The following is a 57,671-nucleotide window of genomic DNA, read 5'->3' on the forward strand; positions in this document are numbered from 1 at the left end:
GTGGTCCAGGTCGAGGACCGGACGCCGGTCATCTTCATCGACGTGCCCGGCAGCGACCCGACCGGGGCCCGCGCCGGCGACACCGTGCTGCTGTACGGCCACCTCGACAAGCAGCCCGAGATGACCGGCTGGGAGGAGGGCCTGGGCCCGTGGACGCCGGTCTTGCGCGGCGACCGGCTCTACGGCCGCGGCGGCGCCGACGACGGCTACGCGATCTTCGCCAGCCTGACGGCGCTCAACGTGCTCCAGCAGCAGGGCCGGCCGTTCGCGCGCTGCTGCGTGCTGATCGAGGCGTGCGAGGAGTCGGGCAGCTTCGATCTGCCGGCGTACATCGAGCACCTGGCGCCGCGGATCGGCACGCCCAGCCTGGTGGTGTGCCTCGACTCGGGCTGCGGCAACTACGAGCAGCTCTGGTGCACGACCTCGCTGCGCGGCCTGGTGCTGGGCACGCTCGAGATCAGCCTCCTGCGCGAGGGCGTCCACTCGGGCGACGGCTCGGGCGTGGTGGCGTCGAGCTTCCGGATCGCGCGCCAGCTGCTCGAGCGGCTCGAGGACAACCTCACCGGCGCGATCCGACCGACCGAGCTGTACGCGACGATCCCGCGCGACCGGATCGAGCAGGCGGCCCGCGCCGCCGACGTGCTCGGCGACGAGGTCTGGTCGAAGTTCCCGCTGCAGCCCGGGGTCGCGCCGATCTCGAAGGACGCGGCCGAGCTGATCATCAACCGCACCTGGCGCCCGGCGCTGGCGGTGACCGGCGCCGAGGGCCTGCCGGCGATCGGCAACGCCGGCAACGTGATGCGGCCGTCGACCTCGCTCAAGCTGTCGCTGCGGGTGCCGCCGACGGTCGATCCCGACGCCGCGCTGGCCCGGGTCAAGGAGCTGCTCGAGGCCAACCCGCCCTACGGCGCCAAGGTCACCTTCCACGCCGGCGGCGCCAACGGCGGCTGGAACGCGCCGGCGCTGGCGCCGTGGCTCGAGGGCGCGCTCGAGGCCGCCAGCGCCACCCACTTCGGCAAGCCGCCGGTGTCGATGGGCGAAGGCGGGTCGATCCCGTTCATGGGCATGCTCGGCCAGCGCTTCCCCGAGGCGCAGTTCTTCATCACCGGCGTGCTCGGCCCGGGCTCGAACGCCCACGGCCCCAACGAGTTCCTGGACATCCCGATGGCCAAGAGGCTGACCGCCTGCGTCGCCGACGTGATCGCGCGCCACGCGACGCGCTGATCGGGCGGCGCCGATCGCGGCGCGCGGCGCCGGTCGGTCACCTCGTCGGTCGAGCACCGGTCCACGCGGCGAGCGCCTCGCGTCGTCGGTGGAGCTCAGCGGGGCGTGCGCACCAGCGGGTGTTGCTGGTCGCGGCCCAGCGTGCCGCCGGCGCTGGCGACCAGCAGGCGCCCCTGCGCGGCGTCGCCGACGCGCCAGGCCTCCAGGAGGTCCACGTCGGATCCCACCCGGCGATCGGATCACCAGGCTCGACGACACGGTGCCCGCGCGGCTTGCGTCGGCGGCGCTCCGGCGGCCATGATCCCCGTCGAAGATGCGCCCGGCCGAGCGCTACCGACTGATCGAGCGGCTCGGCGAGGGGTCGATCGGGGTCGTGCACCGCGCGCTCGACCTCGCGACCGGCCGCGAGGTGGCGCTGAAGATCATGCCGCGCGCGCGCGGCGCCACCAACCTGCGCGGCGAGTTCGTCGCGCTGGCCCGGCTGCGCCACCCCAACATCGTCTCGGTGCTCGACTACGGCCTGACCGACGCTGGCGACGAGTACTTCACGATGGAGCTGATCGCCGGGCCCAGCCTGACCGCGGCGGTGGGGCCGGTCACCGCCCACCGGATCTGGGCGCTGCTCGGCGGCGTGCTCGACGCGCTGGCCACCGTCCACGGCGCCGGCATGGTCCACGCCGACCTCAAGCCGTCGAACATCCTGGTCGACGGCGCGTCGCTCCTGCACGCGCCCGGGCGCTCGGCGCGTCTGGCCGACTTCGGCCTCGTGACGCAGCTGGTCGATCCCGGCGGCGCCACCGCCCGCGGCACGATCGGCTACGCCGCGCCCGAGGCGTGGTCGGGGCGCCTCGATCCTCGCTCGGATCTGTACTCGTTCGGCGTCGTGCTGTGGCAGCTGGTGCTGGGCAGCCGCCCGTTCGTGGGCGCGACGCCGCGCGCGGTGGTGGCGGCGCAGCGGGCCGGGCAGCACGCCGACCCGCGCACGCTCCGCCCCGATCTGCCGCCGGCGCTGGCCGAGCTGATGCTGGCGCTCGTCGATCCGGCGCCCGGCGCCCGCCCCGAGAGCGCCGAGGAGGTGCTCGACCGGTGGCGGGCGATCGCCGACGGCCTCGGCTACCGCGACATCGCCGAGCGGGCGCGGCCCGATCGCGCGGGCGCCGCGGCGCGCGCTGGCGCTGCCGACGCTGATCGGGCGCGACCGCGAGCTGGCCGAGCTCGAGCGGGCCTGGGCCGACGCCAAGGCCGGCCAGGGCGCGCCGATCGTGCTGGCCGGCGAGGCCGGCATCGGCAAGTCGCGGCTCCTGGCCGAGGTCGCGCTGCACGTGCAGCTCGACGGCGGCGAGGTGATCCGGCTGTCGGCGCGGGCCGGCGACGCGCCGTGGTCGGCGCTGCGGGCGCTGGCGCGCACGCTCCTGACCGTGGCCGGGCCGGCCTGGGCGCGCGCGGGCTCGACCGCGGGGCCGCAGGTGGCGGCGCTGTTCGACGACGGCGCGCCGCTGGCGCCGGGCCGCTGGGTGCTGGCCGAGGCGGTCGTCGAGCTGGTCGCGGCGGCCGCGGCGGTGCGGCCGCTGGCGATCCTCGTCGACGAGGCCGAGCTGGCGGCGGCGGCGGTCCAGGACGTGCTCGCGTACGTGGCGCGCGCGGTGCCGGACATGCCGGCGCTGATGGTGGTGGCCGGGCGCTCGCCCGAGCCGTCGGCGCGCCCGCCGCGCTCGCCGATCTCCGCGGCGGTGACCGCGGTCGCCCGCGGCCGTCGGCTCGAGCTGGTGCCGCTGGGCCAGTCGAGCTTCTACCAGCTGGTGGCGGCGGCGGTCGGCGCCGAGATCGCCGGGCGCCTGGCCGACGAGCTGCGCCGGGTCTCGGGCGGCAACCCCGGCCACGCGATCGCCACGCTCGACGCGATGATCGAGGCCGGCACGCTCGCGCGCCTGGGCGGGACCTGGACCGCCGCGCCCGAGCTGATCGTGCCGCTCCTGCCCGCGGCCCGGCAGAGCGCGCTCGGGCGCCTGTCGACGCTCACCGCCAGCGCGCGCGGGTTCCTGCGCGCGGCCGCGGTGCTGGGCGATCCGTTCGACCGCGAGCTCCTGGCGGCGATCCTCGGCATCGCCGCGCCGTCGGCGCCGTTCGCCGACGGCGTGCCCGAGCCGCTGACCGAGGGCCTGATCTCGGTGTCGACCCGCATCCCGGTGGCCGAGGTGATCGTCCTCGACGACGACGCCTCGCGCCGGGTCGCGATCGATCCCACGATCGACGAGGTCGACCTGGCGCTGGCCGACGCGGTCGCGGCCCGCGCGCTCACCGCCGATCCCGCGGCCGGCCAGTTCCGGTTCGCGCACAAGGAGCTGGCCGACATGCTCGGCCGCGAGCTGACGCCGGCCGCGCGCCTCGAGTACCACCGCCGCGCCGCGCTCGCCCTCGACGATCGCCTGGCCGCCGAGCAGCCGGTGGCCCCGGCGGCGATGGCGCGGCACCACCGCGCGCTCGGCGACGGCCTGCTGGCCGCGCGCTGGTGCCTGGCCGCCGCCGACGCCGCCGTGCGCGACGGCGATCTCCCGACCGCGGTGGCCCACGCCACCGACGCGCTGACGCTGGCCGATCCCGGCGACCAGCGGCCGCTCTTGCTGCGCGTCGCCGAGCTGGCCGGCCAGGCCGGCGAGCTCGAGCTGGCGCTGCACCACTACCGGCTGGCCGCCGACGGCGCCAGCCCCGCGGTCGGCGTCGTGATCGCGCTCGACATCGCCGACCTCGAGCGCCGCCGCGGCCACGCGGAGGCGGCGCTGCTCGCGGCCGCCGGCGCGCTGGTCACCGCGCGCCGCACCGGCGACCCGGCGCTCGAGGCGCGCTGCCACCTGCGGATCGCGTGGCTGTACGCGCACCGCGCCGACTACGCGCTGGCGTCGGACCACGCGTCGATCGGCCTGCCGCTGGCGCGCAAGGTCGGCGAGCGCACGCTCGAGATCGAGCTGGGCCGGGTCGCGGCGGCGATCGCCACCAGCGTCGGCGACCCGCGCCGCGCGCTGGCGCTGCTCGACGCCATGCCCGCGCCCGCCGCCGATCAGCCCCGGCTGATCGCGGGCATCGCCCACGAGCTCGGCCGCGCCGCGATCCAGGCCGGCGACTACCCGCGCGCGATCGAGGCGCTCGAGCGCGCGATCGCGGCGGCCGAGGCCGCGGGCGATCTGGAGCAGCGCGCGCGCTCGACCAACAACCTCGGCGCGGCCTGCTACTACCAGGGCGACTGGGGCCGGGCCCGTCGGCTGTGGCAGCAGTTCCGCCAGCAGAGCGAGCGCCAGGGCGATCGCATGGAGACCTTGCACGCGCTCAACAACCTGGGCTCGCTCTACCGCGACCTCGGCATGCTGGCCGACGCCCGCGCCGCGCTCGAGCGCGCCGGCGAGCTGGCCGAGCAGCTCGACGCGGCCCACATGGCGGCGATGATCCTCGCCAACCGCGGCGAGGTCGACGCGCGCGCCGGCGACCTCGGCGCCGCGCGCGAGCGCTACGAACGGGCCTTGTCGGAGTGCGTGCGCCTGGGCGCGCGCGAGGACGCGATCGAGACCCGCCGACGCCTGTCGGAGCTCGACCTCGCGGTCGGCCGCGTCGACGAGGCCCTGGCGCGCGCGCTCGAGGCCGCGCGCGACGCCAAGGACCTGGGCGCGCGGTTCGAGGAGGGCGTCCTGCACCGGGTCGCGGCCGCGGCGCTGCGCGCCCAGGGCGATCTCGACAGCGCCGCGTGGTTCGTCGATCGCGCGCGCGAGCTCTTGGCCGGGCTCGGCGCGCGCTACGAGCTGGCCCGGGTCGCGGTCGAGGCCGCCGAGCTCGCCCACGCCGGCGGCGATGACGCCAGGGCGCTCGTGCACCTCGGCGCCGCCGAGACCGAGTTCGCGACGCTCGGCGCGCGCTGGGATCTCGACCGGGTGCGGGGCCTGCGCCGGACCCTGGGCCCGCGCCCGGCCTCGGCCGCGCCGATCTCGGCCGCGGTGGCGGTGGCCCAGGCCGCGCTCGCCAGCGACCCCGACGGCGCGGTCGCGCTGGCGCTCGGGGGCGTGCTGGCGGCGTCGGGTTGCGACCGCGGCTTCGTGCTGACGCTCGACGGCAGCGGCCGGCCCCAGATCCGCGCCCGCCACCACGGCGCCCACGCGCGCGGCTTCGATCGCGGCGACGCCGACGTGTCGGGCACGATCGTCCGCAAGGTCGCGGCCACCGGCCAGGCGGTGGCGGTGGCCGACGCCGTGCTCGACGCCGACCTGCGCGAGCAGTCCAGCGTCGTGGCGCTGGGGCTGCGGCGCATGTGGGCGGCGCCGCTGCGCGCCCGCGGCCGGCTGATCGGCATCGTCTACGTCGACTCGACCGCGGCCGATCTCGACGACCGCCCGCTCGATCCCGAGGTGCTCGACGCCGCGGTCGCGCCGCTGGCGCTCGCCCTCGACCACGCCCGCCTGCAGGCCGAGGCCCGCCGCTCGGCCGAGCTGATGTCGATCCTGGCGCACGAGATCCGCAACCCGCTCGCCGGCATCCTCGGCTACTCCGAGATGGGTCGCGAGCCCGACCTCGCGCCGGCGCACCTCGACGCCGGCGCGCTGTTCGATCGCATCCACGCCGACGCCGAGCGCCTGCGCCGGCTGGTCGACAACGTCTTCGAGCTGTCGCGCCACGAGGCCGGCCGCCTCGACGCCTCGTTCGGCCCGGTCGACGTCGAGCGGATCGTGCGCGCGGTCGTCGGCGACTTCGCCCGCGCGATCAGCGAGCGCCGCCTGATCATGGCGATCACGATCGACGAGCCGGTCGGCCCCGCGCTCGGCAGCCCCGACCGCCTGGCCCAGGTGCTGTCGAACCTGCTCGGCAACGCCGTGAAGTTCTCGCCGCCGGGCGGCACGATCGAGATCGACGTGCGGCGCGAGCAGGTCCGGGTCGGCGACCCGACCGCGCCGCCGCTGTCCCCCGTCGACGCCCGGGCCTGGATCCCGCTGGCGGCCGGCGACGACCTCGGCGACGTCATCCGCCTCGACGTGCGCGACCACGGCCCGGGCATGAGCGACGATCTGCGCGCGCAGCTGTTCGAGAAGTTCACGCAGGGCGCCGGCGCCGCCAAGCACGGCGGCCTCGGGCTGGGCCTGTACCTGTGCCGCGAGATCGTCCGCCAGCACGGCGGCGCGATCTGGGTCGAGAGCGAGCTCGGCCGCGGCGCGTGCTTCTCGGTCCGGCTGCCGGTCGCGCTGTGACGCCTGGCTACGGCTGCTCGTGGGCGCCGGCCAGGATCGCGTCGAAGGTCGCCTGGTCGAGGTACTGGGGCACGTAGCTGCCGCCGGCGGCGACCAGCTTGCCGTGGAACGCGCGCAGGTGGTTGCGCGAGCCCAGCGCCAGGTTGGCGTAGGTCGCGTCGACGTCGGCGTGGGTCACGTCGAGCCGGGCCAGCGCGAGGTCGCGCAGGTCGAGCTCCTCGATCAGACACCCGACCGCGTACGCGTCGACGGCGCCAGGCTGCCCAGCGGCGGTCAGGTCGCCGTACAGGCCCTGGAGGGTCGGGTCGACGAACTCGCCCGGCCCGGTGGTCGCGGCGGGATCGGGCAGCTGGTAGCGAACGAGCAGGGTCGCGATCGCGTCCATGTGCTGCTGCTCGCTGGCGCCGATGTTGACGAACGGCTGGCCGTTGTCGGCGAGCGCGGCGTAGACGTCGCGGGCGAGCTTCTCCTCCTCGCGCGTGAACGTCAGCGCGGTGCGCTCGGCCGCCGAGAGCGGATCGGTGGTGGGGTCGATCGGCCCGGCGCCGTCGTCGGTACAGCCGACCAACGTGGCGGTGGCGAGGATCGCGGCGATCGAGATGAGCTTGCGCATGATGAACTCCTCGGTGGGCCCCCTCTGGGGCGATGACGTCAGGTGAGCTGGGCCAGCACCCGCTCGAGCTTGGCGCGGACGGCGCCGGCGATGTCCTCGAGGCCGGGCGCGTCGGCGGCCGCCATCGAGCGCAGCGGATCGACCGCCAGCACCACGGCGCGGCCGTCGTCGTTCTCGTAGACCACGACGTTGCACGGCAGCATCAGCCCGATGTCGAGGTCGGCCGACAGCGCCTGGTGCGCGAACGGCGGGTTGCAGGCGCCCAGGATCTTGTAGCGTCGGAAGTCGACGTTGAGCTTGGCCTTGAGCGTGGCGGCGACGTCGATCTCGGTGAGGACGCCGAAGCCCTCGGCCTTGAGGGCCTCGGGCACCCGGATCAGGGCCTCGTCGTAGGTGGCGTCGAGCGTCTTGCGCAGCGTGGTGGCGGTCATGAGCATCCCTCTGGTGGCTTCGGTTCGTCGTCCGTGGACCGCGCCGACCGGCGCGGCGTGGGGACCGCTCACGTGGGCACCCCGAGCTTGGGCAGGAGCCACACCTGGACCACGGTCCAGACGGCAAAGAACGCGAGCGGGAGGATCCAGCTGTCCATGCAGGGTATGAGCCAGTCCGCGGCAGAAGGGTTCGCAGAATCGCTCGCCCGACCTGCCCCGGGTTCGGTCAGCGGGCGATGGTCGCGGCGGACGCGGCGGCGGCGGCGGCCTCGCGCGCGGCGATGGTCTCGCGCAGCGCGTCCATGTCGAGCGCGGCCACCTGCCGGATCAGGTCGTCGATGGCACGGGCCGACATCACGCCGGGCTGGGCGCCCAGCATGATGCCGTCGCGCAGCACCATCAACGTCGGGATCGCGGAGATCTCGAACTCCCGCGCGAGCCCCGGCTCAGCCTCGGTGTCGACCTTGCCGAACACCACGTCGGGGTGGCGCGCGGCGGCGGCCTCGAACACCGGCGCGAACGCCCGGCACGGGCCGCACCACGCGGCCCAGAAGTCGATGAGCACGATGCCGTGCTCGACGATCTGGTCGAAGGTTGCGTCGGTCACGGTCACGGTCCCAGGTGCGTTCGCCATGGCGGTCTCCTTTCGCGGTAGGAGCCGGCCGGCGCCGAAAGGGTTCGCGCGCGCCGCCGGAAGCGCGAGCTCGACGACCCGCGTGCTTGAACTCAGCGCCTGCGCCGGTGCGCGCGCCGGGAAGCGCGGGTAACGGCTGGGGGCTCGATCGCGGCTTGCCCGAGCTGCCCCCGAGGTGCGGGCGAGACACGCGGAGTCCCCTGCACCAGCCTGGGTTCGGCGAGCAACCCGCCTCAAGCTCAGCGCGGCGGGCGCAGGGCGTCGAGCGCGACCCGCACGCGCGCCTGGACCGCGGCCGGGACCGGCGCCGGCGTGGTCTGACACAGCGCCAGGGTCTCGCGCAGCGCCGCGCAGGTCCCGGCGCAGCGCGGGCAGCCTTGCAGGTGGGCCTCCATCGCCGCGCAGGCCTCGGCGCTGATGTCGCCCTCGAGCTGACGCGACCACAGCGCGACCACGTCCGGGCAGCTGGTCGCGGGCGCGGGCGCAGACACCGGCGCCAGCGGGGCCAGCGCAGCGCGGACCGCCGCGCGGGCCCGGTGCAGACGGCTCTTGACCGCATCGACCGAGATCGCCAGCACCTCGGCCACCTCGGCGGCGGCCAGGCCCTCGACGTCGCGCAGCACCAGCACCTCGCGGTGGCTGGGCTCGAGCGCGGCGATCGCGTCCTCGAGCGCCGCCGCCAGCCGTCGGTCCGACAGCGCCTGGGCCGGCCCCGGCGCCGGATCGACCACCGTCGCGGACGCTTCGCCGTCGAGCGAGCCGACCTGCGCCGGCGCGAACTTGCTCCGGCGCCGGGCCTTGATGCAGTGGCTGCGCGCCACCGTGTACAGCCAGGTCGACAGCGACGCCTCGCTGCGGAAGTCCTTCACGCCGCGCGCCAGCGCCAGGAGCGTCTCCTGCAGCACGTCGCGCGCGTCCTCGGGATCGCGACACATCCGCAGCCCGAACCGGTAGATGCGATCCTGGTGCTGCTTGATCAGCGCGGCCAGCGCCGCGTCATCGCCGGCGCGGGCGGCCGCGACCAGCTCGGGCTCCGATGCGGCGTCCATGGTCGCCCCACAGTGCCGCGCCCGCGCCCGGCTGTCGAGCGATCCGGGCCGACCACCGCGACGACCGATCAGCCGCGGCGCGCGGCCTCGGCCGCGGGCCGGACGACGCAGCCGTCGAGGTGATCGTCGACCAGCCCCATCGCCTGCATGAACGCGTACATCGTGGTCGGCCCGACGAAGCGCCAGCCGCGGCGCTTGAGATCCTTCGACAGCGCGGTCGCGGCCGGGGTCGTGGCCATCGCCTTGAGCGCGGCCCAGGTGAGCTTGCGCGGCCGCGCCGACGCCGGCGGCTCGAACTGCCAGACGTAGCGATCGAGCGAGCCGAACTCCTCGACCAGCGCCAGGTAGCGCGCGGCGTTGCCGATCGTCGCCTCGATCTTGCCGCGGTGGCGCACGATCGCCGCGTCGGCCAGGAGGCGCCGCACGTCGCCGGCCCCGAACCGCGCCACCGCCGCCGGCTCGAAGCTGGCGAAGGCAGCGCGGAAGCCGTCGCGCTTGCGCAGGATCGTCAGCCACGACAGCCCCGCCTGGAAGCCCTCGAGGCACAGCTTCTCGAACAGCCGGCGATCGTCGTGGACCGGGAAGCCCCACTCGTGGTCGTGGTACGCGACGTAGTCGTCGCTGCCGACGCACCAGCCGCAGCGCGGACGGTCGTCGGGGCCGAGCTTCACTCCGGGTGGCAGGCGAGCCATGGCCGACGATAGCAGTCGATCGGGCACGGCCGCGCGCCGCCGGCCGCGCGGATCGCGGGCCGTGCGGGGATCGCGAGACGCGCGCGGATCACGGGACGCGCGGGGATCGCGGGACGCGCTGCCGCGGGCACGATCAGCTCGCGCAGGTCGTCGCGTGTGCCGGCCGCGTCGCCCGCACCGCCGCGCGCGCGCCGCCGCCCGCCCGATCCGCGCGCGCCGTCGTCGCCCGTGGCGGCCGCGTCGCCCGCACCGCCGCGCGCGCACCGCCGCCCGCCCGATCCGCGCGCGCCGTCGTCGCCCGTGGCGGCCGCGTCGCCCGCACCGCCGCGCGCGCGCCGCCGCCCGCCCGATCCGCGCGCGCCGTCGTCACCCGTGGCGGCCGCGTCGCCCCACCGCCGCGCGCGCACCGCCGCCCGCCCGATCCGCGCGCGCCGTCGTCGCCCGTGGCGGCCGCGTCGCCCGCACCGCCGCGCGCGCGCCGCCGCCCGCCCGATCCGCGCGCGCCGTCGTCGCCCGTGGCGGCCGCGTCGCCCGCACCGCCGCGCGCGCGCCGCCGCCCGCCCGATCCGCGCGCGCCGTCGTCGCCCGTGGCGGCCGCGTCGCCCTTGCAGCCGTGCGCGCGGCCGCGCGCGCCGGATCACGGAGCTGGCCCGGGGACGTCGATCAGGCCGCCGCCGCGGCGCCAGCCGACCGCGCGCAGCCACGTGCGCGAGGGCCGGATCACGGCGCTGGGCCGGGCACGTCGTCGACGTCGATCAGGCCGCCGCCGCGGCGCCAGCCAACCGAGAGCAGCCACGTGCGTGGCGCGGCGGTCGGGCATCCGGCTCGGGCGAGCGCGCGCAGCCACGGGGCGTCGGTGCGGATCGCGGTCTTCCAGCCGTCGAACCACAGCGCGCTGGAGAACGGATCGACCCAGCCGGGGGAGAGCACCTCGCTGCGCGAGGTGGCGTGGTGCCGGCCGTTGAGCAAGACGTAGCGGACGGCGTTGCGCACCTCGCGGGGCGTGCGCAGCGGGCGCGCGTGATAGCGCTGGGCGAACAGCCGGCCGCGGCGGCCGAGCAGCGCGTTCAGGCGCCGGGCCAGCCGGATGGTCAGGCCCTGCATGCCGCGCGCGAGCGCGGTGGCGCCGGCGGCCTCGACGACGAGGTGGAGGTGATCGCCGAGGACGTTGTAGTGCACGACGCGGAAGTCGCCGCGATGGCCGCCGGCGCTGATCGCCGCGCGCACGACGCGCATGACCGCGGCGCGTCGGAACGACGGCAGGCCACCGACGACCTTGAGCGTGACGTGCACCGGCACCGACGCCGGAAACCGCACGCGCGGCAGGTGTGCGCAGCTGCCCTTGCGCTTCTTGCGGCCGGCGCCGGGACGCCAGCCGCCGTGCCCCGTGGGGCGACGCGCCCGATCCAGCGTGAGCTGGATCGGCGTTCGGGGGCTTCGGGATGCGCGCATTTTGATTATGGCATATATATCAACGGACCCGGACTCGGTCAAGCCCCGCGTGGCAGTCCAACCTGTTCGTACTTGCACACCTGGGGTACAGGTTGGGGTCTGACGTGGACCCGACACCCCATCGGACCTCGCGCCACGCCCGCCCGCCGCGGCCAGCGTCGCCGTTGCCGCTGCTCGGTGCGCGGTTCGTGATGTTGCCCCCGCGCGGCGAGACCCCGGACGCCAGCGACAGCGCCCCGAGCGATCACCGGCCGCGCTGGTCGCGACGGGTCCACGCCACGCCACGCCACGCCACGCCACGCCACGCCACGCCACGCCACGCCACGCCACGCCACGCCACGCCACGCCACGCCACGCCACGCCACGCCACGCCACGCCACGCCACGCCACGCCACGCGCGGCGCTCGCGCTCAGTGCTTGCCGCGCCCTGGGGCCAGCGCGTGCTTGCGGAGGAGCAGCCACAGGTTCTTGCGATCCATCCCGGCCTGGCGCGCGGCGGCGGCCAGGTTGCCGGCGTGCGCGTCGATCAGCGCCCGCAGGTAGCTGCGCTCGAACCGATCGATCACGTCGCGCTTCAGATCCTGGAACGGCCGCGTCAGGTCCACCGCGGCGCCGGCCGGGACCCGCCCGAGGTCGAGATCGGCCTCGGTGATCAGCGGCCCGTCGGCGACCACCATCGCCTCCTGGATCTTGTTCTCGAGCTGGCGGACGTTGCCGGGCCACGGCTCGGCGCACATCCGGGCCAGCGCGCCGGCGGTGATGCCGTCGACGCGCTTGTCGACCCGGGCCCGGTGCAGCAGCACGAAGTGCTGGGCCAGGAGCGGGATGTCGCCGGCGCGGTCGCGCAGCGGCGGCAGCTCGAGCGGGAACACGTTGATGCGGTACATCAGGTCCTCGCGGAACGTGCCGGCGGCGACCATCGCGGTGAGGTCGCGGTGGGTGGCCGCGATGATCCGGATGTCGACCTGGCGATCGCGATCGTCGCCGAGCCGGCGGTACTCGCGGAACTGCAGGACGCGCAGGAGCTTGGCCTGGACCGACAGCGGCAGCTCGCCGACCTCGTCGAGGAACAGCGTCCCGCCGTCGGCCGAGGCCAGGAGGCCGTCGCGCTCGCGGTTGGCGTCGGTGAACGCGCCGCGGACGTGCCCGAACAGCTCGTCCTCGAGCAAGGACTCCGGCAGCGCCGCGCAGCTGACGACCACGAACGGCCGCTCGAACCGCGGCGACAGGCTGTGGATCGTGCGCGCGACCAGCTCCTTGCCGGTGCCGCTCTCGCCGGCGATCGTGACGGTGACGTCGGTCGGCGCGACCATGCCGAGCCGCTCGTAGAGCTGGGTCAGCCACGGCCCGGCGCCGATGATCACGTCGCTCTTGCGCGGCCGCCGCGCGCCCGCGCCGGCCTCGCGGCCGCCGCCGCGATCCCGGAACGCCCGCTCGATCCGCGCGCGCAGGTCGATCCGCGACAGCGGCTTGGCGATGAAGTCGAACGCGCCCATGCGCATCGCCTCGACCGCCACCGGCACGGCGTCGCGGCCGCTCATGATCACGATCCGCGCGTCGACGCCGGCGGCGGCCAGATCGCGGGCGACCTCGCGGCCGCTGGCGTGCGGCAGGTGGAAGTCGAGCAAGACCACGTCGAACGGCCGACCTTCGACCTGCGCCGCGCGCGCCGCCGCGAGCGCCCCGGCGCCCTCGCCGGCCGAGGCGACCTCGGCCAGATCGGCCTCGAGGTGCGCGCGCACGACGTCGACGGTCGAGGGCTCGTCGTCGACGACGAGGACCCGGGCGCGGCGCACTACCAGTCCTGGCTGGGGCGCGCCTGCGAGGGGTTCGCGTTGTCGCGCACCCGCCCGCGTCGGAGCTGGCGCGACATGTCCTCGAGCTGATCGAGCTTGTCGCCCTGGGGCAGGTTGGGTGTGTCGCCCTCGGTGTCGTCGGTCGGCCACTGGGCCTGCGGCATCCGGCGCGGCGGCGCCTGGCCCTGGCCCTGGCCCTGCTGACCCTGGCCTTGCTGCCCCTGCTGCCCCTGCTGCCCCTGCTGCCCCTGCTGCCCCTGCTGCCCCTGCTGCCCCTGCTGGCCCTGCTGCCCTTGCTGGCCCTGCTGCCCTTGCTGGCCCTGCTGCCCTTGCTGGCCCTGCTGCCCTTGCTGGCCCTGCTGCCCTTGCTGGCCCTGCTGCCCCTGCTGCCCTTGCTGGCCCTGCTGCCCCTGCTGCCCCTGCTGGCCCTGCTGGCCCTGCTGGCCCTGCTGGCCCTGCTGGCCCTGGCCCTGCTGCTGCTTGCGCTCCTTCTCGCGCTGCCGCAGCGCCAGCTCCAGGTTCGAGCGCGCGCTCTCGAGCGTCGGATCCGAGCGCAGCGCGTTCTTGTACGACTCGATCGCGTCGTCGAGCTTCTTCTGCTGCATGCGGATGTTGCCGCGGTTGTAGTGGGCCCGCGCCGCCAGGCCGCGATCCCTTGGCGCCGGTCGCGCGCCCGAGCTGATCGAAGGCCTGATCGTAGAGCGGGCCGCGCGCCTCGGCGGGCTGCGCCTCGGCCTTGCCGAGCGTCGCGGTGCCCTCGTCGTACGCCAGCCCGGGTCCGTCGGCGCCGTTGGCGCGCGCGCGCTCGTACGCCGTCAGCGCGTCGTCGTAGCGCCCCTGGGCGTACGCCTGGTTGCCGGCGTCGACGTCAGGATCGGTGCGCCACAGCGGCTCCCAGCCGGCGAGCGGGACCACCGCGAGGACGAACAGGAGGGCCCGCAGCCGCCGCATGCCCCGAGCATGCCACGGGCGCCCCGCCGCTGCCATCACGGGTTGCCCTCGGGGAACTTCACGCGCCGGCGGGTGCCGATGCAGGCCTCGATGACCAGCAGCATGAAGCCCGGGAACAGAAACGCCGCGTACCACTCGTCCATGACCCGCTGGTCCTTCTTGGTCAGCGAGCCGCGGGTCAGGGCGTCGAGCGCGACCACGACCGCGTCGATCGACGGCGGCGCCACGCCCAGCTCGATGTACCGGTTCGCGTCGCCGCCGGCCTCGGCCAGCTCCCGCAGCGCGCGCGGATCGAGCGCCGAGCGCACGACCTTGCCGCTGTCGTCGTACTTCCAGCGCCCGTTCGGCAGGCCGCGGTCGTCGATGTCCGGGACGTTGCCGCCGCTGGTGGTGCCGACGCCGACGACGATCAGCGTGATCCCGAGCTCCTTGGCCCGCTGGGCGTGGGCGTGCGCGCGCTCGGCGCCGTCGCCGGGCCGCACCCGATCGGCGCCGTCGGTGATCAGCATGAACACCTTGCTGCGGTCGCTGACCTCGTCGGTGACCGCCGCGACCGGCGTGTCGATCAGCTCGCCCGGCAGCGGATCGCCGCCGTGGCCGCGACCGCGGACGCTGGCGCAACGGCCGCCCCAGGGATCGCTGGTGTCGGGCCGCAGCACGCAGCCGGCGACCCGGAACGCCTCGCCCAGATCCGAGCCGCCCGGGAGATCGGCCGGGCCGAGATCCCGGAGGAACTGCGCGCCCACCTCCTTGTCGTCGGTGAGCGGGAAGTGGGCCGCGGTGCCCGCGAACACCATCGCGCTGACGCGATCGTTGACCAGGCGCGGCAGCAGCTCGTCGATGAACGCCCGGGCCTTGTCGAGCCGGGGCGCGCCGACGTCTGCGACCAGCATCGACTTCGAGACGTCGAGGCCGATCACCAGATCGAGGCCCTGCTTCGAGCCGTCGCGCCGGCCGGCCCGCTGCGGCCGCGCCGCCGCGATGGCGATCGCGGACACCCCGAGCGCCAGCAGCGTGGTCTTGGTCCAGCGGCGCCAGCCCGACGCCGACGCGACCATGCGCTGGACCTGCGGCACGTGCCCGAGCCGCCGGACGACCGCCTGCCGGCGCAACGCGTCGAGCAGCGCCAGCCCGAAGATGACCACCGGCGCCAGCACCGCCGCCGCCAGCAGATCGGGCTCCGCGAACGTCACGGGAACCTCCGCAGCCAGGTCATCGACAGCAGCACCTCGAGCGCGAGCAGCGCCAGCGCGATCGCCAGCGGCAACGCCCACAGCTCGGCGTCCTTCTTGCGCTCGCGCTCGACGCGCCGGGTCTTGTCGAGCTCCTTGCGCACGGTCTCGAAGCCGTCCTGCAGCGCGCGGAAGTCGGTGGCCTTGAAGAACATGCCGCCGGTGACCTGCGCGATGTTGCGCAGGGTCGCCGGGTTGACGGTGTTGCCGAACTGCCGCGGGCCGTCCTCGGCGCCGACCAGGACGGTGAACACCTTGACCCGATCCTTGAACGCGGCCTCGGCCGCCTGCTGCGGCGTCATCTGGGTCGAGATGTTGTTCTCGCCGTCCGACAGCAGGATCACGATCTTCGACTTCGCGTCCGAGCGCCGCAGGTGGGCCAGGCCCAGGCCGAGGCCGTCGCCGATCGCGGTGCCCATCGCGGGGATGTCGTCGAGCTGGAGCTCGGCCACGACCTGATCGAGGATCTCCATGTCGAGCGTGAGCGGGCACTGGAGCATGGTCTGCTGCGCGAACACGACCAAGCCGACGCGGTCGCCGCGGCGGTTGGCGACGAACCGGCGGATCACCCGCTGCGCGGCGTCGAGGCGATCGGTCTGGCGCAGCGGCTCGCCCCGCGCCATGTCGGTCTCCTCCATCGACTTCGACAGGTCGAGCACGATCATGATGTCGATCGAGTCGACCTCGCGGGTGATCGTCCGGTAGGTCTGCGGCCGCGCGAGCGCGATGACCATGACCGCCAGCGCCGCGATGCGCAGCACCGCCGGCAGGGTCGCGAAGTAGCTGCGCGCGCCGCCGCCGGCGCGGCGCAGCTCGGCCACGCGCGAGAAGCCCATCGTGGCGCCGCGGGCCCGGCGCAGGTGGAAGCCGACCCACGCCAGGAGCAGGCACGCGCCCAGCAACACCCAGACGTCGCGGTGGGCCCAGGTCAGCGCGCCGACCCGCCGGCCGGGCTCGAAGTAGTACAGCCGCAGGCCCAGCGCGATCGGCCCGGCGATCACCACGAGCAGCGCGTACGGCACCAGGCCGCGCAGCCACCGCATCACGCCGCGCCCCCGTGTGGCCCGCGCGCGATCGTCACGACCAGCTCGCGCGCGTCGGCCAGCGCCTCGACGCCATCACCGGCGTCGACCGCGGCCGCGAAGTTGACCAGGTCGGCCGCGGCCAGCCAGCGCTCGACGCCGGCCACCGCCTCGGCCGCGACCGCGCGGCCCGCCAGGGCCCGGACCAGCTCGCTCGAGGTGCGGTGCCGGCTGGGCAGCTCGAGGTGATCGAGCAAGAAGGTGCGGACGATGCCGGTCATGGCCCGGTAGCCGTCGGGCTGATCGGTCGCGAGCGTGCCGGCGCGCTCGAGCTCGTCGAGCGCCGCGAGCGCCCGCCGCGCGGCGTCGCCCAGCCGCTGGCGCTCGGCCCACGTCACCGCGCCCCGGCGCACCTTGGTCGGCGCCTTGCTCATCGGCGGCGGCGCCGCGGCGGTCGCGGCGGTCGGGTCGCGGTCGAGGAGCGCCAGCGGCTCGGCGTCGAGCACCGGGTCGTGCCGACGCACCGCGGCCCGGGCCCGGCGCCGGGCCCGCCGGATCAGCAGCCACGCGCCCAGGCCGACGGCGAGCGCGCCGACGGCCGACAGCGCGATGATCCAGCGCCAGTCGCGCCGCCGCACCGGCACCGGCGGGGTCGCGCCCAGGAACGCGTTGGGATCGTCGATCGCGTCGATCGACCCGACCACGCGCAGCGGCACCTCGTTGGTGACGACCCACGACGTGTCGCCGCCGACCGAGTAGGTCACCTGCACCGGCGGCAGGCGCAGGTCGCCGAGCTCCCAGGCCTGGAGCTGGATCTGGTAGACGCGCTTACGGGTGCCGTCGGTGCGGCGCTCGTCGACGGTGCTGCGCTTGAGCTCGTCGAACGCCGGCGCCAGATCGAGGCCGGACGGCACCGACACCGTGACGTGCTCGTCGAACACCACCTCGACGAACAGCGTGAACTTGTCGCCCAGCCGCATCTCGGTCGGCGCCGCCGACGCCGACACCTGGGGCTTGCCGATGCCGAGCAAGGTCGGCCCGTCGATCACGATCCGGGTCGGGCCGGCGTCGCCGCCGACGCCGCCGTCGCCGGGCACCCCGGCGTCGGGCCCGACCTGGGCGGTCGCCGGCGGCGCGACCAGCGCCAGCACCGCCGCGACCAGCGCCAGCGCAACCGCCGCGACCCGCGCGCGCGCGCCGCCGCGGCTCATCCGTGCGCCATGCGGCGCGCCCGCGCCTTGAAGAACGCGATCAGCGCGTCGACGTACGGCTCATCGGTGCGCACCATGACCGTGTCGAGGTTCATCCGGCGCAGCAGCTGCTCGCGCGCGGCGGCCTGCCCGGCCAGCCGCCGGCGGTAGTCGATCGCGTTCCAGCCGCTGGTGTCGAACTCGACGACCTCGCCGGACTCGAGATCCTCGAACTGCACCAGCCCGACCCGCGGCAGCATCAGCTCGACCGGATCGGCCATCACCACCGGCACCAGCTCGTGGCGCTGGGCCGCGATCCGCATCGGCCGGTCCCAGCCCTCGGACAGGAAGTCGCTGACCAGGAACACGACCGAGCGGCGCCGGGCGATCTTGCCCAGGAAGTCGAGGCCGGCGCCCAGATCGGTCGCGCGCGACTCGGGCCGGAACGTCAAGATCTCGCTGACCACGCGCATGACGTGGCGCCGGCCCTTCTTGGGCGGCACGTAGCGCTCGACCTTGTCGGTCACCAGGAACAGGCCGACCCGGTCGTTGTTCTTGATCGCCGAGAACGCCACCATCGCCGCCAGCTCGGCCGCCAGCTCGCGCTTGCTCATCGGGCCGGTGCCGAACACGCCCGACGCGCTCATGTCGATCACGAGGTTGACCGTGCGGTCGCGCTCCTCGACGAACTGCTTGACGTGGGTCGCGTTCATGCGCGCCGACACGTTCCAGTCGATCGAGCGGACGTCGTCGCCCGGCATGTACGGGCGGACGTCCGAGAACACCAGCCCGCGGCCCTTGAAGACCGAGTGGTACTGGCCCGCGAGGCGCTCGTCGACCAAGCGCCGCGTGGCGATCTCGATCTTCTTGGCCTTCTTGAACAGCTCGCTGGCGACGATGGGCATGGTGGTGCAGGCGGTGCGCGAGACTCACTACGACGAACGGCGGGTGCGACCGAGTTACTCCAGGGTGCGGCGCGGCGCGGCGGGGTGCCAGCCGCCCCGGCGCCGCCGACCGCTACGGCACCGGGATGTGCTCGAACACGCGGCGGATCACGTCCTCGCTGGTGATCTCCTCGGCCTCGGCCTCGTAGGTGATGACGACGCGGTGGCGCAGGACGTCGAGGGCGATCGCCTTGATGTCGTCGGGCACGACGTAGGCGCGGTGGCGCAGGAAGGCGTGCGCCCGGGCCGCGATCGCCAGGCAGATCGTCGCGCGCGGCGAGCCGCCGTACTCGACCAGCGGCGCCAGCTCGTGCAGGCCGTAGGCGCGCGGATCGCGCGTGGCGTGGACCAGGTGGACGATGTAGTCGCGGACCTTGTCGTCGATGAAGACGTTGCCGACGACCCGGCGGGCCGCGAGCAGCTGCTCGACCTCGCACACCTGGTGCACGACCGGCACCTCGGGTGAGGTCAGCTTGTCGAGCATGGCCCGCTCCTCGACCGCGCTCGGGTAGGTGACGCGGATCAGCAGCATGAAGCGATCGAGCTGGGCCTCGGGCAGCGGGAACGTGCCCTCTTGCTCGATCGGGTTCTGGGTCGCCAGCACCAGGAACGGATCGGGCAGGCGGTGGGTGGTGTCGCCGATCGTGACCTGGCGCTCCTGCATCGCCTCGAGCAGCGCCGACTGGACCTTGGCCGGCGCGCGGTTGATCTCGTCGGCCAGCACCAGGTTGGCGAACAGCGGGCCCTTCTTCTGGGTGAAGGCGCCGGTGTGCATGTTGTAGATCGTGGTGCCGGTGATGTCGGCCGGCAGCAGATCGGGCGTGAACTGGATGCGCTGGAAGCTGGCGGCGATGGTCTGGCTGAGCGTCTTGACCGTCAGCGTCTTGGCCAGCCCGGGCACGCCTTCGATCAGGCAGTGGCCGTTGGCCAGGAGGCCGATCAGGATCCGCTCGATCATCTGGTTCTGGCCGACGACGACCTTGCCGACCTCGGCGACGACGTCGTCGAGGAACCGGCTCTCGCGCTCGACCTGGCGGTGGAGCTCGTGCAGCGGCCCGGACAGGGCCGGCCCCAGGGCCACCGCGGCCGGCGCGGGCTCGACCAGCGTCGCCGCGGCGAGGGCCGGCGCCGGGGCGGCCGGCTCGGTGGCCGTCGGCTCGCCGGCCGTCGGCGACGACGCGGGGCCGAGCGGCTCGGGGACAGACGGCTCGGCGGCGGGGGCTGCCGTGGACGACGACTCGGGGGCCGGCGCCACGGGATCGACCAGCGTATCCATGTGCTCGGAACGATGTCACGGATCCGACCTCGGTGCACACCGCGCTTGCACCTCGGGTAGGATGCCGGCATGCCCGAGTCCGATCCGCGCATGGCGCCCGCGCCCGTCGACTTCGCGACCCACGTCCTGTCGCTGGCGTCCTCGGCGATGGTGTCGCTCGGACAGATGCCGCCGCCCGGCGGCGACACGCTCGAGCCCGACCTCGAGACCGCCCGCCACCTGATCGACGTGCTCGGCATGCTCGAGGTCAAGACCCGGGGCAACCTCAACGAGTCCGAGCTCAAGCTCCTGCAGAGCCTGATCTACGACCTGCGGGTCGCGTTCGTCGACGCCTCGGCGCACCCCGCATGAGCCCCCGGGTGGCCGCGGCGCTCGCCGTCGCGCTGGCGGCGTGCAAGTGGGGCGGCCCCGACGCGGGCGGCAGCGCCGCGCCGCCGGTCGAGGTCGACACCCCGCGCCCGACGCGCGTGATCTACCCGGCCGCGCCGGTGTCGTTCGTCGATCTGGTGCGCGACGCGCGGGCCGCGGTGGTGTCGGTGCGCAGCGCGACCCCGGCCAAGAGCGGCCCCGCGGCGATGTTCCCGGGCGCGCCGCCGGCCGCGTCCGATCCCGCGCTCGGCACCGGGTTCCTGATCGCGGCCGGCGGCTCGTACGTGGTCACCAACGATCACATCGTCGCCGACACCGCCGACGTGCGCGTGGTGCAGCTCGACGGCACCGAGCTGCCGGCCCGGGTCGTCGGGCGCGATCCGCGCCTGGATCTCGCGCTGCTCGCGGTCGACGCGCCGAAGCTGCCAGCGCTGCGCCTCGGCGACAGCGACCAGGTCGAGGTCGGCGAGTGGGTCGTGGTGCTGGGCAACCCGTTCGGCGACGAGGTCACCGCCGCCGCCGGCATCGTCTCGGCCACCGGCCGCGAGGCCGCCGGCTCGCTGGTGCCCGGCCCGGCGATGGGCTTCCGGACGTTCTTCCAGGTCGACGCCCGGATCCAGCGCGGCAACTCCGGCGGCCCGGTGCTGTCGACGGCGGGCGAGGTCATCGGCGTCGCGGTCGCCACCGGCGATCGCCCCGGCGAGCTGTCGTTCGTCGTCCCGGCGGCCCGCCTGCGCGAGGTGATCGAGCCGCTCAAGACCTACGGCAGCGTGCGCCGGGCCTGGCTGGGCGTGCTGGCGCGCCCGGTCACCCGCGAGCTCGCTGCGCAGCTGACGATGTCGACGGTCGCCGGCGCGATCGTCACCGAGGTCAAGGCCGGCTCGCCCGCGGCCAAGGCCGGGCTGCGGCCCGGCGACGTGATCCAGGCCTGGGACGGCAAGCCCGTCGACCACAAGAACCTGCCCTGGCTCGCCGCCAACGCCCCCGCGGGCCGCACGGTCGCGCTGACCGTCTGGCGCGATCGCGGCGCGATCACGATCGACCTGACGCCCGAGCCGATGCCCGAGTAGCGCGCGGAGCCGGAGCCCGGGATCAGGGCCGGGATCGGGGATCGGGATCGGAGTCGGGATCGGGATCGGGATCGGGATCGGGATCGGGATCGGGATCGGGATCGGAGTCGGAACCGAGCCGGAACCGGAACCGGAACCGGAACCGGAGCCGGAGTCGGAACCGGAGCCGGAGCCGGAGCCGGAACCGGAGCCGGAACCGGAGTCAGAACCGGAGTCAGAGCCGGAGCCGGAGCCGGAACCGGGAACCGGAACCAGAGCGGCAGCCCCTGGCGCCCGCCCCCGTCCCCCCGCCCCACGCCTACTCGCGGGCCAGCCAGCGCGCGTCGATGGTCTTGGTCATCGGCACCGTCGGATCGACGCCCGGGAACTCGACCACGACCCGCTGGTGCGGCCCGGTGCCGTGGGCCTCGACCACGCGCCCGCGCCCGAACGACTGGTGCCGCACCCGCGCCCCCGGCGGGAACGCGGCGCCGTCGTCGGCGTCGGCGTGGAACACCGGCACGTCCTCGTCGTAGGTGCGCTGGTCGAACTCGTCGTGGACCGGCCGGGCCGGCCGCCGCCCGGGCGGGGGCCGCACCATCATCGGCGGCGGCGCCACCACCGGCCGCCGCGGCGCGGCGAAGCAGTCGGCGGGGATGTCGTCGAGGAACCGCGACGGCATCTGGGCCTTGAGCTCGCCCCAGACCCGGCGCAGCCGCGCGCTCGACACGTACAGCTGGCGCCGCGCCCGGGTGATCGCGACGTAGGCCAGGCGGCGCTCCTCCTCGAGGGCGGCCTGCTCGTCGACCTCCTCGCGCGGCCGCAGCGACGGGAACAGCCCGTCCTCCATGCCGCACAGGAACACGACGTCGAACTCGAGCCCCTTGGCCATGTGGATCGTCATCAGCGTGACGGTCTCGCCGCGACCGTCGGCGCCGTCGGCCGAGCCCACCAGCGCGATGCGCTCGAGGAACCCGGCCAGGCCGCGCGCGGTCGGGGCGTCGTCGTCCTCGTCGGGCGCGCCGATCGCGGGCTCGGCCGGCTCGTCGCCCGCGACCTCGGCCTCGTAGTCGCTGGCGACGTTGACCAGCTCGGCGAGGTTGCGCATCCGGTCGGGGCCGTCGCCCTCGGCGTGCTCGACGTACTCGCGGTAGCCCGAGCGCTCGACGACCTGGATGATCAGCTCGGACAGCGACGCGCCGCCGTCCTTGACCTTGACCAGGCCGTCGATCAGATCGACGAACCCGACCAGCTTCTTGCGCGCCGCCGGCCCCAGCCCGGCCGCCCCTAGCCCGCCGGCGCCGAGCGTCGTCGCCGGCCCGCCGCCACGCACCATCGCCCGCGCCGCCGCGAACATGCCGAGGCCGGTGGCCCGGGCCGCGCCGCGGAGCTTGTCGACGGTCGAGGCCCCGATCCCGCGCGGCGGCACGTTGACGATCCGCTCGAACGCCGAGTCCGCGTCGGCGTTGGCCAGGAGCCGCAGGTACGCGATCGCGTCCTTGACCTCGCGCCGATCGAAGTACGCGGTGGCGCCGACGACCTTGGGCTCGAACCGGAACCTCCGGAGCTGCTCCTCGAGCGGCCGCGACTGGGCGTTGGTGCGGTACAGGATGCACACCTCGCCGGGCGCGCACGCGCCGTCGTCGACCAGCGTCCGCAGGGTCCGGGCCACGGTCTCGGCCTCGCCGCGATCGTCGCCGCACGCCATGTACTCGAGCGGATCGCCGCCGCCGAGCTCGGTCCACAGCGCCTTGCCGCGCCGGTCGAGGTTCTTGCCGATCACCGCGTTGGCGGCGTCGAGGATCACCGCGGTCGAGCGGTAGTTCTGCTCGAGCTTGATCTCGAGCACGTCCGGGAAGTCGCGATCGAAGTCGAGCAGGTTGCGCGGCTCGGCCCCGCGCCAGGCGTAGATCGACTGATCGTCGTCGCCGACGACGGTCAGGTTGCGGGTGATCGACGACAGGTGCCGGACCAGGTCGTACTGGACCAGGTTGGTGTCCTGGAACTCGTCGACGAGGACGTGGCGGTACAGGCCGGCCAAGCGCGGCCCCACCACCGGGTGCTTGCACAGCTCGAGCACCTTCAAGATCAGCCCGGCGAAGTCGACCGCCTTCTCGCGCGCGAGCCGCTCGCGGTAGCGCGGCACGATCACCTCGAGGAACTCGGTGGCGTAGTCGCCGCCGGGCCCGCCCAGCGCCGCCAGCGGATCGAGCCCGCGGTTGCCGGCCCAGTCGAGCCGCGCGGCGATGGTCCGGGCCGAGATCTGGTCCTCGAACCCGGCCTCCTTGATCAGCGCGGTCAGGACCTTCTGCTGATCGTCGTCGTCGAAGATCAGGAAGTCGCGCGGCAGCCCGACCGCGTCGCCCCACTTGCGCAGGAGCCGCGCGCAGGTCGCGTGGAACGTGCCGATCCACATGCGCTCCGCCACCGGGCCGCACAGCGTCACCAGGCGGGCGCGCATCTCGCGCGCGGCCTTGTTGGTGAAGGTGACCGCGAGGATCTCCCACGGCGCGACGCCGCCCTCGAGCAGCCGGGCGATCCGGTGCACCAGCACGCGGGTCTTGCCGGTGCCGGCGCCCGCCAGGACCAGCATCGGCCCCTCGCCGTGCTCCACCGCCGCGCGCTGCTCCGGATTGAGCGAAGCCACCATCCCAGCCGTCTTACCGCAGGCCTCGCCCGTCGCCAATCGCCATGGGGCCTCCGGGCCTCGGGATCGGATTTCCGGCTCCGGCTCCGGCTCCGGTTCCGGCTCCGACGCCGGCTCCGGTTCCGCCTCCGGCTCCGGTTCCGCCTCCGACCCCGGATCCAGCTCCCGCTCCGACTCCGGATCCAACTCCCACTCCGGATCCGGATCCGGCGCCGGCACCGGCTCCGCGGCCCCCGCGGCCCCGGCTCCCCGCCACTGGATCCCGAAAACGCACCGCGCCCGCGCGTTCAAGCGCGGGCGTGGGAAGAACTCTGGGCCGTTTCAGGTGGGGGCCCCGGCGCATGCCGGGGGAGGAGCTTTTCAAGAAGAAGCGCGAAAGCTCCTCTCAATTAGAACGACAGGCGCGCGCCGAACTGGAACGACCGCGGCGAGTACCGCGAGTTCACGTTGCCGTAGTTCGGGTTGCGCTGGATCGGCTCCGGGGTCTCGGCGCCGGTGCCCTCGTCGTTCTCCTTGGCGAAGATCAGGTCCTCGTACGAGCCACCCGAGATCGGGTTCGACGACGAGTTGAACGAGTAGTAGTCATCGACGCCGGCCACGCCCTGGTTGTTGACCAGGTTGAACAGGTCGGTGAACAGCTCGAGCTCCATGTTCTTCGCGAGCTTCTTGGCGTAGCCGAGGTGCAGGTCGATGCCGGTCTCGAACTGGGTGCGGCCGATGGTGCCGCGCGGCAGCAGGAACGACTCGCCGGTGCCGTACAGCCAGTGCGACGCCTGGGCCTGCCGCGGGATGCCCGAGAGCGCGCGCAGACGGGTGCCGACCGTGATCTCGCCGGCCTTCTTGAGGTCGAACTTGTAGTATCCGTCGAGCTTGATGTAGTGCGGGCGGTCCTGGTTGAGCGGACCGTAGCGGTTCGCGAGCAGCTCGATCAGGTCGTACTGCGACGAGATGTTGGGGTCGACCTGGCCGTTGTCGTACGAGATCAGGCCCGGGTAGTTACCCTTGGTCTTCGAGTAGGTGTAGCTGCCCTGGAGGTACAGCGCCTTCGAGAAGCGGCGGGTGACCGTGAACTGCAGGGCGTCGTAGTTGCGGGTCGGCTTGTCGAAGATGCGGATGCCGCGGAACTGCCGCAGCAGGTTCTCGATGCGGGCCTCCTCGACCGGGTCGCCGGCGGCGTTCATCAGCTCCTGCTCGAGCTTGCGCTCCTCGTCCGCCGACCACTCGCCGGGGTTGGCGATGATGTACGTGTTGGCGCCGTCGGTCGAGACGTCCTCGATGACGCGGCCCAGCGCGCGGTTCTGGTACGCGATGCCGAGCTTCAGGTCCTCCATGAGCTCGTACTCGACGCCGGCGATGGTCTCGTCCATGTACTGGGGCTTGAGGCCCGGCGCGACCGCGGTGCCCTCGAGGCCGAGGATGTCGCCCTGGGTCGGGGTGACCAGGTCGCAGCCGTTGCCGCTCGGGCCACCGAAGCCGCCCGGATCGGCGCCGCAGGTCGCGGAGCTGAGGACCTGGCGGAACGTCGCCTCACCCGCGAACGAGCGCGAGTTGATGTTCATCGGGATCGACTCGTAGAACCGGCCCCAGTGACCGTAGATCTTCGAGCGGCCCTCGCGGGTCCAGTCGTAGAGGATGCCGAGGCGCGGCGCCAGCATGCCCTTCATGACGACGGCGTTGGTGCCGAACGGGCGGTTGGTCAGCGGGTCGGTCTCGTCGCGCAGGTACTCGGCGAAGCGCAGGCGCTGCTCCTCGTAGCGCAGGCCGGCGTTGACCGTCAGGTTCGGGCGGATCTGCCACGAGTCGCGGAGGTAGGCCGACCAGTTCAGGGTCTCGCCCTGGACCCGGGCGCCCTCGCCGGTCTCGCCGATGTACCGGCACGGCCGCACCTGGTCCGGCTGCGAGCCGTACTGGCACATCGCGTCGAACTTGGGGTCGGTGCTGTCGGCCGGGCCGACCTGGACGAAGCGGTTCACGAGGATGACGTTGGCGTCCTGGCGGTTCTGGAAGAACACGCCGCCGGTGTACGCGCGCGGCTCGTCGAGCAGGTTGTTCTCGGCGTCGACGCCGGCCTTGATCTCGTGGTTGCCGAAGAACTTCTGGCGGCGGGTCACGCCGAGCTTGGCCGAGTAGCGGTCCTCGGTGTCATCGAGGATGAAGCCGAGGCCGCCGACGCGGTAGCCGATGCCGACGTCCGGGCAGTTCGGGATGAACTCGTAGATGTCGTCGGGCCCGTCCGAGCACCCGGCGCGGGTCAGCTCGCTCTCCGACGGGTTGCCGTTCATGTCCATGATGTTGCCCCAGTTGCCGAGGTTGCCGTACAGCAGCACCTCGTAGGGGGCGTGGCGGGCGCCGGGGTTGGTGGCCTTGGCCGAACCCTGGTCGCGGTGCCAGCCGAGCACGGCCTCGACCTCGGTCTTGGAGTCGTTGAACTTCGAGGTCCACTTCAGGCCGGCGTCGAGCCCGATGCCGGTCTGGGTGTTGTCCATCGACGTCGAGACGCCGTAGACGCCGTAGCTCTTCGCGCTCGACGGGCTGGCCTGGAACGTGACCTGGCCCTGGTGCTCCGGCTTGACCGCGAAGTTGACCTTGGCCAGGGTCGACAGCTGGGTCACGTGCGGACGCAGCTTGCTCTGATCGAGGTTCTCGAAGATGTGGAAGCCGGTGCCGGGATCGAGGTCGGCGACGCCGTCCTGGTACATGACCGGATCACACGCCGACAGGTTGCCGTCCGGCAGGCGGATCTGGCAGTCCTGCTGGCGCTTGGTCGTGCGCGTGACCGTGGTCTGGACGTAGCGCGGGGCCACGCCGACCGCGAACCACATCCGGTCCTTGATGATCGGGCCGGTCAGGGTGAAGCCGACGTTCGCGTCGAGGTCGAGGTCGCTGGTCGCGTCGATCGAGGTCGCCTCGGACGCCGCGACGTCGCGGGACGACGTCAGCTGCCCCGGGGTCACGTACGCGAACACGCGGCCCTCGAACTCGTTGCCGCCGGTGAGCGTCGCCACGTTGACGACGCCGCCGGTGGCGCGGCCGTACTCGGCGTTGTAGCCGCCGGTGATGACCTCGATCTCCTCGATGAAGTCGTTGATGATCGGCGAGCCGACCGTGCCGTAGCGCAGGCCGGTGGTGTTGACGCCGTCGACGACGTACTGGTTCTCGAGCGAGCTCGAGCCCGAGAACGCGACGCCGACGCCGTCGCCCTGCGACCCGGCGGCCGCGCCGAGCGTGGCCTCGAACGTGCGGCCGGGGACCGGGATGTTCTTGGTGTAGTCCTGGTCGATCGTGATGCCCTGCGTCGTCGACGTCGGGTCGATCGCCGGCGGCTTGTCGTCGATGACGATCGTCTCCTGGACGGCCGACGCGGTGTTGATCTTCTGGAACACCGGGGTCGTCTTGTTGACGCCGACCTTGATGTTGGTGCGCTCGATCGTCACGTCACCGAAGAAGAACGTGACCAGGTAGTCACCGGGCCGGAGGTCGGTGATGCGGTAGCTGCCGTCCTCTTCGGTGATGGCGGTCTGCGAGCTCGAGCCGGTCACGACCACGGTGACGCCGGCCAGGCCGCCGCCGCCGACGCTGTCGGTGACGCGGCCCTGGATGGCGCCGCTGGTCGAGCCCTGGGCCCGGACGTCCTTGGTCGCCAGGCCGGCGGCGAGGAGCGCCCCCGACGTGCCGAGCGCGACCGCGAGCAAGATCTTGGAGGTCTTCATGGGGGTCCTCACGGCACGGTGGTGAAGGAGAAGGACATCGGCGCGATCGCGACGCCGAAGGAGTCGCTCAGGCCGCTGATCGAGATCGTGTACATCGTGTTGGCGATCAGGTTGGCGGCCATCCGGACCTCGACGCGGGCCGGGTTGGCGGCGTTGAGCCCGACGGTGAAGTCGGTGCGGGTGCCCGCACCCTCCATGACCGTCACCGTCGCCGTCGCCACCGAGGCCGCGTCCGGGCGCGCGCTGAGGATGAACGACAGCGGGTTGCGGTTGAGCGCGATGTTGGTCGAGTTGTTGGTCGGCACCGACGAGTCGAGGCTGATCGACTCGGTCCCGAACGAGAACGCCGCCAGGTCGCCCGCCGCGCAGTCACCGATGTTGTCGGTGTCCTCGACGCCGCCGGTCGGCACGCACGGCTGGTTGAACTCCTTGTCGGTGACGTCGGGCGCGAACTCGATGTGGCAGGTCGAGGCGCTCGGCAAGAGGCCGTTGTCCGGCACGACGATGAGCGCCGGGCCCAGGCTGTTCTGCGGGATCTGGCCGGCCGGCACCAGCTGGTTGCCGGCGGGCTGCCAGAAGCTGGCCTCGCGGTTGAGCGGCACGTTGATGGCGCCGCACACGATCTTCACCGCGCCGTCGATCATCTGGGTGTTGTCGGCCGAGCCGTTCTCGTCCTCGTCGAGGACGCCGACCGGCACGTTGTCCGGGCCCAGGCAGACCGACATGGGGCCCTTGCAGAACTCGACGAGCAGGTCGTCGGCGACCGCGCAGTTGGCGATGTCGTCGGGCGTCGCGCCCAGGGGCACGCGCGAGAACGTGCCGTTGCGGCAGGCGATCTCCTCGAGCGCGTTGCCGTAGAGCACCTCGTCGAAGACGATCCGGATGCGCTGGCTCGAGACGGCGGCGTTGGTCACCGGGTGGGTGAGATCCTGCGTCTCGGGCGGGTCGGTGTCCTGACGGCCGTTCGGCACGTCGGGGTGCCACCCATGCGCGAGCACGGTGCGGCGTCCGGCGTCGAGCTCGGACATGAACACCTGCTGCAGCATCGGGGGCCCCTCGGGGCGGAGGTCAGTCGAGGTCTCCGGGACCGAGCACGCCGACGCGAGGAGCGTCGCCGTCGCCGATGCGAGAGCCCACCTAGTGAGGTTTGCCATGGTTAGAATTGCTCCGTCGCAAGCTCGTAGAAATGACACGGCCGCCTCCGCGTGAGGCAACCGCTGGAAAAGTCGCGTGGTCTTACTCGGCTGGTCTGACGATTGTCAAGCACATCTGGGCTGGTGGACCTACAGGTCAGGCGGGCACGCGCAGCCCTGGATCGTCAGTACCACCCCACAAACGCCCGCTCCTAGCCCCCGTTCTCTGACCGCTCGTGACTGTCAGGTCCGCTGCGACCCATGCGCAGTTGACACGCAGGTGTCGCACGCCCGCCGCGCGGCCCCGCTACGGATCCCGGAACCGGAGCCGGAGCCGGAGCCGGAGCCGGAGCCGGAGCCGGAGCCGGAGCCGGAGCCGGAGCCGGAGCCGGAGCCGGAGCCGGAGCCGGAGCCGGAGCCGGAGCCGGAGCGGAGCCGGAGCCGGAGCCGGAGCCGGAGCCGGAGCCGGAGCCGGAGCCGGAGCCGGAGCCGGAGCCGGAGCCGGAGCCGGAGCCGGAGCCGGAGCCGGAGCCGGTGCCCGACCGCACGGGTGTCAGCCCATCGGGAGCCCGGCCGACCGCGCGCCCGGCCGACCGCACGGGTGTCCGACCGCACGGGTGTCAGCCGATCGGGAGGCCGGCCGACGCCGGAGCCGGAGCCGGAGCCGGAGCCGGAGCCGGAGCCGGAGGCCGGAGCCGGAGCCGGAGCCCGACCGCACGGGTGTCAGCCCATCGGGAGCCCGGCCGACCGCGCGCCCGGCCGACCGCACGGGTGTCAGCCGATCGGGAGGCCGGCCGACCGCTCGGGCGTCAGCCGATCGGGACCTGGGGCGCGCCCGGCCGACCGCACGGGTGGCCGACCGCACGGGTGTCAGCCGATCGGGAGCGGGCAGCGCGGCAGCGCGCGACCGGCGGTCAGCCGGCAGGGCCCCGGCGCCCGGCGCAGCTTCCTCAGCCGCGCTCGCCGGCCCCACACGCGCCGAAACGCACGACGCCCGCGCGATGGGCGCGGGCGTCTCCTCGTCGCGTAGCGGCCGTCAGGTCACGGCTGCGGCGGCGGGTCGACCTTCATCTTGAGCGCGACCTTGATCTCGTTGTGATCGGGGTCCGCCGCCACCGACCGGATCATGTCCATGATCTCGACGGTGTTCGCCCACGGGACCGGATCCTCGAAGTCGACGAAGACCAGCTTGTCGGTCTTCTTGTCCTCGAGCATCGGCCGCAGCGTCTTGGCGATCTCGGTCACCGGGACCTCGATGTCCTTCTCGCCGTTGTTGAGCGAGACCGACAGGTCGGCCTTGACCAGGATCGTGATCTGCCGCGACGCGACGATCGGATCCTCGTTGTCCTGGATCTTGCGCGGCACCTCGAGGGTGATGGTCCGCATCATGATGGGCATGGTCACGAGGAAGATGATCAGCAGCACCAGCACCACGTCGATGAGCGGCGTGACGTTGATGTCGTTCTTCACTCCCCCGCCGCCACCGACATTCATCCCCATGGCTACTGTTCCTTCTCGTTGGTGCCGAGGTCGATCGACGACACGCCCATCTTGTTGATGGCCATGAGCAGCGGGTAGACCTTGACGTAGGGGATGTCGCCGGCGGCCTTGACGTAGACCCGACCCTGGCTCTCGGGATCCTTCACGTTGTCCCAGCCGCGGGTGATCTTCTCCTGCAGCTTCTCCTCGACGCCGGGCTCGCTGAGCTCGCCCAGCTTCTCCTTGTCGTAGTAGACCGGGTACGTGTCGGTCTTGGTGTCGTGGTCGATCGCCACGACCGGCTGCTGCTTGTCCTTGCGCTGGTAGTGGTTCGAGGTCTTGGGCAGCTTGACCTCACGACCGCGCGACATCATCGGCGTGATCACCATGAAGATGATCAGCAGCACCAGCACCACGTCGACGAGCGGCGTGACGTTGATGTCGCTGCGCGGCGTCAGCATCTCCGTCTTCTTGACGTGATGGATCCGCTTCTTCTTCCCCAGGCCTGGCGAGGCCGCACCAGACATGGGCTAGCTCCGACCCTCGCGGAGGATGTGATCGAGGAACTCCGACGACACGTCGTTCATGTCGACCGTCAGCTCCTCGACGCGGGTCGTGCAGTAGTTGAACCCCATGGCCGCGAAGATCGCGATCAGGAGGCCGCCGGCGGTGGCGTAGAGCGCCTCGGCGATGGCCGGGCCGATGACCTCGATGGTCGCGTTGCCCTTGAGCAGGGCGAACGCGTTGATGATGCCGATGACGGTGCCGAACAGCCCGACGAACGGGGTCGCGGTCGCCACGGTGCCGATGCCGGCCAGGCCCTTGCGCAGGCTCGAGACCTCGCGCTCCTTGACGCGCTCGATGGCCCGGTTGACCGAGTCGACCAGATCGAAGTCGCCGACGTCCGCGGGGCCCGACTTGGCGAGGGCCTCCTGGCCCTGACGGTAGGCGGCCGTGCCGGCGCCGACCACCTTCGCGACCGGGCTGTACCGGAACGACTGCGCGACCCGCTGGACCTCGTCGTAGCGGCCGTTCTTGAGCTGCTCGCGCAGGCCGAGCACGAACCGGACGGTCTCGCCGGCAGCCTTCGCGTAGGTCACGACGCGATCGATCACTCGATACGCCATGTAGATCGACATCCCCAGCATGAAGATCATGACGACCTTCACGGGGATGCTCATGCTGGTCCAGATGTCGGCGAGACTGTGATCCATGGCGCGGGCCTACGTGTTGGGGTTGCGTGGTTGCGTGACGGGGGGCGGGCGAGCGCTCCGACGAGCGCAGACGACGACTCGGGACCGGGCTACTTCTGCCGGTACATGAACTGGACGATCGAGCACACCGGCGCGGGCTGACCGTTGATCATGAACGGGTTGTACCGCCAGCGGCGGATCTCGCGCTTGAGCTTCTCGTCGTAGGCCGGGAAGCCCGACGACTTGAGCACGCTGACGCTGTCGATGGCGCCGCCGCGGCTGACGCAGACCTTGACCGGGATGATGAGCTGGGTCTTGCCCGAGCGCGCGATCTCGGTCTTGGTGACGTCGTCGGGGAAGATGTTCTTGTCGCCCGAGATGCGCTGCTGATCGAAGGCGGTCGGCGGCACGATCTGCGGCGGCTGCGGCGGGGGCGGCGGCGGCGGGGGCGGCGGCGGCGGCGGCGGGGCCGAGGTGGCGACGCCACCGGCGACGCCGTTGGGATCGCCGTTCTCGTCGCCATCGGGATCACCGTCCTCGGGCCCGTCCGCGCCGTCGCTCGAGTCGTCGGGCTTGTCCTCGGGCTTGGCGATCGTCGGCTGGACCGGCTCGGTCGGCTTGACCTTCTTGACGACGGTCGGCTTCTTCTGGGTCTCGAGCTTCTTGCCACCCTTGAGGGGCGGCGGCGGGGGCGGCGGCGGCGCGATGGCGAGGTCGACGCCCGACCCGGGCACATCGAGCTTCTTGATGTCCCAGAACGACTTGACCAGCAGCGCCGTGCCCGCCGCGGCGTGACCGGCCACGACCAAGATGAGCAGGCCCAACGCCCAGGTCATCCCTTTCGATCGCTTTGATTCCGCGTAGTTCTCGAACATTTCAGGCTCCTCGAGGCTCTACGGGTCAGGTGCCGCTGGCAGGTGCGCCGGGGGTTCCGGGCGCACTGGCGGCTTGTGCCTTCTTGGCCTCTTCCCGTAGAACGCGCGCCCGCTGGCTAAAGACCTGCGATTCCGCAAGATCGATCTGATAGGCCCAGGATTGGCCGTTGGCCAGGGCCCGCTGGTTCCAGAGCCCCTGGGACGTGCCCCACAGCGCGATGACCTTGTCGTCCATCGCGATGCCCTCTTCGGCCGCCGCCAGGCCGATCTCGGCGATCTCGGCCCGCTCGGTCGCGAACACCTTCTCGCGGCCGGCGAACAGCTTGCCGAACGCCACGTTCACGATCGCCGACAGGGCGCCGATCTTGCCGGCCGTGTCCTTGGCGGCAGCGACGTCCTTGCGGTACCAGTCGATGCCCTGGCGCCAGTCGCCTGATTTCAGGTAGATACCGGCGACCGTCTGGAGCACATCGCGCGACGAGGGATCGCGGTCGTGCTCCTTCTTCCAGTACTCCAGCGCCTTCTCGTACTCGCCGGCGTCGATCCAGAGCCCGGTGATGAGCTTGCGGATCTTGGTATCGTCGGGGTGCTTGGCCAGCCACCACGCCAGCTGGGTCGTGGCCTTGTCGGCGATGGCCTTGTTCTCGGGGGTGTCGATGCCCGACTTGAACATGCGGCTGTAGGTGATGCCGAGGTTGTGGTGGGCGATCTCGAGCTCGGGCGTCTGCTTGATCGCGTCCTCGAAGTACGCCGCGGCCTTGTCGTAGTTCTGGTCCTCGTACGCGCCGTTGCCCTTCTGCACCGAGCGTCGCGAGGACAGCTCGTTGCACCCGGCGAGCGCGACGCACGCGGCGACGGCGACGATGATCGACAGCGACGGGGACGAACCCCTCGGTGCAGCAGGCCGGCTCATAAGCCGCGGCACTGTACAGAAGTGGTTCGCACGCGTAAAGGGGAAGGACACCCCGCAGGAATACACGTTCACGCGCGTGGGCGAGCGGATCGCCGCATAAAACGCCCTGGCACGCGCACCCCACAGCGCGACCTCGCGCCGCAACGCCCTGTCACGGGCGCCGGATCGCTCGTCAGCGCAGCCGGAGCGGGTACTGGACGACGTAGTCCGTGCGATCGGGCTCACCAGACTGCTCGATCGAGACCGCGAGCCCCTGCTTCCGCACGCAGTCGGTGAAGGCGGCGACGCTCGGGCCCTTGAGATCGTTCAGCGTCGGGTAGACGTCGGTCGTCGCCAGGCGGCCGTTGGTCACCGCGACCGTCATGGTCACGTACACGAACGGATCGGCGCCGCGATCGGCGGCCGACACCTGGGCCGCGCACTGCGTGACCGCCGGCTTGAGCTGGGCGTAGATCTTCGCGGTCACCTCGGTGCTCATCGTGCGCTTGCCCGGCGGCATCGGCGGCGGCACGATCGGCGGCCCGTAGTCGGGGCCGCGGTGGTCGCGGATCACCGCGCCGTTGTCCATGACGTAGGTGCGGGTGCCGCGCTCGTCGACCGAGACCGGGGCCGTCGGGTCGTCGGGGGTCGGCGTCACCGACGAGCCGCGCGCGATGGGCGGGGCGCCGACGCCCGACGGCGTGGCCCCACCGCCGGTGGCCGTGGGCGTGGTCGCGACCGGGTCGGTCGACGGCGTCGTGGCGCGCCCGCGGGAGCGCCAGAGCACGATCGCCAGCGCGATCACGGCGACGGCGACGACGGCGAGGACCAGGCGAGCGCGCGGCATGGACTCGGTGGTAGCACCCCAGCGTCAGACGATCCACTCGACGTCGCCGGAGCTGACGCGGTGCAGCGCGCCAGCGTCGTCCTCGACCTCGAGCGCGCCCGCGCGATCGATCCCGCGGGCGATCCCGGTGGCGCGATCGGTGCGCACGCGCAGGTCGGGCACCATGCGCTCGGTCCACGCCGGGGCGATCGCGGCGACCCCGCCCGCCTGGTAGCGCTCGATCCACGGCGCCAGCTCGGCCAGCAGGCGCTCGAGCAGCGCCTCGCGCTCGATCCAGCGCCCGAGCTCGTCGGCGATCGTGGTGGCCCGCGCCGACACCTCGGGCGGCAGGTCGGCCGCGGCGCCGTTGGCGTTGACGCCGACGCCGACGACGACCGCGTCGGCGGTCGACTCGCACAGCACGCCGGCGAGCTTCTTGCCGCCGACCAGCACGTCGTTGGGCCACTTGAGCCCGGCGGCGGTCACGCCCTCGCCGCGGATCGCGTCGCACACGCCGACGCCGATCGCCAGGGTCAGCGGCGGCACCGGCACGGTCGGGCCCAGGCGCACGACGATCGACAGGTAGAGCGAGCGGCCCGGCGGCGACGCCCAGGCGCGGCCGTGGCGGCCGCGGCCGGCGCGCTGCGCGTCGGCGATGACGATCGCGCCGTGGGGCGCGCCGGCCCGGGCCCAGGCCAGCGCCAGGTCGTTGGTCGACGCGCAGGTGTCGTGGGCCTGCCGCGCCGCGCCCAGCCAGCTCACGCCGGCACGAAGTCGAGGCCGATGTCGACGGCGGGCGCCGAGTGCGTCAGCGCGCCGACCGAGATCAGATCGGCGCCGGCCTCGGCGTAGGCGCGCAGGGTCGCGAGCGTGACGCCGCCCGACACCTCGACCTTGACGCCGCGGGCGTGGGCGGTCGCCGCCGCCGCGGCCACCTGGGCCGGCGTCATGTTGTCGAGCAGCACCAGCTCGGCGCCGGCGTCGAGCGCCTCGGCCAGCTCGGCGGCGTCGGTGACCTCGCACTCGATCCGCAGCGGGTGCGGCGCCCGGGCCCGAGCCCGCTCGACCGCGGCGCGGACGCCGCCGCACGCGACGATGTGGTTGTCCTTGATCAGGATGCCGCTGCCGAGATCGAAGCGGTGGTTGCCGCAGCCGCCGGCGGCGACCGCGGCCTTCTCGAGCACGCGGTAGCCGGGCGTGGTCTTGCGGGTGTCGACCACGCGGCACGGCGTGCCGGCCACGGCCGCGGCGTAGCGCGTCGCCATCGTCGCCACGCCCGAGAGCCGCTGCACGAAGTTGAGCGCGGTGCGCTCGGCCATCAAGAGCTCGGCGGCCGGGCCGCGCGCGGTCAGCAGCGGCGCGCGCGCGCCCTCGACCCGGGCGCCGTCGTCGACGTGGCGCTCGACCTCGATCCGGGGATCGACCAGCGCGAACACCGCCGCGCCGAGGTCGAGGCCGAACACCGTCAGCGGCACGCGCGCGTTCATCACCGCGATCGCGGTCGCGGTCGACGCGCCGACCGTGGCCGCGGTGGTGACGTCACCGCGGCCGAGATCCTCGTCGAGCGCGAGCTCGATCAACCGACGGACGTGGGGCAAGAGCGCGAGGCCGCGCAGGGGCGATGCCGACATGGCGGCAGCATGCCCGCTGCGGCCGGGCTACCGCCACTGCTCGATGCGCCAGCCGCGCGCCCGCGCGTGGCGCCACAGCCGCAGGTCGGGGTTGACCGCCACCGGCGTGCCGACCCGCTCGAGCAGCGGCAGATCGTTGTAGCTGTCCGAGTAGAACGTCGACGCGGCCAGGTCGACGTCGTGCGCGCGCGCGAACGCCTCGGCCAGGTCCACCTTGTAGCCGCCGAAGCACATCGTCGCGAGGCGCCCCGTGAAGGCGCCGTCGACGACCTCGAGCCGCGAGCACAGCGTGTGATCGATGCCGAGGCCGCGCGCCACCGACTCGGCCGAGTACTGGGTCGCGCCGGTGGCCAGCGCGATCAGATCGCCGGCGGTCCGGTGGCTCGCGATCGCGTGGCGCGCCGCCGGCGCGATCATCGGGATCACGTCGGTGCGGTACCACTCGGCGGCCCGGGCGGCCATCTCGGCCTCGGACTGGCCCGCCAGCTCGGCGGTGAGCCGGGTCGCCAGCGCCTCGAGGTCGAGCACCGCGGCCTTGTAGAGCAGGCTCCAGTAGATCGCGCGGCCGAGCTCGAGCGCCGACAGCTCGCCGCGCCGGCGCTGGAACCGCATCCAGCTCATGCCGGTGTCGCTGGTGAGCACCGTGTGATCGAGGTCGAACAGGGCGGCGGCGCGCATCGCGGAGGCAGGCGTAGCACGCGGCTGCGCCGGCGACCGCGGGCGAAGCCAGCGTCTGCCGCGGTCGCCACCCGCGCGATCCCCTGGCACACTGCCGGCGATGGCGCCCAAAGAGCTTCCACCCTGCGGCCTGTACCGGACCACCGCCAAGATCGGCGAGTGCGAGGCCGACCGGCTGGTCTACTTCCACAACCACGGCGATCCCGGGCCGGGGATGTACTTCCCCGAGTCGTGGGTGAAGAACCGGGCCCAGTTCGGCGCCCGCGGCATGACCGCGCCGGCGGGCTACGACGGCCGTGGCCTCAAGCCGCTGCCGCGCGAGGGCTTCTACCGGGTCAGCCGCACGTTCCACTGCTGCACCAAGAAGTGCGTCGAGTTCACGCCCGAGACCTTCGTGCAGCTCGGCTACAACGGCAACGGCGCGGCGCTCCTGTTCAGCCCGGAGTGGACCGGCTCGGGCTTCGACGTGCCCGAGCGTGGCACCAAGATCGATGACGACGTGCTCGGCAACCTGGTGCTCTTGCAGGTCCGCGAGCGCAACGACGCCCGCGACGACATCCCGCCGTTCCCGCGGGTCAACCTGATCCACTGACAGAGGCAACGTCGAAGGCCCTGCGGAGAGTGATCCGCTTGCCGAGGCGGCGGTGAAGACCCAGCGGCGAGTGGGGAGCGGTCGACAAGACCACTTCATAAGTCGCTAAAATCACGCGGTCCGACCTCTGGAACAGGGGATGCATGGCCCTCGGGCATGCGCACTCCCTGGCTCCGCCCGCTCGCCCTCGTCGCCGCGATGTCGCTCGCCTCTGGATGCGTGATGCGGGGCGACGGGCGCTACCTGGCGTACGGGGTCGACGCCGCCGTGACCGCGGTCGGCCTCGCGGTCGCGACCCAGACCGAGGTCAGCGCGGACCCCGATCCCGCCTGTGACCTGCTGTGCGACGGCGAGGTCGATCGAGCGCTGATCAGGACCGGGTGGGCCGTCGCCGCGCTCGGGATGGTGCTGATCGCCACGAACTACGTCGCCAACCTGGACGTCGTCGAGTCCCCGGGCGCGCCGAGCGTCGTCGTCGACGTCGCCACGCTGCCGCCGCTGCCGGTGACGCCCACGGCCGATCCCGAGGCGGTGCGGATGACGCGGCAGGCGCGCCGGGCCGGGCTCGCGGGCACGTGCGCCGCGGTCCAGCAGCTGGCGCCGCGCGTGCGCGCCGCCGATCCGATCTACTACCGCGGCGTGTTCGCGGTCGATCCGCCGATCGTCGCGTGTCTGTGATCGACGGCGCGCGGCGGCGTACGGAAACGCTGACAAAGTTCGTGACGCTCGGGCGGGTCGTGACTCTGCCGGGGCATGACCGATGGAGCGCCGTCACTCCCGATGTCCGCGCGTCACCCGTCCCGTGACAGCGCGCCGGCCGGCGACGCCGCGAGCGTGACAACCGCGACCGCCGCGCCGCCGATCCGCGCGGTTGGCGATGGCACGCGGGCTGCTCATGGGTGGTCCGTGGCTCGCACCGTCGACATCGCGATCACCGGCCTCGGCCTGGTCTGTCCCCTCGGCAACTCGGTCGCGTCCGCGCTGGCGCGCGCGTGCCGCGGCGAGAGCGGCATCCGGCGCTACACCTCGCCGTGGGTCGATCCCGCGCACCCGCAGCTGCACGAGCGGGTCGGCGGCACCGTCGTCGACTTCGACGCCGGCGCGCTGATCGAGCCGAAGTTCGCCGCGCGCCACGAGCCGGCGGTGCTGTTCGCGCTCGCGGCCGCGGCCGAGGCCCTGGCCCAGGCCGGGCTGCCGGGCGCCGACGATCGCGCGCGCATCGGCTGCATCGTCGGCGGCGGCCTGCCCGGCGCCGAGCTGTGGCACCGCTCGCTCCACGCCGCGTACGCGCGCGATCGCCCCGACGAGATCGCCCGGCTCGCGGCGATCGCGATCACCGGCACCGCGGTCACGGGCATGCTCGCGCTGCGCCACCAGCTGGCCGGGCCGTCGGTCGGCGTCGCCAACGCGTGCGCGTCGGGCACGTCGGCGATCGCGCTGGCGGCCGATCAGATCCGCCTGGGCCGCGCCGACGCGATGCTGGTCGGGGGCTGCGAGTCGAGCATGCGCAGCCTGATGGCCTACGCGTCGTTCGTCGCCGCCGGCATGAACACCACCCGCGAGCCCCGCGGCGCGTGCGCGCCGTTCGCGGCCGGCCGCCAGGGCTTCGTGCTGGCCGAGGGCGCCGGCATGCTCGTGCTCGAGCGGCTCGATCGGGCCCGCGCGCGCGGCGCCCGGGTGCTCGGCCTGCTGGCCGGCGCCAGCCTGACCAACGACGCCTACCACGTCATCAGCCCCGAGCCGTCGGGCGCCGCCTGGGCCCGCGCGATCGAGCTGGCGCTGGCCGAGGCCGGGATCGCGCCCGACGAGGTCGACGCGGTGTCGGCCCACGCCACCGGCACCCCGGCCGGCGACGTCGCCGAGACCCGCGCGCTGCGGCTGGCGCTGGGCGCCCGGGCCGAGCGCGTGCCGGTGTCGGCCACCAAGTCGATGCACGGCCACGCGTTCGGCGCGGCCGGCGCGATCGAGACCGCGCTGGCGATCGCGGCGATGAACGCCGGCGTCGTGCTGCCGACGATCAACCTCGGCACGCCGGATCCGGCGTGCGACCTCGACTACGTCCCGCACGAGGCCCGGCGCCACCCGGTGCGCGTGCTGCTCAAGAACGGCTTCGGCGCGGGCGGCGTCGCGAGCTGCCTCGTCATCCGCCGCGACCCGTCGGCGTAGCCGCGCGCGGGCGCTCGCCCGCTCCGTCGCCCCACCCTGGCCCTCTGGAGGACCACCGTGATCTCGTCTGTCTCGCCTGCGCTCTCCCCCGCCGTCTCGTCCGCCCCTGCCGCCACGGTCTCGACCGTGCTGGTCGACACCCTGCGCCGCCTCGGCGTCACCCACGCGTTCGGCGTCATGGGCGGCGCGATCGCGCCGTTCTTCCACGCGGTCGCGCACAGCGAGCTGATCACGCTGCACACCCGCCACGAGGGCGGCGCCGCGTTCGCGGCGATCGAGGCGTCGCTGGCGACGCGCCGGCCGGTGCTGGTGTTCACGACCGCGGGCCCGGGCCTGACCAACGCGCTCACCGGCATGGTCGCGGCCCGGTGGGAGGGCGCCCACGTGATCTTCGTGTCGGCCGCGACCGTCGCCGCCAACCGCGGCCGGGTCGCGACCCAGGAGACCACCGCCGCCACGATCGGCGGCGCCGGCCTGTTCCTGCCCGGCGGCGGGCTCCACCTCGCCGCGACGATCGATCACCCGGCGCAGCTCGGGCCGATCGCGTCGCAGCTCGCGACCGGCCTGGCCCGTCCCGGCGGCTTCGTCGCGCACCTGAGCCTGCCCATCGACCTGCAGGCGGCGCCGTGCGCCCCGGTCATGCACCTCCAGCGCGCCGCGCTGACCGCGACCTGCCCGCCGGCCGCGATCGCCGAGCACGCCGCGCTCCTCGCCGACACCCGGCCGGTGGTGTGGCTGGGCTTCGGCAGCCGCCACGCCGCATCGGCGATCCGCGCGCTGGTCGAGCGGCTCGACGCCCGGGTCATGTGCTCGCCGCGGGCCAAGGGCGTGTTCCCGGAGGACCACCCGCGCTTCCTGGGCGTGACCGGCATCGGCGGCCACGCCCGGGTCGACGAGCTGCTCGCGGCCGATCGCCCGGCCTACACGCTGGTGCTGGGCACGCGCATGGGCGAGTCGTCGTCGTTCTGGTCCAGCGACCTGACCCCGAGCCAGGCGTTCGTCCACGTCGACGTCGAGCCCGCGGTGTTCGGCGTCGCCTACCCGGGCGTGCGCACGGTGCCGGTCGCGGCCGAGATCGGCGGCTACGTCGACGGGCTGCTCGCGGCCCTGGGCCCAGCGCCAGCCGCCGCGCCGCCGGTGGCCGCGCTCCCGCCCCTGGTGCCGCGCGGGCCGCGTGCGCCGGCGCGGACGTCCGGACCGGTCCGCCCGCAGTACCTCATCGAGGAGCTGCAGCGCCTCGTCATCGACGGCAGCGACGCCTGGCTCATGGCCGAGAGCGGCAACTCGTTCTGCTGGGCGTCGCACTACCTGCGCTTCGCCGAGCCCGGTCGCTTCCGCATGTCGCCCGGCTTCGGCTCGATGGGCCACGCGACCACCGGCGTCGTCGGCGCCGCGCTGGCGCGCCGGGGCAAGGCCGTGGCCCTGGTCGGCGACGGCGCGATGATGATGCAGAACGAGCTCCACGCGGCGGTGCAGTACCGGGCCGACGCGCTGTGGATCGTGCTCAACGACGCCGCGTACCTGATGTGCGCCCAGGGCATGCGGGTCATGGGCTGGGAGCCGTTCGCGTGCGAGCTGCCCCGGGTCGACTTCGCCGGGCTGGCCCGCGCGATCGGCGCCGCCGGCGAGCGCGTGACCACCGAGCTCGAGGTCGGCCCCGCGCTCGAGCGCGCGCTCGCCGCCCGCGGGCCGTTCGTGCTCGACGTGACGATCGACCCCCGCGAGGCGCCGCCGTCGGGCCGCCGCAACAAGAGCCTGATGCAGCAGGGCTTCACCACCAGCAAGACCGCGTGAAGGAGGATCCGATGACCACGACCGCGACGCCTGCCACCGAGGACGCCCTCGCCTCCATGTTCGACGCCGCCGCGGTGCGCGTGCCGCCGTGGGCGGCCGTCGTCGCCGGGCTGGCCTCGGTCCGCCCCGACGGCGTCGGCGCGACGATCGACTGGCTGGTCGCCCACCGCGCCGAGCTCGAGCGCGCCTACGCCGACGGCCAGGCCGCGCCCCTGAAGCTGGCCGAGGTGCCCCCGCAGATGCAGTACCAGCCCGAGCTCGGGTACATGGACTTCGAGCGGCGCGATCACGCGCTGCGGGACCGCCACCTGTTCGCCGACATCGTCGGCCACCGCACGTTCTTCCAGACCGCGGTCTACGCGATGACCGGCCTCGAGCTGACGCCGCGCCACGCCGCGATGCTCGAGCAGCTCGGCAACGTCAACCTGCAGGCCGATCGCCACGCCTGGCCGATGGCGGTCACGCGCCGGATCGCGGCCCGCGGCGGCGGCTACGCCGCGGCGGTCACCGGTGGCACCGCGATGCTCGGCGCGACCGTGCTCGCCGGCGCCGCCGCCGCCGACTGCGCCCGGTTCCTGCGACGGGCGCGCGCGGCCGAGGCCGAGGGCCGCACCGTGGCCGAGCTCGTCGACGACATCGTGGCCCGACGCCAGCGGGTGATGGGCTTCGGCCGGCCGATCGTCGGCCCCGACGAGCGCGTGCCGGTGATGGAGCAGGTGCTGCGCCAGTACGGCCGCGATCAGCTCCCGTACGTGACGCTGCTCCGGGCCGCCGACGAGGCGTTCTTCGCGGCCAAGGGTCTGCGCAGCACCTCGGCGGCCTGGGCCGCGGCGGTGCTCAGCGACTTCGGCCTGCACCCCGAGGCGGTCCAGGCGGTCTCGAACTTCTGGGTGTCGGTCACGGTCTACGCCCAGGCGGTCTACGGCGGCGAGCGCGGCCTGACCGACGCCGGCGCGTAGCCCCCGGAGGCGGAGCCGGAGCCGGAGCCGGAGCCGGACCCGGAGCCGGAACCGGAACCGGAACCGGAGCCGGACCCGGAGCCGGATCCGGACCCGGAGCCGGACCCGGAGCCGGAGCCGGAGCCGGACCCGGAGCCGGAGCCGGACCCGGAGCCGGACCCGGAGCCGGACCCGGAGCCGGAGCCGGACCCGGAGCCGGAGCCGGACCCGGAGCCGGAGCCGGAGCCGGACCCGGAGCCCGGCCGCCGACTCCCTCCCCGATCAGCGCAGGAACGTCAGGTCGAGCACGCGCACCCAGATGTTCGACGAGGCGTGGACCGCGACCGAGCCGGCGATCGAGCCGGTCGCCGACCGGATCCACCCGAACAGGAGGCCCGGGAAGAACGTCGCCAGCGCGCGCGGGTCGCCGGCCTTGGGCAGGTGGATGACCGCGAACAGGAGCGACGACAGCACCAGGGCCCAGCCGACGCCGCCCCCGAGGAACCGGTAGCGCGGCGGCCACCGGCGCTCGAGCAGCCCCAGCAAGCACCCGCGGAAGAGCAGCTCCTCGGGCAGCGCCACGACCACGACCTGCACCGCGCAGAACTCGGCGAGCGCGCCGAGCTGGCGCGGCCAGTGCGGCGCGAACCCGTGCCAGCCGCGGCACGTGCCGGGGGGCGCCAGCTCGCGCAGGTCGCGGGTCGAGCAGACCGTGTCGTAGAAGGCGACGTACCCGGCGGCGAACAGCGGCAGGATGATCGCCAGCGCGACGCCGGCGTAGAGCACGTTCTTGCCGACCGGCGCGGTCGCGAAGCCGTAGTCGAGCAGGTCCTCGCGCCGCCGGGCCGCCACCACCACCGGCGCGTAGAGCAGCGTCACCGCCACCAGCGCGCTGCCGAGGTGGCCGATCAGCGGCAGGGTCACGTCGATCCGCACCACCGACGCCACCAGCACCGCCACCACCAGCCAGGTCAGCAGCGCGTCGCGGCCGGCCCGCCGGTCCTCGGGGCTGATCAACCCGGGCGCCGACGGCGGCTGGCCCGGCGCCGCGGTCACCACACGGTCACCAGACGAACGCGATCGACGACTGGAACGTGAACGAGCTGTCGGCGTTGGTCAGCTGCTTCTTGAGCGCCTCGCCGAACCGCAGGTAGCCCGCCTCGAGCGACACCCGCATGTTGCCGGCGAACGAGGCCTTGGCCGCGACGTCGATCTCGGTGCCCAGGTACTTCGACGAGGTCTCGTCCGCGGCGCACTCGCCGTTGGGCCCCGAGCAGGCCCGGAACAGCGCGGTGCCGGCCGTGGCCAGGGTGTCGACCCACGCCATCAGCACGCCGGCGGTGAGCTCGGTGTTGGCGACCGGGGTCGGGCGCCAGCGGGCCTTCGGGAAGACGTAGTTGGCGTTGATGACGCCGCCGTTGGACATCAGGCCCAGCGCGCCCTGGGGGTTCTCGGTCGAGAAGAACGGCACGCCGTAGGCGCGCGCGGTCAGCTCGCGCAGGGTCTCCTCGAACAGGATCAGGCCGACGTTGAAGTCGGGGTGCATCGCGCGCTGCTTGAAGTGCTCGTCCTCGAGCACGTCGTCGCCCGAGGCGTGGCCGAGCTCGAGCACCGCGTCCCACTTCTGATCGAGCCAGGCGAACCGGACGACGCCGGCGTTGATCTCGGCCTCCTTCTTGGTGTTGCGCGACGGGAACGGCACGCCGCCGAAGGTGGTGCCGCCGATCATGTAGCCCTCGCCCTCGCTCATCATCTTGCCGTAGCGGATCCGCCACCACAGGTCGGCGATCCACACGCTCGAGCCAGTGTCGACGCACGGGTACGGCGTGCCGTCGAAGGTGCCGCAGGTCTCGGTCGGATCGGTCAGGTCCGACGGCTGGGTCGAGCCCTCCTTGGCCGTGCGCAGCACGCCGTAGAACCCGAGGCGGAGCTCGTCGAGGAACGACTTCTTGTCCCAGTCGGGCTCGTTCCAGATCGCGAGCACGACGTGCTCGTTGACGTCGTCGTCGGAGCCGCGCGACAGGAAGCCCTGCTGCCCGAACGGCCGGAACTTGCGCTCGAAGTTCTCGAACGGCAAGAGCGGCGACTCCGCCAGCTTGTCGTAGGCGTAGCCGACGATCAGCGGGTGCTCGACCTTGCCGAGCTTCTTGAGCGTCCGGTAGATCGTGATCGGCCGGGTCACGAACAGGATGCGGTCGGCGGACGACCCGAAGTGGTTGTCGCCGAAGTCGTCGTCGAAGAAGTTGTCGAGGACCCGCCGCGCCGGCTCGCCCTTGGGCGACTCGGGGTCCATCCAGCCGGTGCCGCCGCCGTTGGCGAGCAGGCCCATGCCCCAGTGCGACGGCATGCGGCCGACGCGCATCAGGCCGACCGGCACCGGGAACTGCACCCAGGCCCGGCGGATCGTCACCGAGTCGCCGACCGGCCCGCCCAGGTAGCCCTGGTTGGAGCCGTCGGTCGCGAACAGCGGCGCGGTCGACAGGCCGTTGTTGTCGCCCCAGACGATGTCGTCGAGCGCGTCGATCTGGAAGTTGAGCCGCACCTGCTTGCCGAACTGCAACGACGGCATGAGCCGGAGCCGGCTCATGACGTAGCTGGTCGAGCGGATGTCGGGGATGATCAGCTGCTCGCCGTTGGGCGGGTACGAGGTGACCACCCGCGGCTGCGGCGCGAGGTTGGTGAGCACGACCGTGCGGGTACGGAAGTACCCCTCGGTGGCCCACTTCAGCTCGGTGAGGTCGGCGTGCGCCGGCGCGGCCAGCGCGAGTGCAGCCGCCCCGGCGGCGACGGAGATCAGGCGTCGGTTCATGGGTCCCCCGGACATCGACGCGACCATAACAGAAACGCCGCGGCCTTCGGGGCGCGCGGCGTCGGGTTCGCACGGACCGGCGCGGGCGGCCGGTCGCCCTGCTCACATGCGCTTGGGCTCGAACGAGCCGGTGATGACGGCGTTGCCCTCGACCGGCGACGGCAGCTCCGACAGCAGCGTCAGCGTGCCGGCGGCCAGCTCGGCCTCGGTGCGGAAGCCCCAGATCTGGATGAACGCCGGCGCGGTCTGCGGCGGCAGCTCGAGCACGACGAACAGGCCGTCCTTGTTCATGGTCGGCGACTGCGAGTGCCGGACCGGCAGGCTCGACGACGCGGCCGAGAAGTAGAACGTGATCGCGCCGGGCAGGTGGGCGACCGCGCCGGCGGTCGAGCTGACGGTCGCGACCGCGTTCGAGACCTCGCGGCCCTGGCAGTCGCGCAGCGCGCCGGCGAGCACGCCCTTGCTGTTGTCGCGGGTCACGCCGACGAACGCCGGCAGCGCGTTGGCGGTGGACTCGGCCACGGCGCTGATGTTGAGGTTCAGCGTCGGGTTGGCCGGGTTCAGGTACTGGTTCAGGAGGTAGGTCTTGACGTAGCTCGCGGCCTCGACCTTGAAGCCGTAGCGGGTCTCGCCCGCGGACAGCATCGGCAGCGACATCGCGAACTCGCCGCGGGTGGCGGCGACGTTGCTCGAGGTCGCCGTGGCGCTGTTGGCGGTCAGCATGATGCCGGGGAACGCCGTGACCGTGGCGTTGCCGACGTTCGGGCCGCCCTGGAAGTCCTCGATCGTCCCGGTCAGGGAGATCGACTGGGTCGACGGCTGATCGTCCGACGGGGTGTTCAGGCAGGTCCAGTCGGCGTCGCCGATCTCGGTCCAGACGCCCATCGACTTCATGTTGGCCTTGGTGATGGCGGTCGGGACCGGGAAGCCCGGGTTCTCGAGCATCGGCGCGTCGATGCCGCCGTCGGTGCCAGTGGAGCCACCGTCGTCGCCGCAGGCGGCGGCGAGGACGAACAGGGGAGCGAGACCGAGAGTGCAGATGCGGCGCATGGATCCTCCACAGAAAGCAAACGATGGGTGCGGGGCTCCCCCGCAAGAGCGTTTCGCGTTTTATCGGGGCGGGGGCCGGAATGCAACGCCCGTTTGCCCGCCCAGGCGCCACTTGGGCCACGTGGCAGTAGTCCGGCCGCCACGCGGTCGTGTACGATCGGGCATCGGTGCCTCGTCTAGGTGACATCCTCACGAAGCTCGGGTACTGCACCCCGGAGCAGGTGCAAGAAGGGCTCGCCGCGCAGGTGCTGTACGGCGCCCGGCTGGGCACCAACCTGATCGAGCTCGGGCACATCGACCTCGACCGCCTGGCCCGGGCCCTGGCGCGACGCACCAAGCTGCCGGCGGCCCTCGCCGGGCACTTCGAGCGGCGCGACCTGGCGATCCAGAGCCGGATCCCGGCCGACCTCGCGGCCAAGCTCCGGGCGGTGCCGCTCGGCAAGCTGGCCCACGACTCAGCCCGGGTGGCGGTGGCGGTCCGCGACCGCCTGACCGAGCACGCGCGCGGCGAGCTGGCGTACTGCCTCGACCTCGATCCCGAGCAGATCGTCGAGGCGATCGCGCCCGAGCTGCGCCTCTACTACCACCTCGAGCTGGCCTACCAGATCCCGCGCGCCAACCGGTTCCTGCGCGTCGATCGCGATCGCAGCGGCGTGATCTCGGTGCCCCAGGCGCCGCCGACGGCCGAGGACACCGACGTCGACGGCCCGTCGTGGACCGCCGAGCCCGGCACGTCGCCGCCGCCGATGCGGGGCCAGCCCGCGGCCAGCGGGCCGGTCAGCGACATCGAGCCGGCCGCGCTCGACTACCAGACCGCGCCGGCGGTCGACGACGAGATCGGGCGGGCCCGGCGCCGGTTCGTGCCGAAGCTGGGCCAGACCCAGCAGGCCGCGCTCGCCCGCATCGCGGTCCGCCAGGTCACGACCGAGGTCGGCCTGCGGCCGATCGAGGAGCGCGACGCCCCGGCCGCGCGCACGCGCGAGGAGCTCCTGCGCTCGATCCGGCGCGCGCCGACCCGGGATCGCGTCGCCGAGCTGGTGCTCGGCACGCTCGGCGACCTGCCGCGGGCGCCGCTCGACGTCGCGGCGCTCCTGGTCGTGCGTCAGCAGGTGGCGATCGGCTGGAAGGGCTACTGCCCTGAGGGCCAGGCCGCGATCGAGGCGCTGGCGTTCGCGCTCAGCGGCGACAGCGCGATCGCGCGCTGCTACCAGGCCGGGCGGGTCCAGGTCACCGCGGTCGCCGCGGCCACCACCACCGACGTCGACCGCGAGCTCTGGACCGTGCTGGGCGGCCGCCCGCCGACCGAGCTCGCGATCGCGCCGATCGCGATCGGCGATCAGATCGTGTGCCTGCTCTACGCCCACGGCCGGATGGAGCAGGACGACGTCGGCGCGCTGGTCGGCGAGCTGGCCGACGCCGCCGGCACCGCGTTCGCGCGGCTGCTGCGCGCGGCGCAGCGGTGACCGCGACCACGCTGGGATAGCCTGACGCCGTGACCAGCGCCGCCGCGCCCCCGCCCGAGACCGTCGAGTTTGGCAGCGATCGCGCCCTGGCGGTGCGCGGGTTCTTGCTCGAGGTGGTCGAGGGCGCCAAGCCGAGGTCGGTGCGCTCGACCGGGGGCCAGTGCGCGATCGGCTCGCACCCGTGCAACGGCCTGGTCGTCGACGACCCGACCGTCTCGCGCTTCCACTGCGAGCTGGTCGGCGACGCCCGCGGCGTGCGCGTGCGCGATCTCGGCAGCAAGAACGGCACGATCCTCGACGGGGTCCGCGTCCACGACGCCGAGCCCAAGGACGGCAGCCTGCTGCGCCTGGGCCGCGCGGTGGTGCGGGTGGCGCTGTCGGCGGAGACCCAGGCGCTCAAGCTGTCGCCGCGGCGCACCTTCGGCGGCCTCGTCGGCGAGTCGCCGCCGCTGCGCGCCGCGTTCGCGCTGCTCGAGCGCGCGGCCGCGACCACCGCGACGGTCTTGCTCGACGGCGAGACCGGCACCGGCAAGGGCGCGATGGCCGAGGCCGTCCACGCCGAGAGCGCGCGCCGCGACCGGCCGTTCGTCGTCGTCGACTGCGCGGCGCTGTCGCCGACCTTGCTCGACAGCGAGCTGTTCGGGCCCGAGCGCGGCGCGTTCACCGGCGCCGAGCGGGCGCGGATCGGCGCGTTCGAGGAGGCCGACGGCGGCACGCTGTTCCTCGACGAGATCGGCGAGCTGCCGCTCGAGCTCCAGCCCAAGCTGCTGCGCGTGCTCGAGAGCCGCGAGATCCGCCGGCTGGGCCAGGACACCCGCCGCCCGGTCGATCTCCGGCTGATCGCCGCGACCAACCGCGACCTGCGGGCCGAGGTCAACGCCGGCCGCTTCCGCGCCGACCTGTACTACCGCCTCGCGGTCGTGAAGATCACCGCGCCGCCGCTGCGGGCCCGGCCCGAGGATCTGCCCACGATCGTCGGCGCGATCCTCGCCTCGCTCGGGGCCGGCGCCGACGAGGTCGCCGCGATCACCGCGCCGGAGATGATGGCGCGCATGGCCGGCAGCGCCTGGCCCGGCAACGTCCGCGAGCTGCGCAACTACCTCGAGCGCAGCCTCCCAGGCCGACGCCGCTGACGCCGCGTGCCCGGCGCCGCTCCGTCGATGAGCCCGCTCCGGCAGCGCCTGCGCGTGCGCCTGACCGCGGCCCGGCCCACCGCCTCGGCGCGGGCGGCGTGAGGGCAGGTCGTGACACTGCCGGTGTGACACCTACCCGCGATCGGGACGATCGCCGTGACACCCGCCGGGTGACCTTGACCTGTCGCCCCGCTAGCGTCATGGTCCGCCCGTGACCGACGGCGCCGTCAAGAAGCACCGCCACGACCTCGGCCAGGAGGACCACGGACCGGTCCTCGCGGCCGGGACCACCCGCGCCATCCAGGGCCTGCTGGGCCTGTGGATCGCGGCGACCTTGTTCGCGCTGGTGTGGGCGATGGTCGACGCCGGCCACGGTCCGACGCCGCCGGCGAGCCCGACGGCGACCGAAGTGCGGTAGCGGTTCGTGGGGCTGATCCCCGACGAGACCATCGCCGACATCCGGGCCCGCGCCGACATCGTCTCGGTGATCGGCCAGCACGTCCAGCTCAAGCGCGCCGGGCGCAACTGGAAGGGCCTGTGCCCGTTCCACGGCGAGAAGTCGCCGTCGTTCAACGTCTCCCCCGACAAGGGCTTCTTCTACTGCTTCGGCTGCCAGAAGAAGGGCGACGTGTTCACCTTCGTGATGGAGCTGCAGGGCAAGAGCTTCCTCGAGGCGGCCGAGACCCTCGCGGCGCTGTGCGGCGTCACGATCCCCGAGACCTCGGGCAACCCCGAGATCGCCCGGGCCCGGGGCGAGCGCGCGGGCATGCTGGCCGTCAACAAGCTCGCGACCCAGTTCTTCGCCGAGACGCTGGCCAGCCCGCTCGGCGCGGCGGGGCGCGCCTACCTCGACGCGCGCGCGATCGGCGGCGAGCAGCGGGCGGCGTTCCAGCTCGGCTTCGCGCCCGCCGAGTGGCACGGCCTCGCCGACTTCCTCAAGGACCAGCGCGCCGACCTCGAGATGGCGGTCAAGGTCGGGCTGATCGCCCGGCAACCCAAGGCCGGCGGCTACTACGACCGCTTCCGCGAGCGGGTGGTGTGCCCGATCATCCTGCCCGGCAGTGAGGTCGCCGGCTTCTCGGCCCGCCTGGTGGCCGACGCGCCCAAGGACAGCCCGCTCGGCGCCAAGTACATCAACAGCCCCGAGAGCTTCGTCTACAAGAAGTCGCGCCTGCTCTTCGGCCTGGCCCAGGCCCGCGAGACCATGCGCGTCAAGGGCCGGGCGGTGCTGGTCGAGGGCAACTTCGACGTCATCTCGATGCACCAGGCCGGGTTCACCGAGACCGTCGCGCCGCTCGGCACCGCGCTGACGCCCGAGCAGGTCGAGCTGTTGCGGCGCCAGGCCGGCGAGGTGGTCCTGTTCTACGACGGCGATCGCGCCGGCCGGGCCGCGACCCGGTCCGCGCTCGAGCTGCTGCTCACCGCCGACGTCCCGGTCCGGATCGCCTGGCGGGCCCACGGCGACGGCGTCCGGCTCGAGGGCCAGGACCCGGACTCGCTGCTCCGGGCCGGGATCGACGTCGGCGCGATGATCGAGCACGCCCGCGACGGGCTCGAGCACTTCGCCTACGAGCTGGTCTCGACCGGCGCCGACTCGGGCGACGCCCGGGCCCGGGCGCTCGAGGAGATCGCGCGCCTGGCCGCGCGGATCCCGGGCGAGACCAAGCGCGAGGTGGTCGTGGCCAAGGTCGCGGCCAAGATCGGCGTGGAGACCAGCGTGATCATGAGGGCCCTGTCCCGGGCCGCCCGGACGGCGAACGATCCCCGGGCCAGCTACGGCCGCCCGAGCGCGCCGGCGCCCGAGCCGATCGTGCCCGCGGCGCCGCCCCCGTCGAACGCGCCCCTGCTCGACCACGAACTGGACCTGCTAGCGCTGGTCGCCGACCATCCGTCGCTTCTAGCAACCCCTCAGGCAAACAAGGCTTTTTCACTCTTGACGGATGACCGCCTTCGCGACATGTATTCCGCCGCGCGCGCGGGGGCGTCCCTGCCCGTGCTCGCGCCCGACCGTCTGCCCCCGCACGCCATCAAGGTTCTCCTGGCCGGCACCTACGCACAGCACCCCAAGCCCGAGGCCGTCCTCGATGCCAAGGTGCAGGAACTCGAAGCCGCCGCCCGCAAGCAACGCACGCTCTCGCTCGAACGCCAACTCGCTGCCGCCAAGAAAGCCGGGGACGTCGAGGAGATCCGCCGCCTCGTCCTCGAAGTGATGAACACCAGGAAGCAGGTCGATTAGCCATGGCCAAGTCCGCCCCGTCGAAGTCGAAGTCGCCCCCGAAGCCGGCCGCGCCAGCCAGCAAGGAGGCCAAGCCCGCCAAGGACGCGGCCAAGGCGACCAAGACCGACACCAAGCTCGAGGGCAAGGACGCCAAGGACAGCAAGCCCGAGCGCGGCCGGCCGACCCGTCCGCCCAAGGGCAAGTCGGCCCCCAAGCGCCAGCCGTCGAACTTCGACGACGACGACGAGATCGAGCGCGAGCCGCGCGAAGATCTGCTCGAGGACGACATCGACGACGACGCGCCCCGGCGCGCGTCGGCGAAGGACGCCGCCGACGCCGCCGCGCTCGAGGCCGAGACCAAGCGGCCGACCGGCAAGAAGAACGGCGCGGTGCCCCAGAACCAGTCGAAGCTGATCGAGCTCGGCAAGTCCAAGGGCTTCCTCACCTACGACGAGATCAACGACCACATGCCGGACGACGTCGTGTCGACCGAGCAGATCGACAGCTGGCTGTCGTCGCTCGGCGATCACGGCATCGCGATCGTCGACGGCGCCGGCCCGCGCCCGGTCGACCCGGACAAGGTCGGGCTCGAGGCCGGCAAGGACAAGGACGAGGAGGAAGGCGCCGAGCCGACCGAGGCGACCAACACCACCGAGGACGAGGAGTACGCCTACAGCCGCACCTCCGACCCGGTGCGCATGTACCTGCGCAAGATGGGCTCGGTCTCGCTGCTCACCCGCGAGGGCGAGGTCGAGATCGCCAAGCGCATCGAGGAGGGCGAGCGCCGCATGCTGCAGGCGGTGCTCAACTCGTCGGTGGCGGTCGAGGAGCTGCTCGAGACCGGCGACCGCCTGCGCAAGGGCAAGGCCCGCGTCAAGGACGTCGTCAAGGACATCGACGAGGAAGAGGGCGAGTTCGACGAGAAGTGGCACACCGAGCGGGTCTGCAAGGTCATCGACAAGATCCGCAAGACCCAGCGCGACAACGAGAAGCTGATCGAGAAGCTCAACGAGCGCGGGTCGACCGAGGCCAAGAAGAAGAAGATCAAGGACGAGCTGCGGGAGAACCGCGAGCAGATGTTCGACGACCTGTCGGACCTGCGCCTGTCGAAGCCGACGGTCGACCGGATCGTCGCGCAGCTGAAGAACCTGATCCTCAAGCTCGACAAGACCGAGGCCGAGGTCCGCGAGGCCGAGCGCCGCGCCGGCATGACCGCCGCCGAGGTCCGCAAGACCCTGCGCGAGATGAAGACCTCGCCGGCCAAGGCCCGGGCCGTCGGCAAGAAGGCCATGCTCACCATCCCCGACTTCGAGGAGATGGAAGAGCAGATCAAGCACGCGCAGCGCAAGATCACGATCCTCGAGAACGAGGCCAAGACCAACGCGCCCGAGCTGCGCTCGACCTACCGCGACATGAGCGAGGGCGAGCGGATGGCCGAGCGCGCCAAGAGCGAGCTGGTCGAGGCCAACCTGCGCCTGGTCGTGTCGATCGCCAAGAAGTACACGAACCGCGGCCTGCAGTTCCTCGACCTGATCCAGGAGGGGAACATCGGCCTGATGAAGGCCGTCGACAAGTTCGAGTACAAGCGCGGCTACAAGTTCTCGACCTACGCCACCTGGTGGATCCGCCAGGCCATCACCCGCGCCATCGCCGATCAGGCCCGCACCATCCGCATCCCGGTGCACATGATCGAGACGATCAACAAGCTGATCCGCACGTCGCGCTACCTGGTGCAGGAGCTCGGCCGCGAGCCCACGCCCGAGGAGATCGCCGAGAAGATGGAGCTGCCGCTCGACAAGGTCCGCAAGGTCCTGAAGATCGCCAAGGAGCCGATCTCGCTCGAGACGCCGATCGGCGAGGAGGAGGACAGCCACCTCGGCGACTTCATCGAGGACAAGTCGATCACCTCGCCCAGCGAGAGCGTGATCTCGGTGAACCTGGCCGAGCAGACCCGCAAGGTCCTCGCCACGCTGACCCCGCGCGAGGAGAAGGTCCTGCGCATGCGCTTCGGCATCGGCGAGAAGAGCGACCACACCCTCGAGGAGGTCGGCCAGGACTTCGAGGTGACCCGCGAGCGCATCCGCCAGATCGAGGCCAAGGCGCTGCGCAAGCTGCGGCACCCGTCGCGCAGCAAGCGGCTCAAGGCGTTCGTCGAGAGCTGAGCGTGTTTCCTTGAGGGTCTTTCGAAAAGACCCTCGTGTTTCAATGAGGGTTTTTCGAAAAAACCCTCCCCCGGCATGCGCCGGGGCCCCCACCCGAAACGGCCCGGCGCGTCCTGCGCGCGGGTGGTGGTGATCGCGTGTTTCGATGAGGGGTTTTCGAAAAAACCCTCCCCCGGCATGCGCCGGGGCCCCCACCCGAAACGGCCCGGAGCGTGCTGCGCGAGGGTGGTGGTGGTCGCGGGTTTCGATGAGGGTTTTTCGAAAAGACCCTCCCCCGGCATGCGCCGGGGCCCCACGCACGTCGGACCGATCGACGCACGTCGGACCGATCGACGCACGTCGGACCGGTCGGAGCCACGTCGTGGTGTCGGACGTGTCAGTTGCGCGCGTGGTCGCCGGCGCGCACGCTTGGGGCATGCGCAGCGCCGCGATCCTCGTGCTGACGCTCGCCTGCGCCGGCGCCAGCGGCGGCGGTCCCGGCGGTCCCGGCACGCACGTCGACAGCGCGCACCCGGTCGCGCGGCCGGCCACGGGCCCGACGGTCGCGCGCCGGCTGGCCCAGTACGGCGCGGCGGCCCGGGCGCGCACCGCCGCGGCGTTCGCGGCCGCCGGGATCGCGTACCCGCCGGGCGAGGTGACGCTCGTCGCGATCAAGGACGAGGCGCGGCTCGAGGTCTGGGCCCGGCGCGACGGCGCGTGGGCGTGGATCGCCGACTACCCGGTGCTGGCGGCCAGCGGCGGCGCTGGGCCCAAGCTGGTCGAGGGCGACGGCCAGGTGCCCGAGGGCGTCTACGCGATCGACTGGCTCAACCCGCAGAGCGCGTACCACCTGTCGTTGCACGTCGACTACCCCAACGCGTTCGATCGGGCCCACGCCGCGGCCGACGGTCGGCGCGCGCTCGGCGGCGCGATCATGATCCACGGCGACGCGGTGTCGATCGGCTGCCTGGCGATGGGCGACCCCGCGATCGAGGAGCTGTTCACGCTGGTGGCCGACACCGGCCTGTGGCACGACCCGGCGCGCACCCGGCCGCGCGTGCGCGCCGTGCTGGCGCCGACCGATCTGCGCGCGCACGCCGCGACCCCGACGCCCGACGCGCCGCCGTGGACCGCGGCGCTCTACGCGACGCTGGCGACCGAGCTCGCGCGGTTCCCGCGGCCGCCGCGCTGAGGACCATCAGGCCAGCGGGCGCTCGGCCAGGCCCAGGGCCTCGAACCGCGCGGTCAGCGCGTCGGCGGCGGCCTCGCCCCGCAGCCACGCGCCGAGCTCGGTGAACGGCTCGACGACGACGTCGCCGTCGACCAGCCGGTGCGGCGCGCCGGGGTCGGCCTCGAGCTGGTAGCCGGCGTCGACCAGCACGAGCGCGATCGCGGTCCCGAACGTCCCCACCGCCCAGCTGCGGATCGCGCTGTCGTCGACGTGGTCGGCCCCCTCGCCGTGGATCAGGCGCGCGCGCTGGCGCAGCGCCGTCATCGCGCTGGGCAAGCTCGCGATCGTCAACCCCGTCAGCGCCGCGCGCGCCGCCTTGGCGTCGTCGCGCCAGGCCGCGATCCAGTGGGCCGCGACGTCGGTCCAGGCCACGTCGGCGAGCGACCGATCCACCAGCGCGCGGATGGCCGCGGTCTCGTACCGCTCGGGCTCGATCATGAGCGCGATGGCCGGGCGATCGTCGGGGGTCTTGCTCGGGCCGCGGAGCTGGGCGGCGGCCGCGATGCGATCGCGCAGCGGCGGGTGCGAGTCGTAGGGATCCTGGTTGCCCTCGGCCAGCTCGGCGGCGACGACCTCGTCGAGGAGCTTGGTCATGCGATCGTTGCCGAGGAAGCGCGAGAAGCCCTCGCCCACCGGCGGCAACACGCCGCGCTCGATCATCGGCTCGACCTCGTTGCGCAGGTACAGGCTGTGGGCCAGCGCCGCCGCGTGGGTCTTCTTGAGGCCGTCGATCAGCGCCGGCGCGCCCTCGGTCCGCACCGCGACGCCGTCGGCCGAGTACTCCTGGGCGCGGCTGACCGCCTGGGATACCCGCAAGAAGCCCTTGGCCAGCCACACGAACGGCGCCCGCACCGCGCCGAACAGGAGCGGGATCAGCCCGTGGATCTCGGCCGCGCCCTCCCCAGCCTTCTCCAGGTTGATCACGGTGCGGATCATCGAGCCGCGGGTCTTGTAGATCCACGGGCCCAGCTTGGTGTCGCCGCCGTAGAAGTGGCCCATCTCGTGGGCGATGACCGCGCGCAGCTCGCTCACCGTCAGCGTGCGCATGAGCGGCAGGCCCAGGCCCATGACCCGCCGGCTGCCGACGCCCATCAGGCCGCCGCGCTGGGTGACGAACGCGTTGACGTCGTTGACCAGGTAGACGTGCACCGGCATGGCCTCGCCGGTGGCGGCGGCGACGCGGCGCAGCTCGGCGAACAGCTCGGGCTGCCTGGTCGCGGTGATCTCGGGACCGGGCGGCTCGAACCGATCCGGCCGCGGCAGCACCGACCACGCGACCACCGCCGCCGCGACGAAGCACGCCAGCCCCGCGACGGCGATCATGATCACGCCGCGGCCGTGGATCTCCGCCAGCAAGCCGAACAGGAACTTGCCCGCCATGACCAGGCCGACGACGGCTGCCACCGCGGTCGCGAAGAACAGCACCATCAAGACCAGCGCGAGCATGGCCCGCACAACGATCGACCCGGTTGCCGCCACGGCCCGGTTGTATCACCGCCAGCCCTGGGTCGAGATCGAACGGACACGAGGCACGCGCCGATGTAGTGTCGGCGGGTCGGGGGTGACGGCTGGACGCCACGGTGGGAACAGGCCCACGTCGACGTGCATGGCGAGGTCATCAACGCACACCGGGAGCAACTGACGGCCCGCGGCGCGCGCGCCCGCGTGATCAGCGGCACTCGAGCCGGGTCGAGTACGCGATCGGCAGGTCGCGGTGCAGGATCCACTCGATCGCGTAGACGCCCAGCGGCTCGACGTCGGTCGGCTGGCACGAGCGGTGGTCGTGGTCGAGCACCTCGCAGGTGGTGTACGGCACCTCGCACGGGACCTGCTTGGGCAGCGCCGCGGCCAGCAGCACGCCGAACAGGGCCGCGGTCTGGCGCCCGCGCGTGGTCATGGCCTTGCCCATCACGCGCGCACGATAGCGCGCCGGTCAGCCGTCGCGCAGCCGGTACCGGCGCACGAGCCGCTCGATCGACTTGGGGTGCACGCCCGCCTGCTCGGCGGCGGCGCGCAGGTCGCCGCCGGTGTCGGTCAGCAGGTCGCGCAGGTACTCGCGGTCGAACTCGGCGCGCGCGGCCTCGAGCGGCATGCGGCCGCGGCGGGTGCGGCGCAGGCTGCCGCGCAGCTCGACCAGCCGCGCCAGCGGATCGCCGGCCAACGCCGCCGGATCGGCCAGCGCGATCGCGCGCTCGATCGCGTTGCGCAGCTCGCGCACGTTGCCGGGCCAGGCGTAGCTGCGCAGCGGGCTGAAGGTGTCGTCGAGGTGCGGCAAGATCCACGACAGATCGCCGCCGGCCCGGGCCAGCACGCCGCGGGCGAAGTGCGCGGCCAGCAGCGGGATGTCCTCGTCGCGATCGCGCAGCGGCGGCAGCTCGATCGGGATCACCGCCAGGCGGTAGTACAGGTCGGCGCGGAACCGTTCGCGATCGACCTCGGCCCGCAGGTCGCGGTGGGTCGCGGCCATGATGCGCACGTCGACCGCGACCGGCGCCGGCGCGCCGACCCGCTGGACCGTGCCGGTCTCGAGCGCGCGCAGCAGCTTGGGCTGCAGCGCCAGCGGCAGCTCGCCGATCTCGTCGAGGAACAGCGAGCCGCCGTGGGCCAGCTCGAACACGCCCGGCCGGTCGACGTCGGCGCCGGTGAACGCGCCGCGGACGTGGCCGAACAGCGCCGACTCGATCAGCGTCGGCGCGACCGCGCCGCAGTCGAACACGATGAACGGCCGCCCGGCGCGCGGGCCGGCCGCGTGGATCGCGCGCGCCAGCAGATCCTTGCCGGTGCCGGTCTCGCCCAGGACCAGCACGGTCGAGGTGGTCGTGGCCGCGCGCCGGGCCATCGCGAACACCCGCTGCATCGCGACCGAGCGGCCGAGCAGCTCGCCGAAGTGATCGATCGCCGGCAGCTCCTCCTCGGCGGCGCCGCCCTCGGCCACCAGCTCGATCGCGCTGTCACCGACCTCGAGCACGACGCCGTCGGTCAGGTAGACGTCGCGGATCGCGAGCCCCTGGACCCGGGTGCCGTTGGCGCTGTCGAGATCGAGCGCGCGCAGCCCGCGCGGATCGCGGGTCAGCCGGACGTGGAACCGCGACACGCGCGCGTCGGTGAGCACGAGCTGGTTCGACGGGTGCGCGCCGATCCCCAGGTCGTCGGCCCCGACCTCGATCGAGGTCCCGGCGTCGGGGCCACGCACGACCCGGGCCCGCAAGCGCTCGTAGCTCACCCGCACCGCCCCATCGGGCGCCACGTACGTCGTCTTGCCTGCGACCTGTCGAGCCATCGAATGGGCGCAGCGTAGCGGAACCGAACGGCTCCATGGAACCGCTCGGCTCCACCTTGCGCGCCGCAACCCCCTCAGATCGGGCGCCCCCGAGGTGGATCGCCGCTTGCTGTATCCTGTGGCGGAGGATCGATGCGCACCTACATCGCCGCACTCATCGTGCTGATCGGGACCTTGGGCACGGCCCACGCCGACAAGAAGCAGCACCGCTTCGTCGGCATCCATCCCATCCCCAAGACCCAGGGCGGCGGCGTCTGCCATATCCAGGCGCCGCACGTGCACATCTACGCCCCGGCCGATCTCAAGGTGCAGTACCGCGACCACGACGGCTGGAGCTACTTCGTCGGCGACCCGGTCGCCTACGGCTGGGACGGCCCCAGGTACAGCTACTACGGCCACCACCCGGTGCCGGTCGACGTGATCGTCGAGGACGATCACGACGACACCGAGTACTGCTACCTCGACGGCCCGCACTTCCACGCGTGGGCGCCGCCGGCCGACCTCAAGCTCGAGCTCCGCGGCGGCGCGTACTGGTACGTCGGCGACTTCCCGCCCGCCTACGCCGAGGCCAGGGTGACCTACGACCCCATCGACGTGGTCTACCAGCCGATCCGCTACGAGCGCCCGACGGTCGTCGTCGACGCCG

The 57,671-nt window shown here is 73.2% G+C and carries 47 protein-coding genes and 1 pseudogene (2 of these 48 running past the window's edge); 17 read left to right on the forward strand and 31 right to left on the reverse strand.

Features of this window, described 5'->3' with window-relative positions:
- The 3 genes and pseudogenes from IPL61_06085 to IPL61_06095 form a co-directional block, all read left to right on the forward strand.
- Positions 1-1,224, forward strand: partial view of a M20 family metallopeptidase gene (locus tag IPL61_06085; protein ID MBK9030898.1) — the 3' portion only. It extends 207 nt beyond the left edge of the window; only the last 1,224 of its 1,431 coding nucleotides appear in the window; the start codon falls outside the window, past its left edge; the stop codon is at positions 1,222-1,224.
- A gap of 313 nt (positions 1,225-1,537) precedes the next feature.
- A pseudogene (locus IPL61_06090) lies at positions 1,538-2,302 on the forward strand (serine/threonine protein kinase).
- A 184-nt stretch (positions 2,303-2,486) separates the two neighbouring features.
- Positions 2,487-6,446, forward strand: coding sequence for a tetratricopeptide repeat protein (locus IPL61_06095; protein MBK9030899.1), 3,960 nt, complete (start codon positions 2,487-2,489; stop codon positions 6,444-6,446).
- Positions 6,447-6,453: 7 nt separating this feature from the next.
- On the opposite strand, the gene IPL61_06100 is transcribed toward IPL61_06095, so the two are convergent.
- The 13 genes from IPL61_06100 to IPL61_06160 form a co-directional block, all read right to left on the reverse strand.
- On the reverse strand, positions 6,454-7,059 hold the full coding sequence (locus IPL61_06100) for a DUF2202 domain-containing protein (protein ID MBK9030900.1): 606 nt from the start codon (positions 7,057-7,059) through the stop codon (positions 6,454-6,456).
- 38 nt (positions 7,060-7,097) lie between these two features.
- A complete protein-coding gene (locus IPL61_06105) occupies positions 7,098-7,490 on the reverse strand; it encodes a DUF302 domain-containing protein (GenBank protein MBK9030901.1) in 393 nt (130 codons plus the stop codon).
- A gap of 226 nt (positions 7,491-7,716) precedes the next feature.
- Complete coding sequence (locus tag IPL61_06110; GenBank protein MBK9030902.1) at positions 7,717-8,124, reverse strand: thiol reductase thioredoxin; 408 nt, start codon at positions 8,122-8,124, stop codon at positions 7,717-7,719.
- A 239-nt stretch (positions 8,125-8,363) separates the two neighbouring features.
- Positions 8,364-9,173, reverse strand: a complete 810-nt coding sequence (locus IPL61_06115) for a sigma-70 family RNA polymerase sigma factor (GenBank protein ID MBK9030903.1) — start codon at positions 9,171-9,173, stop codon at positions 8,364-8,366.
- 68 nt (positions 9,174-9,241) lie between these two features.
- Positions 9,242-9,865 carry a DNA-3-methyladenine glycosylase I gene (locus IPL61_06120; protein ID MBK9030904.1) on the reverse strand — a complete coding sequence of 208 codons (624 nt, stop codon included), beginning with the start codon at positions 9,863-9,865 and terminating at the stop codon, positions 9,242-9,244.
- A 720-nt stretch (positions 9,866-10,585) separates the two neighbouring features.
- Positions 10,586-11,317 carry a transposase gene (locus IPL61_06125; GenBank protein MBK9030905.1) on the reverse strand — a complete coding sequence of 244 codons (732 nt, stop codon included), beginning with the start codon at positions 11,315-11,317 and terminating at the stop codon, positions 10,586-10,588.
- A 410-nt stretch (positions 11,318-11,727) separates the two neighbouring features.
- Complete coding sequence (locus IPL61_06130; GenBank protein ID MBK9030906.1) at positions 11,728-13,113, reverse strand: sigma-54-dependent Fis family transcriptional regulator; 1,386 nt, start codon at positions 13,111-13,113, stop codon at positions 11,728-11,730.
- Positions 13,113-13,718 carry a hypothetical protein gene (locus tag IPL61_06135; GenBank protein MBK9030907.1) on the reverse strand — a complete coding sequence of 202 codons (606 nt, stop codon included), beginning with the start codon at positions 13,716-13,718 and terminating at the stop codon, positions 13,113-13,115. The genes IPL61_06130 and IPL61_06135 overlap by 1 nt, the downstream gene beginning before the upstream one ends.
- A 381-nt stretch (positions 13,719-14,099) precedes the next feature.
- Entirely contained in the window at positions 14,100-15,257 is a 1,158-nt protein-coding gene (locus tag IPL61_06140) for a VWA domain-containing protein (protein ID MBK9030908.1), read from the reverse strand.
- Positions 15,254-16,342: a VWA domain-containing protein gene (locus IPL61_06145; protein MBK9030909.1), complete on the reverse strand. Its 1,089-nt coding sequence runs from the start codon at positions 16,340-16,342 to the stop codon at positions 15,254-15,256. Before IPL61_06145 ends, IPL61_06140 begins: the two co-directional genes overlap by 4 nt.
- Positions 16,339-17,529 carry a hypothetical protein gene (locus tag IPL61_06150; GenBank protein ID MBK9030910.1) on the reverse strand — a complete coding sequence of 397 codons (1,191 nt, stop codon included), beginning with the start codon at positions 17,527-17,529 and terminating at the stop codon, positions 16,339-16,341. The genes IPL61_06145 and IPL61_06150 overlap by 4 nt, the downstream gene beginning before the upstream one ends.
- Positions 17,526-18,407: a DUF58 domain-containing protein gene (locus IPL61_06155; GenBank protein ID MBK9030911.1), complete on the reverse strand. Its 882-nt coding sequence runs from the start codon at positions 18,405-18,407 to the stop codon at positions 17,526-17,528. Before IPL61_06155 ends, IPL61_06150 begins: the two co-directional genes overlap by 4 nt.
- Before the next feature lie 118 nt (positions 18,408-18,525).
- Complete coding sequence (locus tag IPL61_06160; protein ID MBK9030912.1) at positions 18,526-19,410, reverse strand: AAA family ATPase; 885 nt, start codon at positions 19,408-19,410, stop codon at positions 18,526-18,528.
- A gap of 387 nt (positions 19,411-19,797) precedes the next feature.
- On the opposite strand from IPL61_06160, the gene IPL61_06165 reads away from it, so the two are divergent.
- On the forward strand, positions 19,798-20,079 hold the full coding sequence (locus tag IPL61_06165; GenBank protein MBK9030913.1) for a DUF1844 domain-containing protein: 282 nt from the start codon (positions 19,798-19,800) through the stop codon (positions 20,077-20,079).
- An 8-nt stretch (positions 20,080-20,087) separates the two neighbouring features.
- Complete coding sequence (locus tag IPL61_06170; GenBank protein MBK9030914.1) at positions 20,088-21,167, forward strand: trypsin-like peptidase domain-containing protein; 1,080 nt, start codon at positions 20,088-20,090, stop codon at positions 21,165-21,167.
- A 298-nt stretch (positions 21,168-21,465) separates the two neighbouring features.
- Here the strand turns inward: IPL61_06170 and IPL61_06175 are convergent, their stop codons facing one another.
- The 12 genes from IPL61_06175 to IPL61_06230 all read right to left on the reverse strand — a co-directional run bounded on the left by IPL61_06175 (position 21,466) and on the right by IPL61_06230 (position 36,210).
- Positions 21,466-23,796, reverse strand: coding sequence for a UvrD-helicase domain-containing protein (locus IPL61_06175; protein ID MBK9030915.1), 2,331 nt, complete (start codon positions 23,794-23,796; stop codon positions 21,466-21,468).
- Positions 23,797-24,182: 386 nt separating this feature from the next.
- Positions 24,183-27,515 (reverse strand): TonB-dependent receptor, encoded by a 3,333-nt coding sequence (locus tag IPL61_06180; protein ID MBK9030916.1) that lies wholly within the window; start codon positions 27,513-27,515, stop codon positions 24,183-24,185.
- Positions 27,512-28,549, reverse strand: coding sequence for an Ig-like domain-containing protein (locus tag IPL61_06185; GenBank protein MBK9030917.1), 1,038 nt, complete (start codon positions 28,547-28,549; stop codon positions 27,512-27,514). The genes IPL61_06180 and IPL61_06185 overlap by 4 nt, the downstream gene beginning before the upstream one ends.
- 1,128 nt (positions 28,550-29,677) lie before the next feature.
- The gene (locus IPL61_06190) at positions 29,678-30,136 is read right to left on the reverse strand and encodes a biopolymer transporter ExbD (protein ID MBK9030918.1); all 459 of its coding nucleotides are present in this window, start codon (positions 30,134-30,136) and stop codon (positions 29,678-29,680) included.
- A gap of 2 nt (positions 30,137-30,138) precedes the next feature.
- Entirely contained in the window at positions 30,139-30,642 is a 504-nt protein-coding gene (locus IPL61_06195) for a biopolymer transporter ExbD (protein ID MBK9030919.1), read from the reverse strand.
- A gap of 3 nt (positions 30,643-30,645) precedes the next feature.
- Positions 30,646-31,329, reverse strand: coding sequence for a MotA/TolQ/ExbB proton channel family protein (locus IPL61_06200; GenBank protein MBK9030920.1), 684 nt, complete (start codon positions 31,327-31,329; stop codon positions 30,646-30,648).
- An 89-nt stretch (positions 31,330-31,418) separates the two neighbouring features.
- A complete protein-coding gene (locus IPL61_06205; protein ID MBK9030921.1) occupies positions 31,419-32,144 on the reverse strand; it encodes a TonB family protein in 726 nt (241 codons plus the stop codon).
- A gap of 64 nt (positions 32,145-32,208) precedes the next feature.
- The gene (locus tag IPL61_06210; protein ID MBK9030922.1) at positions 32,209-33,096 is read right to left on the reverse strand and encodes a hypothetical protein; all 888 of its coding nucleotides are present in this window, start codon (positions 33,094-33,096) and stop codon (positions 32,209-32,211) included.
- A gap of 172 nt (positions 33,097-33,268) precedes the next feature.
- A complete protein-coding gene (locus tag IPL61_06215; protein ID MBK9030923.1) occupies positions 33,269-33,922 on the reverse strand; it encodes a hypothetical protein in 654 nt (217 codons plus the stop codon).
- A gap of 24 nt (positions 33,923-33,946) precedes the next feature.
- Positions 33,947-34,663 (reverse strand): biotin--[acetyl-CoA-carboxylase] ligase, encoded by a 717-nt coding sequence (locus IPL61_06220; GenBank protein MBK9030924.1) that lies wholly within the window; start codon positions 34,661-34,663, stop codon positions 33,947-33,949.
- On the reverse strand, positions 34,660-35,532 hold the full coding sequence (gene nadC, locus IPL61_06225) for a carboxylating nicotinate-nucleotide diphosphorylase (protein ID MBK9030925.1): 873 nt from the start codon (positions 35,530-35,532) through the stop codon (positions 34,660-34,662). Before nadC ends, IPL61_06220 begins: the two co-directional genes overlap by 4 nt.
- A 27-nt stretch (positions 35,533-35,559) precedes the next feature.
- Positions 35,560-36,210, reverse strand: coding sequence for an HAD family hydrolase (locus IPL61_06230; GenBank protein ID MBK9030926.1), 651 nt, complete (start codon positions 36,208-36,210; stop codon positions 35,560-35,562).
- Positions 36,211-36,310: 100 nt separating this feature from the next.
- Here IPL61_06230 and IPL61_06235 point away from each other — a divergent pair, with 100 nt between their 5' ends.
- From IPL61_06235 to IPL61_06255, 5 genes are all read left to right on the forward strand, one after another.
- On the forward strand, positions 36,311-36,802 hold the full coding sequence (locus IPL61_06235; GenBank protein MBK9030927.1) for a hypothetical protein: 492 nt from the start codon (positions 36,311-36,313) through the stop codon (positions 36,800-36,802).
- 156 nt (positions 36,803-36,958) lie between these two features.
- On the forward strand, positions 36,959-37,480 hold the full coding sequence (locus IPL61_06240; protein ID MBK9030928.1) for a hypothetical protein: 522 nt from the start codon (positions 36,959-36,961) through the stop codon (positions 37,478-37,480).
- A gap of 228 nt (positions 37,481-37,708) precedes the next feature.
- Positions 37,709-38,968 carry a beta-ketoacyl-[acyl-carrier-protein] synthase family protein gene (locus tag IPL61_06245; GenBank protein MBK9030929.1) on the forward strand — a complete coding sequence of 420 codons (1,260 nt, stop codon included), beginning with the start codon at positions 37,709-37,711 and terminating at the stop codon, positions 38,966-38,968.
- A 57-nt stretch (positions 38,969-39,025) separates the two neighbouring features.
- A complete protein-coding gene (locus IPL61_06250) occupies positions 39,026-40,762 on the forward strand; it encodes a thiamine pyrophosphate-binding protein (protein MBK9030930.1) in 1,737 nt (578 codons plus the stop codon).
- A gap of 11 nt (positions 40,763-40,773) precedes the next feature.
- Entirely contained in the window at positions 40,774-41,721 is a 948-nt protein-coding gene (locus IPL61_06255; GenBank protein MBK9030931.1) for a hypothetical protein, read from the forward strand.
- Between the two features lie 261 nt (positions 41,722-41,982).
- Here the strand turns inward: IPL61_06255 and IPL61_06260 are convergent, their stop codons facing one another.
- The 3 genes from IPL61_06260 to IPL61_06270 all read right to left on the reverse strand — a co-directional run bounded on the left by IPL61_06260 (position 41,983) and on the right by IPL61_06270 (position 45,559).
- A complete protein-coding gene (locus IPL61_06260) occupies positions 41,983-42,756 on the reverse strand; it encodes a CPBP family intramembrane metalloprotease (GenBank protein ID MBK9030932.1) in 774 nt (257 codons plus the stop codon).
- A 7-nt stretch (positions 42,757-42,763) separates the two neighbouring features.
- A complete protein-coding gene (locus tag IPL61_06265) occupies positions 42,764-44,524 on the reverse strand; it encodes a hypothetical protein (protein ID MBK9030933.1) in 1,761 nt (586 codons plus the stop codon).
- A gap of 87 nt (positions 44,525-44,611) precedes the next feature.
- A complete protein-coding gene (locus IPL61_06270) occupies positions 44,612-45,559 on the reverse strand; it encodes a hypothetical protein (GenBank protein ID MBK9030934.1) in 948 nt (315 codons plus the stop codon).
- Between the two features lie 167 nt (positions 45,560-45,726).
- On the opposite strand from IPL61_06270, the gene IPL61_06275 reads away from it, so the two are divergent.
- From IPL61_06275 to IPL61_06300, 6 genes are all read left to right on the forward strand, one after another.
- Positions 45,727-47,022, forward strand: coding sequence for a hypothetical protein (locus IPL61_06275; protein MBK9030935.1), 1,296 nt, complete (start codon positions 45,727-45,729; stop codon positions 47,020-47,022).
- A 29-nt stretch (positions 47,023-47,051) separates the two neighbouring features.
- The gene (locus IPL61_06280) at positions 47,052-48,155 is read left to right on the forward strand and encodes a sigma 54-interacting transcriptional regulator (GenBank protein MBK9030936.1); all 1,104 of its coding nucleotides are present in this window, start codon (positions 47,052-47,054) and stop codon (positions 48,153-48,155) included.
- A 211-nt stretch (positions 48,156-48,366) separates the two neighbouring features.
- Complete coding sequence (locus IPL61_06285; protein ID MBK9030937.1) at positions 48,367-48,573, forward strand: hypothetical protein; 207 nt, start codon at positions 48,367-48,369, stop codon at positions 48,571-48,573.
- Positions 48,574-48,579: 6 nt separating this feature from the next.
- Positions 48,580-50,391, forward strand: a complete 1,812-nt coding sequence (gene dnaG, locus IPL61_06290) for a DNA primase (GenBank protein ID MBK9030938.1) — start codon at positions 48,580-48,582, stop codon at positions 50,389-50,391.
- Between the two features lie 2 nt (positions 50,392-50,393).
- Positions 50,394-52,535, forward strand: a complete 2,142-nt coding sequence (rpoD, locus tag IPL61_06295; protein MBK9030939.1) for an RNA polymerase sigma factor RpoD — start codon at positions 50,394-50,396, stop codon at positions 52,533-52,535.
- 415 nt (positions 52,536-52,950) lie between these two features.
- A complete protein-coding gene (locus tag IPL61_06300) occupies positions 52,951-53,706 on the forward strand; it encodes a L,D-transpeptidase family protein (GenBank protein MBK9030940.1) in 756 nt (251 codons plus the stop codon).
- Between the two features lie 6 nt (positions 53,707-53,712).
- Here IPL61_06300 and IPL61_06305 read toward each other — a convergent pair whose 3' ends face one another.
- The 3 genes from IPL61_06305 to IPL61_06315 all read right to left on the reverse strand — a co-directional run bounded on the left by IPL61_06305 (position 53,713) and on the right by IPL61_06315 (position 57,025).
- A complete protein-coding gene (locus tag IPL61_06305; protein ID MBK9030941.1) occupies positions 53,713-55,191 on the reverse strand; it encodes a M48 family metalloprotease in 1,479 nt (492 codons plus the stop codon).
- Between the two features lie 223 nt (positions 55,192-55,414).
- A complete protein-coding gene (locus tag IPL61_06310; protein MBK9030942.1) occupies positions 55,415-55,657 on the reverse strand; it encodes a hypothetical protein in 243 nt (80 codons plus the stop codon).
- A 21-nt stretch (positions 55,658-55,678) separates the two neighbouring features.
- Positions 55,679-57,025, reverse strand: a complete 1,347-nt coding sequence (locus IPL61_06315) for a sigma 54-interacting transcriptional regulator (GenBank protein MBK9030943.1) — start codon at positions 57,023-57,025, stop codon at positions 55,679-55,681.
- Between the two features lie 132 nt (positions 57,026-57,157).
- Between IPL61_06315 and IPL61_06320 the strand changes: the two genes are divergently transcribed.
- A protein-coding gene (locus IPL61_06320; GenBank protein ID MBK9030944.1) for a hypothetical protein crosses the window boundary here: on the forward strand, positions 57,158-57,671 show its 5' portion. Its footprint extends 239 nt past the window's final position; the window shows 514 of its 753 coding nt (coding positions 1-514); its start codon is at positions 57,158-57,160; the stop codon falls past the right edge of the window.

It is taken from the genome of Myxococcales bacterium (assembly GCA_016717005.1).
In the GTDB taxonomy this organism is placed as follows: Bacteria; Myxococcota_A; Polyangia; order Haliangiales; family Haliangiaceae; genus UBA2376.

Coding starts and splice junctions, on each gene's coding strand:
- IPL61_06165 (MBK9030913.1), top strand. CDS start 19,798: ATGCCCGAGTCCGATCCGCGCATGGCGCCCGCGCCCGTCGACTTCGCG.
- IPL61_06215 (MBK9030923.1), bottom strand. CDS start 33,922: ATGCCGCGCGCTCGCCTGGTCCTCGCCGTCGTCGCCGTCGCCGTGATC.
- IPL61_06270 (MBK9030934.1), bottom strand. CDS start 45,559: ATGCGCCGCATCTGCACTCTCGGTCTCGCTCCCCTGTTCGTCCTCGCC.
- IPL61_06235 (MBK9030927.1), top strand. CDS start 36,311: ATGGCGCCCAAAGAGCTTCCACCCTGCGGCCTGTACCGGACCACCGCC.
- IPL61_06100 (MBK9030900.1), bottom strand. CDS start 7,059: ATGCGCAAGCTCATCTCGATCGCCGCGATCCTCGCCACCGCCACGTTG.
- IPL61_06160 (MBK9030912.1), bottom strand. CDS start 19,410: ATGATCGAGCGGATCCTGATCGGCCTCCTGGCCAACGGCCACTGCCTG.
- nadC (MBK9030925.1), bottom strand. CDS start 35,532: ATGTCGGCATCGCCCCTGCGCGGCCTCGCGCTCTTGCCCCACGTCCGT.
- IPL61_06305 (MBK9030941.1), bottom strand. CDS start 55,191: ATGCTCGCGCTGGTCTTGATGGTGCTGTTCTTCGCGACCGCGGTGGCA.
- IPL61_06210 (MBK9030922.1), bottom strand. CDS start 33,096: ATGAGCCGGCCTGCTGCACCGAGGGGTTCGTCCCCGTCGCTGTCGATC.
- IPL61_06175 (MBK9030915.1), bottom strand. CDS start 23,796: ATGGTGGCTTCGCTCAATCCGGAGCAGCGCGCGGCGGTGGAGCACGGC.
- IPL61_06105 (MBK9030901.1), bottom strand. CDS start 7,490: ATGACCGCCACCACGCTGCGCAAGACGCTCGACGCCACCTACGACGAG.
- IPL61_06120 (MBK9030904.1), bottom strand. CDS start 9,865: ATGGCTCGCCTGCCACCCGGAGTGAAGCTCGGCCCCGACGACCGTCCG.
- IPL61_06125 (MBK9030905.1), bottom strand. CDS start 11,317: ATGCGCGCATCCCGAAGCCCCCGAACGCCGATCCAGCTCACGCTGGAT.
- IPL61_06230 (MBK9030926.1), bottom strand. CDS start 36,210: ATGCGCGCCGCCGCCCTGTTCGACCTCGATCACACGGTGCTCACCAGC.
- IPL61_06240 (MBK9030928.1), top strand. CDS start 36,959: ATGCGCACTCCCTGGCTCCGCCCGCTCGCCCTCGTCGCCGCGATGTCG.
- IPL61_06265 (MBK9030933.1), bottom strand. CDS start 44,524: ATGTCCGGGGGACCCATGAACCGACGCCTGATCTCCGTCGCCGCCGGG.
- IPL61_06115 (MBK9030903.1), bottom strand. CDS start 9,173: ATGGACGCCGCATCGGAGCCCGAGCTGGTCGCGGCCGCCCGCGCCGGC.
- IPL61_06300 (MBK9030940.1), top strand. CDS start 52,951: ATGCGCAGCGCCGCGATCCTCGTGCTGACGCTCGCCTGCGCCGGCGCC.
- IPL61_06315 (MBK9030943.1), bottom strand. CDS start 57,025: ATGGCTCGACAGGTCGCAGGCAAGACGACGTACGTGGCGCCCGATGGG.
- IPL61_06110 (MBK9030902.1), bottom strand. CDS start 8,124: ATGGCGAACGCACCTGGGACCGTGACCGTGACCGACGCAACCTTCGAC.
- IPL61_06195 (MBK9030919.1), bottom strand. CDS start 30,642: ATGTCTGGTGCGGCCTCGCCAGGCCTGGGGAAGAAGAAGCGGATCCAT.
- IPL61_06200 (MBK9030920.1), bottom strand. CDS start 31,329: ATGGATCACAGTCTCGCCGACATCTGGACCAGCATGAGCATCCCCGTG.
- IPL61_06190 (MBK9030918.1), bottom strand. CDS start 30,136: ATGGGGATGAATGTCGGTGGCGGCGGGGGAGTGAAGAACGACATCAAC.
- IPL61_06185 (MBK9030917.1), bottom strand. CDS start 28,549: ATGCTGCAGCAGGTGTTCATGTCCGAGCTCGACGCCGGACGCCGCACC.
- rpoD (MBK9030939.1), top strand. CDS start 50,394: ATGGCCAAGTCCGCCCCGTCGAAGTCGAAGTCGCCCCCGAAGCCGGCC.
- IPL61_06135 (MBK9030907.1), bottom strand. CDS start 13,718: ATGCAGCAGAAGAAGCTCGACGACGCGATCGAGTCGTACAAGAACGCG.
- IPL61_06150 (MBK9030910.1), bottom strand. CDS start 17,529: ATGAGCCGCGGCGGCGCGCGCGCGCGGGTCGCGGCGGTTGCGCTGGCG.
- IPL61_06255 (MBK9030931.1), top strand. CDS start 40,774: ATGACCACGACCGCGACGCCTGCCACCGAGGACGCCCTCGCCTCCATG.
- IPL61_06205 (MBK9030921.1), bottom strand. CDS start 32,144: ATGACCTGGGCGTTGGGCCTGCTCATCTTGGTCGTGGCCGGTCACGCC.